We start from the raw sequence: 57,671 nt of genomic DNA on the forward strand, positions 1-57,671 counted from the left end.
TGCGTTTACGGCGATAAAACCCGGCGTCGCCGTTGACATCCAGCTGGCCAGACAAACTGCACGGCGCGGAAAACGGCAACACAGCAAGGCCGTCCATCGCCGTACGCCTGCTGCCTACCGCCCGTGCGGCAGCCTCCCCGGGTCCCTCCGCCGCAGCAGCCCGATCCGGCTTGCCCCATGCGCAGCCGCAGCGCCAGAAACAGCAGAGTCAGGCCCGTTTCCGCACCGGCATCTGATACGACATACCCGCGGTAAACCGGTCGAGCCGTTCACTGGCATCGGTGATTGCCCAAAGTGGTGCCCTGTGCAGTTGCCGATCATAATTCGTTGCAATTGCGGCGAACAACTCGAATGCTGCGCTATCCAGCCGCCACTCGCCGGTCTCCCTGCCGATATCGAAAACCATCGACACAGCACGCTCGGCTGCGCTGAGCTGATCGCCGGTCGCAGAGCCGAAGCCGGATTCAGCCAGAAAGCCGGTTAGCAGCATGACCTGTGTGAGCGTTTGCGCATCGGTCACACCGCCGACGCCGCGCCGCAACGCGTCGAGCGCCAGATGGACGCGCAGCGCGAGCTCATCGGCGGTCTGCCGGGCGATCGGCAACAGCATCGCCTTGGCATGCCGCGCACGCGCAGCGCCGGTGTGACGGGAAAACGGAATAGCTTGTGCCATGAAGGTCCAATGTTTGTGCCTTTGCAGATGCAATAACGGCGCGCGCGGTAAAAGGTTGAGCCCTCCGACGAGCATTGTCCCGCTATGGGCTGAATCTCCTGGCGATCGGGGCCTGCGCATGATCTTCCATTGCGCGATACCGTGAACCGCGATGGCCGCAAGACAAGCTCGGTTGAATGGCGCACCAACGCACACGCGGACCAGCTCGCGAGTAGAAGAGGGGCTTGTGCTGCGCGTGGGGAGTCTCTATAATTCGCGCCTCTAAAGGCTCGTAGCTCAGTTGGTTAGAGCACCACCTTGACATGGTGGGGGTCGTTGGTTCGAATCCAATCGAGCCTACCAACGCATAGGTGAGGTAGACGAAAGCGGCTCAGCTTTCGTCTACGCCTTGTTCTCACATCACATCGCATCGCATCTCATCGGCACACGTCTTCATCGCGCGGCCCTCTTGTCTCTGGTTTCCTCCTTGTCGCCATTTCGTCTGTGCATGCGTTGCTTGCATGAGCACGGTGGTCGCGCGCTCGAACATTGACACGCTGTTCGTTTAAGCGGTCTGCTGACCGATTTCGTGATTGGCGAGTATTTCGAGCGCACGCACCATCGCGGAGTGGTCCCACGCTTTACCGCCGTGTGCGACACATGCATTGAAGAGCGCCTGACAGGTGGCAGTATTGGGCAAGGACACGCCGAGCGTTTGCGCCGTGGAGAGCGCGAGATTCAGATCCTTCTGGTGGAGCTCGATCCGGAAGCCAGGATCGAAGGTGCGTTTCGTCATCCGTTCGCCGTGCACTTCGAGAATACGCGAGGACGCAAAACCGCCCATCAGCGCTTCACGCACGCGCGCGGGATCGACGCCGGCCTTCGAGGCGAGCAGCAGCGCTTCGCCGACTGCCTCGATCGTCGCCGCGACAATGACCTGGTTGGCCACTTTGCATACCTGTCCGGCGCCGACATCGCCAATCAGCGTGACGTTCTTGCCCATCATGTCGAACAGCGGCTTGACGCTGTCGAAGGCCGCCGTCGTGCCGCCGACCATGATGGTCAACGAACCGGCTTTGGCGCCGACCTCGCCGCCTGACACCGGCGCGTCCAGATACTCCGCGCCGCGTTCGCGCACACGGGCGGCGAAGGCGCGGGTGGCCATCGGCGAAATCGAACTCATGTCGACGACGATTTGCCCGGCGCGCAACGCGCCGACGAGTCCCTGTTCGCCGAACAGGACACGTTCGACGTCGGGCGTGTCCGGCACCATCATGAAGATCACGTCGGCCTGCTGCGCAATCGCAGCCGGACTATCGCATGCGATTGCGCCTGCCTGCTTGAGATCGTCAGGTACGCCGCTGCGCGTAAACGCGGCGAGGCTGACGCCGTTCTTGAGAAGGTTGGCGGCCATGGGTTTGCCCATGATGCCGAGCCCGATAAAGCCTGTTTTTTGCATGATGTTCTCCGGAGATGTCAGCGCGGCCGTGGTGGCCGCGCCAGTTCATGTCTGCATGAAGTGTTTCTGAACCGTCTGCGCCGCGCCTTTGAGCAACCCCATGTCAGCGCAGACCGCGACCACGCGGCAACCCATCGAGAGATAGCGCTCCGCGTCCGCCTGAACGGGGGCGAGGATGCCGCTTGCCTTGCCGGCCGCTTGTGCACGGTCGAAGACGCGCACGATCGCCTCTTGCACTTCGGGATGGTTCGGGTTGCCGATGTGTCCGTGAGCGGCGGCGAGATCGGAAGGTCCGACGAAAACGGCATCAACTCCGTCGACGGCGACGATCTCGTCAATCGCCTCGACTGCCTTGCGACTTTCAATCTGGGCAATGACGCAGACGTTGTCGTTGGCGATATCGAAGTAGTTCGGCACGCTCGCGTAGCGATTGCCCCGTTGGCTCACCGAGACGCCGCGAATGCCCTGCGGTGGATAGCGAGTCGCCGAGACCGCGCGGGCCGCGTCCTCGGCGCTGTCGACAAACGGCACGAGGAAGTTCGAGAAACCGGCGTCGAGCAGCCGTTTAATGAAGACGCTGTCATTCGCCGGCGGCCGGACGACCGGTGCGCTTGGACTGTCCTTGAGCGCCATCAACTGCGGGATCAGTGTCAGGACATCGTTCGGCGCATGCTCTGCATCCAGCAGCAGCCAGTCGAAGCCGATGATGCCGAGCAGTTCAGTGGCGATCGGACTCGCTAGTGAAGCCCAGCAGCCGATCAGGGTTTTGCCGCCGCAAACGGCGCGGCGAAACGTGTTGGGAAGGGGCTGATACGGCGTTGCGACTGTCATGGCTGTGTTCCTCAAACTGCGATTGAAGGGGACAAGCTCAAATGTCTGCTGGATTGATGTGTTATAGGTCGTCGTACATCTATGGCAAGATTAGCACCGCGCACGATTGACACGACAGGCGCGTAAACCCGCATCGACCACTTGAAGCCTGCAAGGGCGGCTTGCAGCGTACGTTAATTATGTTGTAGGATGACCGATATCAATCGCAGTCAATCCAAGGAAGCGAAATGTCTATTACCGGCGAAATGCTGATTGGCCGCAAGGCAGTGCGCGGCGAAGAAAAACCTTTGCGTGCGTTCGATCCCACCACCGGCGCCGATATCGCCGAGCCGGTCTTCGGCTCGGGCACGGTTGCGGACGTCGATCTCGCCTGCGCACTCGCGCAGAAAGCGTTCGACCCCTACCGGCAACTGCCGCTCACGGTGCGAGCCGAATTTCTCGAGCGCATCGCCGACGGCATCACGGCACTCGATGACGCATTGATCCAGCGCGCGCACGAAGAGTCCGGCTTGCCGAAGGCGCGCCTCGAAGGCGAACGTGGTCGTACCACAGGGCAGCTCAAGTTGTTTGCGCAAGTCGTGCGGGCGGGTCAATGGCTCGCCGCAACGCTCGATTCGCCGTTGCCGGAGCGCAAGCCCTTGCCGCGCTCGGACCTGCGCATGCAAAAGATTCCGCTGGGGCCGGTCGCCGTGTTCGGGGCCAGCAATTTCCCGCTCGCGTTTTCGGTGGCAGGTGGCGATACGGCCGCGGCGCTCGCTGCCGGCTGCCCGGTGGTGGTGAAGGCGCATCGGGCCCACCTCGGCACGTCGGAGATGGTCGGCCGCGTCATTCAGCGTGTCGCGCAGGAAATGGACTTGCCGGAGGGCGTCTTCTCGATGATCGTCGGCGCAGGCAATTCGGTCGGCGAAGCGCTGGTCGCGCATCCCGCGATCAAGGCGGTGGGCTTCACGGGTTCGCGCGTCGGCGGGACTTCGTTGATGCGCGTCGCAGCCGCGCGTGCCGAGCCGATTCCCGTCTACGCCGAAATGAGCAGCATCAACCCGGTCTTCCTGTTGCCGAACGCGCTTGCTTCGCGCGGCGAGAGCATGGCGCGTGGTTTCGTCGATTCGCTCGTGCTTGGCGCAGGGCAGTTCTGTACCAACCCGGGCCTCGCGATTGCCGTCGACAGCGATGCGCTCAAAGGCTTCGTTGCGGCGGCATCCGGCGCACTGAATTCCAGGCCCGCCCAGACCATGCTCACCTCCGGGATTCATGCTGCTTATGAGGAAGGCGAAGGCAAACTGGCGGCCATGAGAGGCGTGGAGACAGTGGCACGCGGTGTCGATGCCGCTGGTCCGACGCAGGCGCGCGCCGCATTGTTCGTGACCGACGCTCAAACATTCCTTGCGACGCCTGAACTGCAAGATGAGGTTTTCGGTCCCGCGTCGACCATCGTGCGCTGCAAGGACGAGCAGCAAATGCTGGCGGTGGCCGAGCACTTTGCCGGCCAGCTTACCGCCACGGTGCAGATGGACAGCGGCGATCTGTCGGCGGCCAGAAAGCTGGTGCCGATCCTCGAGCGCAAGGCCGGGCGGATTCTGGTCAACGGTTTCCCGACGGGTGTCGAGGTTTCGCACGCGATGGTGCATGGCGGTCCGTTCCCGGCCACATCCGATAGCCGTGCCACGTCGGTCGGTACGACCTCTATCGAACGTTTCCTGCGCCCGGTGTGCTATCAGGATTTCCCGGCCGACCTGTTGTCCGAAGCGTTGGCCGACAGCAATCCGCTGGACTTGTGGCGTCGCCGAGATGGCGAGATGACGCGTAGCTAGGCACGCAGCCAAGCACGCAACCACACGTACGACGACGCGAGTGGAATAAAAAATGGCCGGGGATTCCCGGCCATTCCTTCTTGCGCAGCGGCGGATTTCGAATCAGCTGCTCGTTTCGGCCGCTTCGTTGGCGCGCCTGAGCCGCTCGCGGCTATTGGACAGATGCATGCGCATCGCCGCCCGCGCGCCTTCCGCATCGCGCCGCGTGATCGCCTCGAGGATGCTTTCGTGTTCGAGGTTCACGAGCGACAGGTAAGCGTCCGGCTCCGCATGCGCGATTCCCGCCGAATCGAGCCGCTTGCGCGGAATGAGCGCACTGCCCATCTGCGTGAGGATGTCGACGAAATACCGGTTGCCGGTTGCGCGCGCCACGGAGATATGAAACTGGAGGTCTGCATCGACGCTGTCGCGCCCATTGCGGCGGGTTGCTTCGATCGCGTCGAGCGCGGTGCGCATGCGCGCGAGGTCGTCCGGTTTGGCCCGTTGCGCCGCCAGCCCCGCGCACTCCGTTTCGAGGCTGATGCGCAGCTCGAGTATCGACAACACGTCGCGCAAGGTGGTGGCGGGCACCATGTCGATACCCAGTTTTTCGCGCGGCTGTTCCAGCACGAAGCTGCCGATACCGTGCCGCGTCTCGATGATCTTGCCCGCCTGTAAGCGTGAAATAGCCTCGCGGATGACGGTGCGGCTCACGCTCAGCGTGACCATCAACTGCGATTCGGTGGGCAGTTTATCGCCGGGCTTCAAGGCGTTGGATGCGATCTGCTCGGTGACGTAGTTGACGACAAACTCGGCGAGATTGCGAGCGCGTCGTGGCGGTGTTGCTGAAGCCAGTTGTGAAGCCATCGAAAACGCCCCTCGAATCAAATAGTTGCAGATACTTCCTGCGTTTCATTATAGCGTTGTCTGATGACTGATTATACAAGCAGCGCGCGATCATTTCCGGAGCCGGCGCATCGCAAGGCATGCGCCGGCTCCGTGCTACCGCCGGCGCAGTTCGACCCGTTTGATGTCTTTGACGATCACGAGGTAGCTGAACACGGTGAGCAGCGCGTTCAGACCCACGAACACTAGCGCTCCATTGAACGAGCCGGTCTTCGCGACGAGATAGCCGATCACGATGGGCGTGACGATGCCGGCCACGTTGCCGAACATGTTGAAGATCGCGCCCGACAGGCCGAGGGCCTCTTTAGGCGACGTATCGGCGACGACCGCCCAACCGAGCGCCCCCAGGCCTTTGCCGAAGAATGCCAGCGACATGAGCGCGACGACGAGCCAGTCGGCGGTGACATAGTTGCAGCCGATGATGCACGCCGACAGCAGCATGCCGCCGACAATCGGCGTCTTGCGCGCGATCGTGAGCGAATGGCCGCGCCGGATCAGCGAATCGGACAGGATGCCGCCGAGTACGCCGCCGGAGAATCCGCAAATGGCGGGCAGCGACGCCACCAGGCCCGCCTGCAGAATCGTCATGCCGCGAGCTTGCACGAGGTAGATCGGAAACCAGGTCAGGAAGAAATAGGTCAGCACGTTGATGCAGTACTGGGCGAGATAGACGCCGAGCAGCATGCGATTGGTCAGCAGCTGACGCACGAGAAACCAGCCCCCGGCACGGGAAACATCGGCGGGTCGGACTTTCTGGTGCCCGCTGAGCACGCCGCCGCCTTGTTCGATGTAGTCCAGTTCGGCGCGCGAAACGCTCGGGTGGTCGGCGGGATTCTTCATCACTTTCAGCCAGGTGACGGCAAGTAATAGGCCGGCCACGCCCATCACGACGTACACCGCGTGCCAGCCGAACGCGTGCGTGAGCCAGGCCATCAGCGGCGTGAAGACGACCGCTGCGAAGTATTGGGCCGAATTGAAAATGGCCGATGCCGTTCCGCGTTCGGTCGTCGGGAACCAGCTGGCGACGACCTTGGCATTGGCCGGAAAAGCCGGCGATTCGGCCGCGCCCATGGCGAAGCGCAGCACGAACAGCGCCGTGACGGCGGCTGCGGCGCTGCCCAGCAAACCGATCGAGCTTTGCAGCAGCGTGAACAGCGACCACAAGAAAATGCTCGCGGCGTAGAGGCGCCGCGCGCCGAACCGGTCGAGCAGCAAACCGGCCGGCAGCTGCGACAGAACGTACGCCCAGCTGAACGCGGAGAAGATGTAGCCCATCCTGATCGCGTCGAAGCCGAACTCGGCGCGCATCGCGGAGCCGGTCACGGAGAGCGTCGCGCGGTCCGCGTAATTGACGGTCGTGATGAGAAAGACCAGCAGCAGAATCGTGTAGCGGACTCTTGTGCGTTTCGCGGCGTCGGCGGGACTCGCCGTGCGGCTCATTTCCATGACCATCTCCTGAATTTTATGCAAGGGAGCAGGCTCCCAGGCCTTGTGGTGCAACCAGCGGCGATGATCCTCGCCGGTCAACCGGAGCTTTACCGGCAGTGCCGCGCGGCGCTCCGGGGCTGTAAAAAACGCCCGGCGACGTTGCCGTCCCGGGCGCTATGTGCGGCGGCGCCGCGATGTGCGCGGGCAGGCTCGCACGGCCGCCGGACGCTTACTGCGGTCCGAGTTTTTTGATGAGGACGTCGAGTTGCGCGACTTCTTCGTCGGTCAGATCGGTCAGCGGGGCGCGTACGGGGCCCGCGCTGTGACCCACCAGCTTCGCGCCGGCCTTCACGATGCTGACCGCGTAGCCTGCGCGGCGATTGCGAATGGCGAGATACGGCAGGAAGAACTCGTCGATCAGCTTGCCCACCGTGGCGTGATCGTCCGAGGCGATCGCGCGGTAGAAGGCCATTGCCGTCTTAGGGATGAAGTTGAACACCGCCGACGAATACACCGGTACGCCCAGCGCCTTGTAGGCCGCCGCATAGACTTCGGCGGTCGGCAGACCGCCGAGGTACGAAAAGCGGTCGCCGAGACGGCGGCGGATCGACACCATGTTCTCGATCTCGCCCACGCCGTCCTTGAAGCCGATCAGGTTGGGGCAGCGCTCGGCCAGGCCCTCGAGCATGTCGGCGTTGAGCTTGGAATTCGCGCGGTTGTAGATGATCACGCCCATGTCCGGCACCGACTTGCACACTTCTTCAGCATGCGCGGCAATGCCTTCCTGGCAGGCTTCGGTCAGGTAGTGCGGCATCAGCAGAATGCCGTTCGCACCGTGGCGCTGCGCCTCCTGCGCGTACTCGATCGCCACGCGTGTCGGGCCGCCCGCACCGGCGAGGATTGGCACCTTGCCCTTGCAGACTTCCGTCGCCGTGCGCACGACGTTCGAATAATCGTTGTGCGTCAGCGAAAAGAATTCGCCGGTGCCGCCCGCGACGAACAGCGCCGAAGCGCCGTACGGGGCGAGCCATTCGAGGCGCTCGGCGTAAGTGTCGGCGCGAAAATCGCCTTGTTCGTCGAAGTCGGTCACGGGGAAGGACAGGAGGCCTTCCGAAACGATCTGCTTCAGTTCCTGCGGTGTTGTCATGATTGAGTATCCAGGGCGTTGTTCAGGTACGGATAATTCTTATACGTCATCGTACAACAACGAATCAACGACTTCAACCGCGTTATCGCGGCATAATGGCGGGCATAGGGTAAATACGGAACATCCAGGCAATGCGCGGTGTTGTAGGATGACGTATGAATTGATGATGGAGTAGCGGGCGCACAGGCGCCACAAGGACCGATGCAAATGGAACAACCACCGCTCTACATTCGCGTTCACCCCAACGACAATGTCGCGATTGTCGTCAACGACGGCGGCCTGGGTGAGGGCGCGGTATTTCCCGATGGCCTCGTGCTGCGCGAGCGCGTGCCGCAAGGGCACAAAGTCGCGCTAGCCGATCTTTCGGAAGGCGATGAGGTCATCCGATACAACGTGGTGATCGGCTATGCGCTCAAGTCTTTGCCGAAGGGAAGCTGGATCAACGAACACGTGATCCGGATGCCGAGTCCACCCGGACTGGAGGACCTGCCGATCGCGACCATCAAGGCGCCGGACATGCCGCCGCTCGAAGGTTTCACGTTCGAGGGCTATCGCAACGCCGACGGCTCGGTCGGCACGCGCAACATTCTCGCCATCACGACCACGGTTCAATGCGTGGCGGACGTGGTTCAGCATGCGGTCACGCGAATCAAGGCCGAGTTGCTGCCGCACTATCCCCATGTCGACGACGTCGTCGGGTTGGGGCACACCTATGGTTGCGGCGTCGCGATCGATGCACCTGACGCGATGGTGCCGATCCGCACCGTGCGCAACATCAGTCTGAACCCGAACTTCGGCGGCGAAGTGATGATGGTCAGCCTTGGCTGCGAAAAATTGCAGCCCGAGCGTTTGATGCCGCCGGGCACGATTCCGATTGCAACTGCCGCCGAAGTGGATGAAGTTGCCGACATCGGCGAGCTTGCCGCGGACCTGAACGGCGGCGTCGTCGTGCTTCAGGACGACGCGCACGTCGGCTTCCAGTCGATGATCGACTCGATCATGAAAATGGCCGAAGGCCATCTGAAGCGGCTGAACAATCGTCGTCGCGAGACCTGTCCGGCGTCGGACCTGGTGATCGGCGTGCAATGCGGCGGCAGCGACGCATTCTCCGGGCTGACCGCGAATCCCGCGGTGGGCTTCGCGACCGACTTGCTGGTGCGCGCTGGGGCGACGGTCATGTTCTCCGAAGTCACCGAAGTGCGCGACGGCGTCGATCAGCTGACGGCGCGCGCGGCCAACGCGGACGTCGCCGCCGCAATCATCCGCGAGATGCAGTGGTACGACGATTACCTGAAGCGCGGTGGCGCGGACCGCAGTGCCAACACCACGCCGGGCAACAAGAAAGGCGGCTTGTCGAACATCGTCGAAAAGGCGATGGGGTCGATCATCAAGTCAGGCAACTCGGCGATCTCGGGCGTGTTGTCGCCCGGCGAGAAAGTCCGGCAAAAAGGCCTGATTTACGCTGCGACGCCCGCGAGCGATTTCATTTGCGGCACGCTGCAAGTAGCGGCGGGCATCAATCTTCACGTGTTCACGACGGGTCGGGGCACGCCATACAGCCTCGCGGAAGTCCCCGTGATCAAGGTGGCGACGCGCTCGGATCTCGCGCGCCGCTGGCATGACCTGATGGATATCGACGCCGGCACCATCGCAACCGGCGCTGCGACCATCGAAGACGTAGGTTGGGCGTTGTTCCGCCTGATGCTCGACGTGGCCAGCGGGCGCAAGGAGACCTGCGCGGAGAAGCTCAAGCTTCACAACGCGTTGACGCTGTTCAATCCGGCGCCGGTGACCTGATTGCCGTTCGGCGCGCTGACGTCGCGCGGCTGGAAACGCGGGTGTCACCGTTCCGTCCGGCATCGGCCTCTTGAAGCGGATAGCCGATGCGCAAGCGAACACGCGGGCTCTGCCGGAAGACAGGCAGCCGGCAAAACCACTCACACAATAGACAGAGACATGACCGACTCGAACCTTGAGCGCCCGGCGGCACAGAAACCCTTCCGGCGCCTTCTGCTAACCGGCGCGGCCGGAAATCTGGGGCAGCAGCTGCGCGGCGCGCTCGCCGCGTGGGCCGACATTGTGCGTGTGACCGACATCGCGCCGCTCGGCGATGTGGCGGAGCACGAGGAAGCATCGATCGTCGACCTCGCCGATGAGCAAGCCGTGCATGCGCTGCTGGAAGGCGTGGACGCGGCGGTTCACTTCGGCGGTATTTCCGTCGAGGCGCCCTTCGAAGATCTGCTCGAAGCGAACATACGCGGCCTGTACAACCTCTATGCGGCCGCGCAGAAGCAGGGCGTGAAGCGCATCGTGTATGCGAGCTCGAATCACGCGGTGGGTTTTCATCCAGTGACTTCGGTGGTCGATATCGACGCGCCGCTGCGCCCCGACAGCCTCTATGGCGTGACCAAGTGCTTCGGCGAATCGCTGTCGCGCTATTACTTCGACCGCTTCGGTCTCGAGACGGTGTGCCTGCGGATCGGCTCGTCGTTCGAGCAGCCGAAGAATCCCCGCATGCTCGTGACCTATCTGAGCTTTCGGGACTTGATCGAACTGGTGCGCTGCTCGCTGTTCACCAACCGGGTGGGGCATGCAATCGTGTATGGCGTGTCGGACAACCGAACCAAGTGGGTGGATAACACCAAGGCGGCGTTCCTCGGCTTTCGTCCGCAGGACAGTTCGGTCGAGTTCGAACACCTCTTTCCAGTCAATGCGCCCAGCGCGGACCTGGATGACCCGACGCAGCGTTTTCAAGGCGGCCCGTTCGTGCTGGCCGGCCCGATGGAACCGAAGCGGTGAGCGGCATGGCGAACGTGCGGGTAGAGCGTGTGGAGGCGGCGGAGCGGATGCCGGCCCAGGTCGGCGAGAGCCCGGTGTGGCGTGCAGCGGAAGAGGCGCTCTACTGGGTGGACATCCCGGCGCGGAAAATCATGCGGTTGAGGGTCGGCACGGGTGAGCGGTCCGAATGGATGCTGCCGGAGCAGGTGGCATGTCTTGCGTTCGATCATCGCGGCACGGTGCTGGCCGGCTGCGAGACGGGGCTCTTTGGGGTCACGCTGATCGAAGGTGCGTCCGGCGGCGAGCCGGCGATGGTGACGGGAAAGAAGCTTGCCGCGCCGGTTTTTCCGCTTGCCGGCATGCGTTTTAACGACGGCCGTTGTGATCGGCAAGGACGCTTCTGGTCCGGCACGATGGTGCAGGACATGGCGGCGGCCAACCCCGCCGGGGCGCTGTATCGCTTCGATGCGCGCGGCGTGCTGTCGGCGCCGGTCGTCGATGCGCTGATCGTGCAGAACGGTCTGGCGTGGTCGCCCGACGGTGCGACGATGTATCTGTCCGACTCGCACCCTTCGCGCCGGCTTATCTGGGCATTCGATTACGACACGGAGGCGGGCGAGCCGCGCAACCGGCGTGTTTTCGCCGATCTGCATCACTACGCCGGCCGGCCCGACGGCGCTGCGGTGGATGCCGACGGTTGCTACTGGATTTGCGCGAACGACGCCGGTTTGTTGTTGCGCTTCACGCCGCAAGGCACGCTGGACCGGCAGATCGCCGTGCCGGCCGCGAAGCCGTCGATGTGCGCGTTCGGCGGCCGCGATCTGGATACGTTGTTCGTGACCTCGATCCGCCCCGCGGTGGGTGCGAACGAACATGACGGACATCTGTTTGCGCTTCGCCCTGGCGTGAGCGGCCTGCTCGAGCCCGACTATGCAGGCGAACTATAAAGCGATGACTGCGTAAGCTGGGCGCCGGACGTTGCCGCGTAAAGTGTTCGCGGCAAGCCGGTTCGGATATCGAGAAAACTCAAATTGGCCCGGCGCGATTTTCGAATTTCTTTTAGATCGTTACTCCGGGCGCGTTTAGTGTCGCATTCGCGATAAATGGAATTGCCGGCGAGGCGGCGCGGCCATCCTGTTTGCCCGGGCAATCTCGCGACGCCTTGTTCACCGGCCGTTCACGTCCGTCGTGCCGTCGAATACCTAATAATTCATCGCTTATCGTACAACGTGGTGGAAGCCGATGCTTGCGGTACGGTCTCGCTCGGTCTACGAAAAATGGCGCGCCTGAGGCCCCTTCCGGCTCCGGAGGCTGGCGCAGTGTGCTTATCGCGCCCCTTCGCACTGCACGAAACTCGTCGTACAAAATCCTTACCGTGCGGGTAAATACTGTCTGTACAACGAAAGCATGGTTTTATAGACTTCATACGTCATCGTACAACATATAAGTCCAGCGACCCTTATTCCTGGAATATTTGGACTGCAGAACAGACGAGCGGTACAGGTATGCCGGCGATGTCGAACACGTCAACGAGGCAAAGACTTCGCCGCCCGAGAGGGCGGCGGTCGTATGGCTGATAAAACAAAGTGCGGATTTTTTTTGAGACCGAAACGCGCGTCAAAAACCATCTCGCAGCATACGCAATCGCTCGGATGGGCTATTTTTCAAGGAATGTCACGATGAAAAAGAAGTTTGCCTCTTCCCATGTTTCGATGATTATCGCGGCCTCAGTGCTGGCATTCGGCACCGGCGCGGCACAAGCGCGTGTGTTTCGCGTGGCGGACGTGCACGGCGACACTTATCCGACCAACATGGCCGTGAAATACATGGGCGCAGAGATCAACAAGGCTACCGGCGGCAAGGATTCGGTGAAGGTCTTTGGCAACAGCTCGCTGGGTTCCGAAAACGACACGATCGATCAGGTGCGCATTGGCGCGCTGGACATGGCCCGCTGCAACGGCGCTGCATTCAACGAGATCGTTCCCGAGTCGATGATTCCGTCGCTACCCTTTCTGTTTCGCGACATCGATCATTTCCGCAAGGTGATGTACGGCCCGGAAGGGCAGAAGATTCTCGACGCCTTCAAGGCGAAGGGGATGATTGCGCTGACGTTCTACGAGAGCGGTGCGCGTTCGATCTACACCAAAAAAGCCATCCACTCGCCCGCCGACATGAAGGGCCTCAAGGTGCGCGTTCAGCCTTCCGATCTGATGGTCGATGAGATCAAGGCGATGGGCGGCACCCCGACGCCGATGCCGTTCGCCGAGGTGTATACGGGGTTGAAGACGGGGCTGGTCGATGCCGCGGAAAACAACCTCCCGTCTTACGAAGAGACCAAGCACTTCGAAGTTGCACCCGTGTATTCCGAGACCCAGCATTCGATGACGCCGGAAGTGCTGGTGTTCTCCAAAAAAGTCTGGGATACGTTGACGCCTCAGGAGCAGGACATCATCAGAAAGGCTGCCGCTGACTCGGTGCCTTACTACGTCAAGCTGTGGACTGCGCGCGAAAACGACGCGAGCAAGACCGTCACCAAGGCCGGTGCGACGATCCTCGCGTCGTCGCAGATCGATCGTGCCGCATTCGTCAAGGTCATGCAGCCGGTGTGGGCCAAGTACGAAAAGACGCCGCAGATGAAGCAGCTCGTCGACGAAATCCAGGCGGTCAAATAAGGTGCGGAAGTCAGGAAGCGGTGAATAGGCCGGCAGAATGATCTGCCGGCTGTTCTCTGCGCCGTTTCCTGTTCGGTTTTCTGCTCAGTTTCCAGAATCGTGATGTCGAACAGAATTCCTGGCGACTAACGATAAGTCCGTTGCGTGCAAGGATGGGGGCAATGAGATTCATGAAACGTCCAAACGATTTTCTCTTTCGCGTGTTGGCCATCATCGCATCGATCAGCCTGGCCGCGCTGAGCCTGCTTGTCATCTACAGCGTCGTGATGCGCTATGTCTTCAGCGATGCACCGGATTTCGTCGAACCCATCGCCTTGCTGCTGGTGATCGTGATCGCCGTGTTTGGCGCGGCGCTCAAAGTTCGTGAGAGCGGCCATATCGGGCTCGACTCGCTTGTCAAGAAATTGCCACCGAAAGGCCGGATCATCGCGGAGGCGTTCCAGCATGTTTGCCTGATTGCATTGTCCGTGGCGATTTTCTTCGGCTGTTTGCAGATGGCTGAGACCACGATGGAAGACCGGATTCCGATTCTGGGCTTGCCCGAAGCCCTGCGCTACTTCATTCCGGTCGTGGCCAGCGCCTGCATTGCTCTGTTCTCGTTCGAGCACCTGCTGACACTTGTCGCACGGAAACAAAAATAGAACATCATGGAACTTGCCATTCTCTCCGTTAGCTTTCTCGTGTTCCTCGTTCTCGGGGTTCCTGTTTCTTTCGCGTTGGGACTGTCGTGCGTCCTGACCTATCTGTATGAAGGCCTGCCGGCTGCCACGGCGATGCAGTCGATGATTTCGGGCATGAACGCGTTTTCGTTCCTCGCGGTCCCGTTCTTCATTTTCTCCGGCGAGCTGATGCTGCACGGCGGCATCGCCGACCGTATCCTGCGTTTCGCGCAAGCCACCGTGGGGCATTTTCGCGGTGGCCTCGGCATGGCCAACGTGGTCGCGTGCACGCTGTTCGGCGGCGTGTCCGGTTCGCCTACCGCGGATACGTCGGCGATGGGCGGCGTCGTCATTCCGCTGATGAAGCGGGAAGGCTATAGCGCGGCCTATGCGGTCAATGTCACCACCCACTCGTCGCTGGCCGGCGCGCTGATGCCGACGTCGACGAACATGATCATTTATGCGTTCGCCGCCCAGGGGATCACGGGAACCTTGAACGGACACCCGATGAGCGGCGTCTCGATTGGCGATCTGCTGTTCTCCGGCCTGCTGCCGGTGCTGTGGGTGATGGGTTTCGTGCTGATCGCCGCCTACTGGCAAGCGGTTCGCTTCGGCTATCCGCGACGCCCCGACGGCTCGACCGAACTGCAACGGTTTCCGGGCTGGTTCGCGGTGGGCCGCACGTTCTTCGGCGCATTGCCCGGCCTGATGGTGATCGCGATCATTCTGGTCTGCGTGGCGAGAGGTATTGCGACCGCGACGGAGGCGGCAGCGATTGCCGTGGCTTACTCGCTGGTATTGACCATCGTCGTTTATCGCACGATGACACTGAAAAAGCTGTTCTTCGCGCTCTCCAAGGCGGCTAAAACCACCGGGGTGGTGCTGCTGCTGATCGGCGTGTCGAATATGCTGCGCTACCAGATGGCGTATCTGGAGATTCCCGACGCCATCGAACGTCTGCTCGACGGCGCGACGACCCTCCCCTGGCTGATGCTGTTGTACATCAACATCATTCAAATTTTTCTCGGCACGTTCGTCGACATGGCGGCGCACATCCTGATCACCACGCCGTTGTTCCTGCCGATGGCGATGCATAGCGGCGTAGGCCCCGTGCAGTTCGGCATCATGATTCTGCTGAACTGTGCGTTGGGACTCGTTCATCCGCCGATCGGGTCGGTCCAGTTCATCGGTTGTGCAATTGGCAATGTGTCCATAGGTGAAACTACTAAGGTGGCGTGGCCTTATTACCTAGCTATCTTCAGCGCGATCAACATCGTGACCTATGTTCCGATGTTCTCTACGTGGTTGCCTAGCCTGATCAATGGGCATCCGGTGTTTTGACTAGCGGATCTGAAATCGGCGACGTCGAGACAACCCCGGAAATAAAGAATAAGTTTTTTAACCAGGAGTAAAGATGAAAAAGGTATTGGCAACCTCCGCCCTTGGGTTGGTCGCCCTCGGCGCGCACGCTCAGAGCAGTGTGACGCTGTACGGGATCGTTGACGCGGGGATTGGCTACCAGAGCAGCCAGACGACGCTCGGTTCGACCTCGGGCGGCCGCTCGGTCGTCAAGATGGTCAACGGCATTTGGGCCGGCAGCCGCTTCGGCCTGAAGGGCGGCGAGGATCTGGGCGGCGGCACGAAAGCGATTTTCCAGTTGGAAGAGGGCTTTAACAGTGCAACCGGCGCACAGGCCGTTACCGGCCTGGGGTTCAACCGCCAAGCCTATGTCGGGGTGACCAATCCCGCCTACGGTTCGCTGACGGCAGGCCGCCAGTACACGTCGTACTACACGCTGCTGTCGCCGTATAGCCCGACCACGTGGCTGACCGGCGCCTACGGCGCACACCCGGGCGATATCGATTCGCTCGATACGCTGTACCGCGTGAACAACAACCTGGTGTACACGTCCCCGAGCCTGCACGGCCTGACCGTGAGTGGTTCGTATGCGCTAGGCGGCGTGGCGGGCAGCACGAATGCCGGTTCGACGTGGAGCGCGGCAGTGCAGTACCTGAACGGTCCGTTCGGCATCGCGGCCGGCTTCCAGCGCATCAATAACTCGACGTCGGGCGGCGGCGCGTGGGGCACGGACTCCACCGCGTCGAATGCGGGCGCGCAGCCGGGTGTGTCGGGTATAAACAACGGTTACCAGACCGCGCAGGCACAGCAGCGCGTCGCGGTGACGGGTGGTTATGCATTCTCGTCGCAATGGGACGTCTCGTTCTCGTATTCGAACGTGCAATACATCCCGGGCATCCATTCGGCGTTCCACGACGAGGCGGTCTTCAACACCGCCGGCGCAGTGCTGCACTTCAAGCCGATCACGGTGCTGGACCTGGCCGCGGGCTACAGCTACACGCGCGCAACGCAGGCGAACGGCATCTCGAGCGCGGCCCGTTATCAGCAGTTCAATCTCTCGCAGTACTACAGCCTCTCCAAGCGGACCGGACTGTATGCACTGCAGGCCTATCAACGTGCGAGCGGCAAGACCCTGGTCCCGAACAAGGCCGGTACAGCCACGAGCATCATCAACGCAACGGCTGATATCGGCGATGGCCAGAACGGCGCGCCGTCGTCGTCACGCAGCCAGTTTGCTGCGGGTGTAGGCATCATTCACAAGTTCTAATCGGGTAGTGTGGTGGCGGCGTCTACGATGCCGCCACCCTGGCGATACGTTTCACATGGGCGTCGCTGCCCAGCACTCACCTGATTAGACCGGCACTGCCACGTTCAGGCGACCCGCTACCTGCGGTTGCACTAGGGGCGGAACAGATCGAAACCGGCCAGTACGACGACCCCGCTTACGACGATCATCGACACCGAGTGCTGTCCGAAGTAAAGGATGGCCGCGGCCGACCAGCTCGCGATAGAGAATGCTGCGATGTGTTTCATGACGTGAACCCCAAGGCTATCGCCAGCAACCCGCTCACAATCCCGCAAGCCACCACCGCCAAAGCCACCACCGTCAACACGCGCTTGGGAAACGAACGCCCGAGCATGGCTATGGACGGCACGCTGATCAAAGGCAGCGTCATGAGCAACGCGCCAGCCGGACCGGCCGCCATGCCGAAGGCAAACATCGCCTGAATGATCGGCACTTCACCCGCGGTCGGAATCACAAACAATGTCCCGGCGATGGCGAGCCCGACGATCCAGATCAGGCTGTTGTCGATGTTGGGTCCGACGTGCGGAAACAGCCACGTGCGCGCGGCGCCCAGAATCAGCACCAGTACGATGTATTCGGGAATCAGCCGGATCGTCATCCTTCCGAGGATTTTTACCCAGCGCGTGAAAGCGGTGCCCGGATCGTCGGCGGCGACGAGTTGCGCCATGGCTTCGCGCGATGCTTCGGCTTCCTTCGGCGTGACCATCCTGTTCACGAGGTAGCCGAGGCCGAACACCATCACGAGGCCCAGCGCCAGCCGCAAGCCCATCCATTGCCAGCCGAGCACGAAGCCCATGAAGATCAGCGTGGCCGGATTGAGCGCCGTATTGCCCAGCCAGAACGCGATCGCCGCGCCCGGCGCGGCCTGACGGGCGCGCAAGCCCGCTACGACCGGCGCCGCGCAACAGGTGCACATCATGCCGGGTAAGGACATCAGCCCGCCGTTGACCACGCTGCTGAAATCGGTCCGACCGAGCGCGCGCGCAACCCACTGCGGCGGAATCAGCGCCTGCACGGCGGAGCCGAGCAGAAGCCCCAGCACCATCGCTTGCCAGATCGCCTTGCCGTAGGCCAGCGCGTAGTCGATGGCGGCCTGCCACGACGCCGCCGGCGCGCTCGACGACGTTCCCATCAGAATCGACTTGCCGATCGAGTGCTGGCTCGCGGCGACGAAAGCGCGGTTGTAGTAAGGGAACCACTTCACATAAAAGAGGCCGAGCACGGCGATCAGGAGGAACACGATCCAGCCGAGCGCGACACGGGGTTGCCGAAGCGTTGTTTGCATAGTGGTCTTCGCTATAGATTCGTATCAGGTTGAGGCGAGCGCGTTGCTGTCCAGCCGCGCAAGAAGTGCCTTCGCCTGTTCGACGGCGTCGGCGTCATTGGGCCGGAAATGCATCCGCGTTGCGTGTGGCAGCTGCACGAAATGTTGATGGCTGCTGCGCGCATACGCCGGATCGTAGTGCCGTTCGATCAGCTCGCGAGCGAGTTCGGCGCGCCTGTTTTCGTCGACGAGCTGTTGCCAGCTGGTCACTCGCTCACGGCTGTGCAGACCGACCAGTTTTTGCAGCTGCGCTTTCAGCGCTTCGGGATTGTCGAACAGGTGCGCATAGTCGTGCAGCAGAAACGCCGCGCGATCTTCGCTGTTCGACAACACCTCGACGCATGCGCCCCGATGAAACGTTTCGAGGAGCGCGACCGGCAACGTAATCGAACCAATCCGCCGGCTCTCCGCTTCGACGAACACCGGCCGCGCGGGATCGAAGGCGCGCAGCGCAGTCACAAGGAGCGTGTCGAAACGTTTTTGCGAAGGCTGCGCGACGCCAGCCCAGGCGCCGAGTAACGAGCCGCGATGCGACGCCAGCGCTTCGAGGTCCAGGGTCTGCGCGCCGGCCTGGCGCAATGCGTCGAGCAGGCGTGTCTTGCCGCTGCCGGTCGGTCCCACCAGCGCGATATAGCGGAAGGTTTTCGGCAGTGAAGCGAGCGTCTCGAGCGTCGCCTGCCGGTAAGCTTTATAACCGCCGTCCAGCTGCCGCGCCTGCCAGCCGATCATATTGAAGACTGTCGTGACCGAACCGGAACGTTTGCCGCCGCGCCAGCAATAGATCAGCGGCCGCCAGTGACGCGGCCGGTCCGCGAAGGTCGTCTCCAGATGCTGCGCGATGTTGCGCGCCACCAGCGCCGCGCCCACCCGCGAGGCTTCGAAAGGCGACACCTGCTTGTACATGGTGCCGACCAGCACGCGCTCTTCGTTGCTCAGAACGGGGGCGTTGAGCGCGCCCGGAATGTGGTCTTCCGCAAATTCGAGCGGCGTGCGTACATCGATGATTTCATCGAAATCATCTGATTTATCGAGGCTGACGAGAAGGTTTTTCAAGGGAAATGCGCTCGAAACTAACTGGCTGGCGGTCTGAAATTATCGCATGGGGTGTCATTGCCGGCCGGCGAGCCGCGAAGCAGCGTCGCCGGACCGGCATCGCGCAGCACCCATGACGGGCGCCCGCTCAGATCACTTCGACGCGGCCTGCTCCGTCGACCATCTCGCCGATGACACACGCCTCGTCGAATCCATCGGCGCGGAAAATGGCGAGAACGTCGCCGACCGCTTCCGGCGCGCACGAGACCAGCAGGCCGCCGGAGGTTTGCGGGTCGGTGAGCAGGGTGCGGGCCGTGGGCGGCAAGGAGGAGCTCAAGGCGATGTCCTTGCCGTACGCATCCCAGTTGCGTCCTGAAGCGCCGGTGAAAATACCGGCCTCCGCAAACCCGGCCACGTCAGGCAGCCAGGGCAAATCGGCGTAGCGCACCCGCGCGGTCAGATTCGAGCCGCGGGCCAGCTCCAGCGTATGGCCCAGCAGGCCGAAACCGGTGATATCGGTCAGCGCATGGACGCCGTCCAGCGTTGCCAGTTCGGCGCCCGGCCGGTTGAGTTTGGTCGTGGCCGCGATCATGGCGGCGTAGCCGCTCGAATCGAGCCGGTTTTTCTTCAATGCCGCCGATAGAACGCCCACGCCCAGCGGCTTGCCGAGAATCAGCACGTCGCCGGCCCGAGCCGCCGCGTTGCGCTTGACGCGCTCGGGATGAACTACGCCAAGCGCGACCAGGCCATAGATCGGTTCCACAGAGTCGATCGAATGGCCGCCCGCGAGCGGAATGCCGGCTTCGGCGCACACGGATTCGCCGCCTTTCAGCACGGCCGCGATCACGTCATGCGGCAGGACGTTGATCGGCATGCCTACGATCGCCAGCGCCATGATCGGTTTGCCGCCCATGGCGTAAACGTCCGAGAGGGCGTTGGTGGCGGCGATACGGCCGAAGTCGAAGGGATCGTCGACGATCGGCATGAAAAAATCGGTCGTTGCGACGATCGCCTGCTCGCCGTTGAGCTTGTAGACGGCGGCGTCGTCGGCGGTATCGTTGCCGACCAGCAGGTCTGGAAAGAAAGGCAGCGGTGCGCTGCGCTTGAGCAGATCGGCGAGCAGGCCGGGGGCGATCTTGCAGCCGCAGCCACCGCCATGGGAGAGGCTGGTCAGGCGTGGCGAGTCGATCCTGTTTGCGGTGGTGTCGGGCATAGGTGCGGATTTCGGGCGTGGTATGACTGCATTATGACCGTAACGGTGGGCGACGCCATCCGATCGGGCTCGAGTATCTGCCGGCGAAGTTGTCACCCCGTATCCACGAAGGGCGTTGTCGACTTGGCCTATTCAGACGAACTTCCGGATAACTGGCAATCGCTCAGAAGCCAGTCGACGGATTGGCTCCATTACATGCCTTGATGACCTTGCTGGCAATGAAACGGTCCCAGTTCGCCGGTTCCGACTTCAACCGACCACCATTCCAAGAGTGCCGACGTGAGTGCGCTCGAGCTGTCGGTCGAAGCCGTGAACGTCGCGATGCCCAGCGTCGCGGTGGAGTTTCTGATTGCTTACATGGATGCGTTGCGGCACCTCGGGCGGCATGCTGATGCGCTGGGTGTGTTCGACCGAACGATTTCGGTCGCGCGCCGATATCGCAATCGGGCTGACAACCCGGTTTGCTTACGTCACGTGCGCACCGCGTTCCAGCGGAAGCCGGAGTGAAAAAAGCGTACCCGCCGGCCCGGAGTGCCAGGCAACGGTGCCGTCGAGCATACGGGCTCGGCGCTGCTGGTTATGCAGCCCTCGTCCTGCCGCTGTGGCGAGGACTGTTTCAACGTCGAAGCCCTGACCATTGTCCTCGATCGTCACGACTACGCCCGCTGGCTCCACGGCGGTACCCACCCGGATCTCGCTCGCCTGGGTGTGGTGCAGGATGTTGGCAATGCTTTCCTGAACGATGCGCAGAATGTGCAGTGCGCTGCTGGGATCGAGCCAGGCGAGGTTGGGCAGCTCAGCCACCTCCCAAAGCAGCCTGATTCCCGTTCCTTCCAGTCGCGGTTCCAGACGGAAGCGCAGTGTGGCCAGCAAGAGCAGCAGATCGGCTTCGACCGGTTCCATCGAGTCGATCGTCAGCTTCAGGTCGTCGAGGCAGGCCTTGAGGATCTGAGACACGTTGACGTCGCCCATGTCGCCGCGCTCCACAGATCGGATTGCACTGATCAGCGACGAACCGAGCCCGTCGTGCATGTCCTGCATCAGTCGCTGGCGCTCGTCGCTGATCGTTTGCCGAAGCTCGGCCTCGCGCAGGCGCTGATGACTCAGCTCGAGTTCAGCTTCGCGCTCGCTTAGGCGCCGCGCAAGGTTCACGTTGATCTGTTCGAACTCGCTGATGGCACTGACGTAGCGCCGGTACATCAGGATACCGAACGCGCCGAACGTCACGGCATTCGTATAGGCGCCCAGAAACCAGCCCTCGATATTGACGACGTTGTTGTACAGCATCCAGTCGGGTACGCCCAGCAGCACGCAGATGCTGACGCCGGCGGCCACCAGTCTCGCTTCGCGGGACCGGCGCCACGCGCTGAGCACGCCAACGAGGCCGACCGTTGCCGCCAGCACCAGGGCAACCGCATAGATGAGTGGAATGATGATGGGCGTGCTCGGCAGTACCGGCACTACCGCGACGACGGGCAGCGTCAGCACAGTGAGCAGCAGGATGACGCCGGAGATGAACCACGTGAGCACTTTCAGCGGTCGGCCATGCATCTGGCAAAGGTAAAAATGTACGACCAGGATCAGCCAGAAGAGCGCGTTGAGCGTGAGCCACGCAAACCAGTCGCTGGTGATCGGCAGGCTGAGGTAATAGTGCAGGTGCCCGACAAAGGATGTAGCGGCGAGATTGAAAAAGAGCAGATAGCCGGTTTCGTGGCGACGGTTGAACCACACGAAGAGGGCAAATATGCCTACCACCAGGAACGACGCGCTCACCGTCGCTGGGAGTTCACGCTGCAGCCATTGACGCATGTAGTAACGGCCCCGCAACGCGTCGGCAGGTCCGACCCACAGCGAAGACGACGCCACCGGGTTCTGCGCGGGATGCTCGATACGGATAAGAATCTCGTTCAACGGTGCGTCGCCGGTGTCGTGATCCAGCGTGATCCACTGCGGCGTGAACAGGCTGTTCCATAGCGGGCCCTGCTGTTGCGCACGATGCACGAGCTTGCCGTCGACATACACCGCAATCGTGCCGTCAGTCTTGATACGGCTGAGATAGAGCGCCAACGGCCCGGGTGGAACGCGCAATCCGGACGTCGACAGCCTGATCCACGTGGTGCGAACGCCAGAGGCGGCAAGGGCGGCCGCGCTTGTGCTGGCCGAACCCGATCTGTTCGCGGGCAACTGGGCGGGAAGCGTCACGGGATGCCATGCGCCCGGCAACGTGCTGCTATCAAGCGCCGTGGGCGGGGGGGTGTAGTCCGGCGCATCGGTACTTTGCCATTGCGCTTGTGTGAGATGGACGGCGGCCTTTGCCGATTGGGACCCGCCCGTGCCCGTGTACCAGACACTGACGGCGATCAGCAACGCTATCGAAAACGCGAGTATCGCATTGGCAAGGAAACGCGCAGGAAGATGGATCACGCCATTCCCTTCACGGCTGGTTTCCATCGTCTTTTGTGAACGGCGCAGGCCATACCCAAAGCTCCCTAGTCGGACAGGAGTCCCAGCGTCCTGGCTTCATAGATCGCCTCTGCCTTGGACGTGACCTTGAGTTTGCTGTAGATGCGCCGCACGAAGGTCCGCACGGTGAAATGGGACAACTGCATCAGCTTCGCGATCTCCTGTGTCGTGAAGCCTTTGGTAATCAGATCCAGGACCTCTCTTTCGCGGGCCGACAGCAGCGGTGAAGAAGCCGGGGCAGGCTCCTTGCCTGGGGGGCTGACGGGGCCGCTGCCTTGACGGAAGCGCGCCAGGATCTGCCGGGCGATGATTGGGCTGATCGGACTGCCGCCGCTTGCGAGGCTGCGGATTTCCTCGATGATCCTGGCGGCTGAACTGTCCTTCAGGAGATAGCCGGCCGCACCGGCTTCGATCGAACGCATCACGTGCGTTTCGTCGCCGAAATTGGTGCTGACCATGATGCTGGAGGCGGTCCATTGCCGGGCCGCCGCGTGAATCACGTCGATACCCGAGCCGTCGGGCAACCCCAGGTCGACCAGCAGCACATCCGCCGGGGGACCCTCCAGCATCGCCAGTCCTTCGGCACGGGAACCCGCGACACCGGTCAGCCGCATGTCCGGCGCGCCCTCCACCGCCTTGCACAACGCTTCGACGAAGCCGGCGTCGTCCTCGACGATGGCGACGTGGATCGGGAGCGGTTCCGGGTTGGTAGGGGGCGCGTACATGAGGAGAGGATTCTAGCAGCGGTTGGGAGGGCGATCGATGTAGCGCATTTGTGCGACAGATGGGAGCGGCCCCCGTCAATATACTCGGCCCAATTCTGAAAAAAACGGTAAACGGGGAAAAGAAATGGACCACACGCGCTGCACAGCGAAACGGCTGTCAATCTGCCCAGGCATGGCCTCCGACCGACGTTCATAAAAAATTCTGAAAATTTTCGGGTAACGGACCATGCGCCAATCCAGACAGCAACCGCAGCCGACGGCAAAGCGGCTGACGGCGATCAGCCTTGCCGTGACGGCCGCGCTCACCACGACGGCGTTCGCCTCCACGAAAACCCGGACGGCCATGCCGGAAGCGCAGCGCGCTGCGGACCCGATGCTCGGCTGCGATCCCGCAGTCACCAGCGGGGCTTCGTTCTAATCCCCGTTCTCTTTCGTGGTGCTCGCGGGACTCGACGCGAGTGAAAGATTGTCCACACATACGAGTTTTCTCGGAGGGGTTCATGTCGAATAGTTTGCAGGGTTGGGTCGGGCGCAATCGGCCGCCGCGTGTCCAGATCACCTATGACGTCGAGCTTGGTGACGCCATTGAAAAGCGCGAATTGCCGATGGTGGTGGGCCTGATGGCCGATCTGTCGGGGCAATCGGCCGACCCGTTGCCCAAGCTCAAGGAGCGCCGTTTCGTCGAAATCGATCGGGACAACTTCGACGAAATCATGGGCAAGATCGCACCACGCCTCGACCTGAGCGTGCCGGACACGATGAAGGGCGAAGGCAATCTGAAGGTCGAGCTGAATTTCAGCCAGTTCTCGGACTTCCATCCGGACAACCTCGTGCTCCAGGTACCGCGCCTCGCGAAACTCGTGGAAGCACGTCAGCAGTTGAGGGACCTGCTCGCGAAGCTCGACGGCAACGACGAACTCGATTCGATACTCGAGCGCATCGTCCTCGATGCCGAAGAACTGAAGAAGGTTCATACCCAGGCGAACGCGAGCGACGCGCCGGCTACGCCGGCGGCCGAAGACACGCCGTCGGCCTGACGGAAACAATCTCAGCGTCGCTGACGCAACGAACTCCTAAGGGTGATTTAGATGGAAACGAATTCCGCCGTCGACGGCGCAGCAGCCGGGACGACCACGCAAGTAGGCGAGCTGAGCCTGCTTGACCGTATCGTTCAGGAAGGCAACATGGCCGTCGAGCCTTCGCAAGGCATCTACGCAAAGAAACTGATTGGTCAGCTCGCGTCGCAGATTCTCGACGAAGGCATGCGCACGAGCCCGGACAAGAGCGTCGTGGCGATGATCCACGAGCGTGTCGCCGAAATCGACCGCCTGTTGACCGACCAGATGAATGCGATCATGCACGACCCCGCATTCCAGGCGCTCGAAGGGTCGTGGAGCGGTATGCACGACATGGTGTACGGCACCGAAACGGGCACCAATCTCAAGCTGCGTTTGCTCAACGTCTCGAAGAAGGATCTGCTCAAGGATCTCGAGTCGGCTGTCGACCATGATATGAGCGTGCTGTTCAAGAAGGTCTACGAAGAAGAGTACGGCACGTTCGGCGGCCATCCCTATTCGCTGCTGATCGGCGACTACTCGTTCGGTCGCCATCCACAGGATGTCGCGCTGCTGGAGCGCATCTCCCGCGTGGCCGCGGCAGCCCACGCGCCGTTCATTGCGGCAGCCGCGCCAAGCCTCTTCGACATCAAGTCGTATACCGAACTGGGCGTCACGCGAGATCTGTCGAAAATCTTCGAGAGCGCTGAACTGGCAACCTGGCGCAGCTTCCGGGAGTCCGAAGATTCGCGCTATGTCTCGCTGGTTCTGCCGAGCTACGCCGCGCGTCTGCCGTATGGCGCCAAAACGAAACCCGTCGAGTCGTTCAATTTCGAGGAGGATGTCGACGGCACCGACCACAGCAAATATCTGTGGGCGAATTCGGCGTACCAGCTCGGTTTGCGCATCACTGATGCCTTCGCGAAATACAGCTGGGCGACCGCGATCCGCGGCGTGGAAGGCGGCGGCAAGGTAGACGGTATCGCCGCGCACGCCTACAAGACCAGCGAAGGCGATGTCGCCCTCAAGTGTCCGACGGAGGTGACCATCACGGATCGCCGCGAGAAGGAATTGAGCGATCTGGGCTTTATCTCGCTCGTGAATTCCAAGGGCTCGAACTACGCCGCGTTCTTCGGCGGCCAGACGGTGAACAAGCCGATGGTCTACAACAAGGATGCCGCCAACGCCAACGCGCAACTGTCGGCGCGCCTGCCGTTCGTGCTGGCGGCGTCACGCTTCGCCCATTACATCAAGGTCATCATGCGCGACAAGGTGGGGAGTTTTCAGACCCGCACCGATATCGAGAACTACCTGAACAACTGGATCGCCGATTACGTGCTGATCAATCCCTCGGCATCGCAGGCGCAAAAGGCCCGCTTTCCGCTGGGCGAAGCCCGGGTGGACGTCACCGAGGTACCGGGCAAGCCGGGCGCCTATCGTGCGACGTGTTTCCTGAAGCCGCACTTCCAGATGGAAGAGCTGACAGCCTCGATCCGTCTGGTGGCGGATCTCCCGGAAGCCGCAGCCTGAAGCGTGATGTGCGGCCGCGCGCTGCGCATCGTTCCGTACCCTATACATTTTTATCTCAAGATCAGTCATGGATACCATCATTCTGCAAATCAAGGATATCAAGGGCAACTCGTTGATCGACGGGTTTGCCAACGGAATCCAGCTCTTGTCGTTTTCTCACGGCGTGTCGATGCCGATGGGTTTCGACACGTCGAACACTGAGCGCACGCTCGGGCGTCCTTCGTTTTCCGAAGTGCAGGTCAGCAAGATCTCGGACCAGTCGACGCCGGCGTTCTACAGCGCGTGCGCGGCGGGCACCAAGCTCGGCGATGCGACGATTTCCATCGGCCGTAACGAAGGCGGCAAGTTCATGCTGCAGATGAAGTACGTGCTCAGTAACGCGATGATCGCGAATGTGAGCACGAGCGGCGGCGGTTCGGAGCTGATGGATTCGCTGTCAATCAACTTCTCGCAGATCACATCGGTCTACACGCAGCAGAAGACGGATTCGACGAAGAAGGGCACCGCTTCGTTCGGTTGGGATCTGTCCACCAACAAGGCCGCGACTGCAAAGGCGTAACGCGGCGTCGCCCGTGCCGCCGGCAGGCGGCACGCGAGCCGCCCGTTGACCTGCTTTTACGATTTACGACATGCTGACCATGACCCATCGCTATCCTGTTCCGCTGTTCGAGCGTCTGGTGGAGGACGCCGACGCCTGGTTGCCGGGAGAGGACTCGCTTCGTCAATCGATCGCACGCGAGCTGATGCGTCTGCTCAACACGCGCTCGCACCTGACGATGGAGGCGTTCGCGCACAGCGATGGGACGGTGACCGATTACGGCGTGCCGGACTTTTCAGAACGCTCGCTGCGTTCGGGCGAGGATCGCGATGCGATTGCCGCCGCCGTCAGCCGCGCGATAAGGCTATTCGAGCCGCGTCTTGTCAGCGTGAACGTGTCGTTTTCCTTCCCGCCAGGGCGTGAGCAGTATCCCGTGCTGAGCATCGCCGGACGCCTGAATGTCGGCCAATCGGTCGAGCATGTGTCGTTCGAGCTCGAGACCGTCAGCCGCGATGTAGTCGATGCGCGCTGGACGGAGCTTGCCTGACATGGCGCCCGACGACATCCTTCAATACTACAAGCGCGAGCTCGCCTATCTGCGAACCCAGGGGGCTTCGTTCGCGCAACGTTATCCGAAGATCGCGACCCGGCTCGCGTTGCACGGCACCGAGTCGCTCGATCCGCACACCGAGCGTTTGATCGAGGCAACGGCTTTTCTCGCCGCGCGTGTGCATCGCGATCTCGATCAGACTTTCCCGCAGATCGCGGGGGCATTGCTCGACAATGTCTGTCCTTCGCTGGTGCAGGCTATTCCGTCGATGACGGTCGCACAGTTCGAACTCGATTCGTCACAGGGCAAGGTGACGGCTGGGTTTCGCGTGCCGCGCCACACGGGTCTCTCCGCCCGCACGGAAGGCGGTGATGCATGTCGTTTCCGCACGGCATGGGACACGGTGCTTTGGCCGTTGAAGATCACGCACGCGGGGTTTGGCGAAGATGCGACGCTGCACCTGAAGCTCGAATGCGAACCGGGCGTCGACTTCTCCGAACTGGAACTGACGCAGTTGCGCTTCCATTTGTGCGGCGACTGGATGGTGACGATGCCGCTCTACGAACTGCTCGTATCGTCGGTCACGGGTGTTTCCGTGCAGGCCGCCCAGAGGCCTGTCGTGAGGCTGGGACCGTCCGCGTTACGCGAGGTCGGCTACTCGGAGCAGGACAGCGTGTTGCCGCAGCCGCCGCATGCGCATCCCGCTTACGGCTTGATGCAGGAATACTTTGCCTTTCCGCGCAAGTTTCATTTCTTCGATCTGACCTTGCCGGCGGGATCATGCGGCATGGGGCGCACCTGCGAGATTGTGCTGCAGCTCGAGCGCATGCCGCGCGGGCTCGGTATGTTCGGCGCGCAACATTTCCGGCTCGGATGTGTGCCCATCGTCAATCTGTTCGCGCAGACCAGCGAGCCGATCGTGGTCGACCGGCGCAACTACGAATATCTGCTGGTCGCCGATCAGAAGCGCCAGGCCATCACCGAGATTCATTCGATCGTCTCGGTGGTCGCATCCGATCCCGCGACGGATCGGGCGACGAGCGTACCGTGCTTCACGGCAGCCGATCGTTTCGACCCGGCGGGTGACGGAAATGCGGCCATGTTCTGGTCGGCGCGCCGTGAGCACAGCTTGCGCGGCAACGTGCCGGGTGTGGACACGTGGATGAGTTTTATCGACGGGGACACGGCTAACCGGTCCGATACGCCCGTGGTGTACGTGAACGCGCTCTGTACCAACCGGCGGCTCGCCGAGCATGTTCCCGTGGGGGCGCGCATGCTGGTCGAGCGGGTATCGCAGAACGTACGTGTGCGTTGCCTTTACGAACCGACGGCACAGCGCAATCCGCCGCTCGGGAGTGAGACGTTGTGGCGCCTCGTGTCGCTGCTGACGCGCAACTATCACTCGCTCGTAAGCGGGGCGACGGGCAAGCGCGAACTGCAGGAGATGTTGCGTCTGTTCGCCCTGGACGGTACACGGGAACAGGAGCAGATTCGCGGCATCGTCAGCGTGGGTGCGCGTAACGTCACGGCACACGTGGGCAGGGACGCGTGGCGCGGATACTGCGGCGGTACCGAGGTCAGCGTCGAGTTCGACGCCGATGCGTTCGTCGGCGGATCACCGTTGCTGATGGGGGCGGTACTGGCGCGCTTCTTCGCCATGTACACATCGGTCAATTCATTTGTGCGGCTGGTGGTGCGCCGGGGAGACGAGACATGGAAGCGATGGGAGCCGATGACCGGTTGCCAGCAGTTGCTTTGATCGCCCGGCTTCTTGCGCGGCCCCAAGGGTTCGACCTGTTCCAGGCCATCCATCTGCTGGAATGCGCGCAGCCCTGGGCGACGGGGCTCGGTCGCGCGGACGGTTCGAATGAGGCCGTGCGTCTGCGGGGCTTCGTGTCGATGGCGTTCCAGGCGAGCGACATTCACGCGGTGCGCCGCCATGCGTTGCGCGACGCAGTCATGGCGCGCTCAGCAGAGGAGACGTTCGCGCACGATCCCGACAACGACGCTTCCTGGAAGAGTTCAGGCGCTGCCGCTACGACGGATGACGCAACGCCCTCGCGTGAGACGTACACGGTGAGCACGCCCGTGATGACGCTGGCGGGTCACGGCGGGCCGTTGCCGCTCGCTTTCACCGAAATGTTGCTGGAGCGGCGCGCGGCCCGTGAGCCGGCGATGGCCGATCTGCTCGACATCTTCAATCATCGCTTCCTGTCGTTCTTCTATCGTAGCCGCCAGAAGCACGCGTTGGGGCTGAGCGCACGCGCACCCGACGACGCACCGCTTGCGGCGAGCCTCGATGCACTCGGTAACCTCGGCCTGCGCGAGGGCAAGCGCGGACCGGACGGTGCACGTCTGTGGCTGCGGCATGCGGGACTCTACGGCAACGGCTCGCGCTCGATGACAGGACTGCTCGCGCTGCTGTCCGATCGCCTCGGCATGCGCGTGCGAGGCGCGCAGTTCGTCGGCGGTTGGCGTGACATCGACGGGCGGGACAGCCTGCGTCTTGGACGGGCGAAGACGGGCCAGAGTGCATTGCGGCCCGGTGGCTTTGCCGTTCTTGGACGACGTAGCTGGGACCAGGCCGCAGGCCTGCGCATCGAATTTCTGGACGTCTCCGTGGAGCAGTTCGGCGCGCTGCTCCCGGGGGGCGAAGGGCACAGGCTGGCAGCGTGGCTCGTGCGCTGCTACCTGCAGCAGGATTTCGACGTGCAGTTCGTCCTGCAGCCCGCCGCGCGGCGTGAAGGCTGTGCTGTGGGCGCGCCCGGCTTGCGGCTGGGCTGGACTTCGTGGTTGGCGGCGTCGCGAGATGGGGGCGGTGCGCCCTCGTCGAAGCCCGCGCCCGTGAAGTTCGCAATGCGCTCGGGCGAAGCACACGTTACACAAACCGCGTTGCGACCATCATAAAGATCAATACGACATGGACATCGATATCCGCACGCTGTTGAGCCGCCTTAATCCGGCATGCAAGCACGCAATGGAACTGGCCGCGCAACTATGCGTACGGCAGACGCACTACAACGTGGACGTCGAGCACCTGCTGTTGCAACTGCTCGAATCGGACGCACCCGATCTGCGGGCGATTCTCGAACGCTTCAACATCTCGGCCACCGACGTGACCGAGTCGCTGCAAAACACGGTCGATCAGTTCAAGCGCGGCAATGGCCGTACGCCTGCCTTGTCGCCGAATTTCCCGCCGCTGTTCCAGGAGGCATGGCTGCTCAGTTCGATGCTGCTCGGCGAACAGCAGATACGCTCGGGCACGATCGTGCTTGCGCTGCTCGAACTGGATAGCATGCGCGGGCTGCTGCTCGACTCCGTGCCTGCCATGCTGAAGATTCCGCGCGCCGCGCTGCGGGATGCGCTGCCGGCACTGGTGGCGAACTCGTCCGAAGACGGCGGCCGGGCAGCGCCGCAAACGGCGGTCGCGAGTGCCGCAAGCGTGCCGACGGGCGGTGTGTCTCAGGCGATGCCCACCGTGAGCGCGAACAGCGGTGGCCGTCCTTCCGCGCTCGCACAGTACACAGTCGACATGACCGCACTCGCGCGTGAAGGCGCGAGCGATCCGATCTGCGGACGCGATGCGGAGATCCGTCAGTTGATCGACGTGCTGCTGCGACGTCGTCAGAACAACCCGATCCTGACGGGTGAGGCCGGCGTCGGCAAGACTGCAGTCGTCGAAGGTTTCGCGCAGCGCGTGGTGTCGGGCGAGGTGCCGCCCGCGCTTGCCAATGTCTGCGTGCGTTCGCTCGATCTTGCGTTGCTTCAGGCGGGCGCCGGGGTCAAGGGCGAATTCGAGAACCGGCTGAAATCGGTGATTTCAGAAGTCAAGGCCTCGCCCGTCCCCGTGATTCTTTTCATCGACGAGGCCCATCAGCTGATCGGCGCGGGCGGCAGCGAAGGCCAGGGCGACGCGGCGAACCTGCTCAAGCCCGCGCTTGCGCGCGGCGAATTGCGCACGATCGCCGCGACGACCTGGGCTGAATACAAGAAGTATGTCGAGCGCGATCCTGCTCTCGCGCGACGCTTCCAGGTGGTGAAGGTCGAAGAGCCGAGCGAGGCTGTCGCCATTGAAATGCTGCGCGGCATGGTTCAAAAGCTCGAAGCGCATCACGGCGTGGAGATTCTCGACGAGGCAGTGCGCGACGCCGTAAAGCTGTCGCATCGCTACATCTCGGGCAGGCAGTTGCCGGACAAGGCCGTCAGCGTGCTCGATACGGCATGCGCACGTGTGGCGCTCGGCCAGAACGGCGTACCGGAAGAGATCGAAGCGCTGGGTCGCGCGATCGACTCCGCAGAAAACCAGTTGCGCATACTGCGTCACGAAGCGGCCACGGGTGCCGATCGCTCGGATGCCATCGCGGTACTCGTGCGTCAGATCGACGAACAGCGTGCGCAGCGTGCTGGTCTGAACGAGAAGCTGATTACCGAGAAGCGCGTCGTCGACGAAATTCTGGCGTGGCGGCGCAAGATCGCCCACACGCTGGCAGAACCTCAGGCAGCCGGCGAAGAAGACAGCGAGTCGCTGGCGGCCAATCTCCGGCGCCTCGAAAAAGGCCTGGAAGCGGTGCGCAACGATGAGCCGATGGTGCCCGTGTGCGTCGATTCCACTGTGGTCGCCAAGGTGATTTCAGGCTGGACGGGGATCCCCGTCGGCGACATGCTGGCCGACGAACTCCACACGGTTCTCTACCTGCACGAAAAGCTGGCGGCACGCGTGGTGGGCCAGGATGAGGCGCTCGATGCGATCGCGCGGCGGGTGCGTACGTTTCGCGCGGATCTCGACGATCCAGGCAAGCCCGTCGGTGTCTTCCTGCTGGTTGGCCCGAGCGGCGTGGGTAAGACCGAGACGGCCGCCGCACTCGCCGACATGCTGTACGGCGGCGAGCGCAACATGATTACCGTGAACATGTCCGAATTCCAGGAGGCGCATAGCGTCTCCGGCCTGAAGGGAGCGCCCCCGGGCTACGTCGGCTACGGCCGGGGTGGCGTGCTGACGGAAGCCGTACGACGCCGTCCGTACAGCGTCGTGCTGCTGGATGAAATGGAGAAGGCCCATCCCGATGTGCTCGAACTGTTCTTCCAGGTGTTCGACAAGGGCGTGATGGAGGACGGCGAGGGCATCGCGATCGACTTCAGGAACACACTGATCCTCCTGACTTCGAATGCCGCGCAGGACGTCATCACGGAAGCGAGTCAAGGCGGCCGCCGTCCGCCTCCCGCGGAACTGATCGAGCGTCTGCGGCCCGCGCTGCTCAAACAGTTCAGTCCGGCGTTTCTTGGCCGCATGGTGCTGGTGCCTTACTACCACCTGGGCGATGCGCAGATCACGGCGATCGTGAACCTGAAATTGAGGCGGCTTGCCGAGCGCTTTGCGCGCAACCATCACGCGCAACTGACGTGGGGCGACCGGTTTGCGCAGATCATCGCCGAGCGCTGCAAGGAAGTGGACAGCGGCGCGCGCAATGTCGATTACATCCTGACCCAATACGTACTGCCCGAACTGGCGCGCGAAGTGCTCGAACGCATTTCGATGGCGAAGCCGTTCGGCGAGGTGCGCCTCGATTTCGCGCCGGACGGCAGCGTCAGCTTCCGTTTCGCGGCTCGCGAGGAGACCTGACGTGCAAGCCGCCAACGCGACGCAAGCGGGCTGCCTGCTTTCGATTAGCACGCCGTTCGGCAAGGACGTCTTGCTGCTCGACGGCCTGAGTGGACACGAAGCGATGTCGACGCCGTTCCATTTCGATCTGCGCATGCGTTCGTCGAATCTTGCGCTCGATGCGCAGGCGATCGTCGGCAAGAGTGCGAGCGTGACGCTGCAGGTGCCGTCGGGTTCGAAACGCTATATCCACGGCATCGTCACGCGTTTTGCCCAAGTCGGCGCGGATGCACGGCATGGCTTCTATACCGCCGAGCTTGCACCGCGCCTGTGGCTGCTCGGGCTCGGGAGCGATCGGGCGATCTATCAGAATCTGAGTGCGCTCGACATCGTGGAACAGGTGCTGCATAAGTTCGGCATCGCGATCGAGCTACGCCTGAAAGGCACGTACGCCGTGCGCGAATACTGCGTGCAATACGATGAAAGCGCGTTGCAGTTCATCTCGCGGCTGATGGAGGAGGAGGGCATCTTCTACTTCTTCACGTTCGCCGACGGCGTTCATACGATGGTGCTCGGCGACAGCACCGCCGCGCACAAGCCGGGCAAGACCGACTCGCATCTCTGGTACTCCAGCGACTCGGTCGCGCATGATCAGGTCAACCGGATCGGTGCCTTCGAGATGACGACGGGGCTGGTGGAAGCCGAGCAGATCGTCGCCGACTACGACTACACGACGGCCGCGCTCATGACGGCCAATTCAGCGGCCGGCAGCGGGCCGGCGAGCGGGACGCGCTATACGTTCCCCGGCCGCTATGCAAAGGCCGCGGACGGCACGCGCACGGCGAAGCTGCGACTCGCGGCGCATCAACTGGGACAGCGAACGGGGCGTGCCGGCAGCGGCATCTGCACGCTCACTGCGGGCGCGAGCTTCACGCTGGGCGGCCACGCGAACCCTGCATTCAACGTGTCGTACGTGATCTGCGCGGTGTCGCACAGTGCGTCGAACGATCGATATGCCAACGACTTCGACGTTATCCCGGCTTCGGTCGCATTCCGTCCGCCGCTCGTGACGCCAAAGCCGATGGTCGCTGGTACGCACACGGCACTCGTCACAGGGTCGTCCGGCGAAGAAATCTGGACCGATGCGTATGGCCGCATCAAGCTGAAGTTCCACTGGGACCGTTCGGCCACTGCCAACGAAAGCAGCTCATGCTGGGTGCGCGTTGCGCAGACCGCGGCGGGTAACGGATGGGGTCATCTGTTTCTGCCGCGAGTGGGCCAGGAGGTTGTCGTGAGCTACGTCGACGGCGATCCCGACCGGCCGCTCGTGACCGGCAGCGTCTACAACCGCCAGGGCACATTGCCCGTGGGCCTGCCTGCGTCGCAGACGCAAAGCGTGATGCGCTCGCGTTCGTCGAAAGGGGGCACGGCCGGCAACGAAATCCGGATGGACGACAAGCTCAATAGCGAGGAACTGTATTTTCACGCGCAGAAAGATCTGAATATCGCCGTCGAGAACGCGCTGTCTACGACCGTGATTGCAGGGGCGGAAACGCACGTCGTGCAAAAAGGCGATCGCACCGTCGACGTGCAGAAGGGTAACGAGACGCACAAGGTGAAAGGCACGCGCTCGGTCGATGTGTCAGGCGACGAAATCCATACGAATCACGCGGCGTTTACGCGCAAAGTCAGCGGCAACTACACGCTGAAGGTGAGCGGCAATCTCGTCATCGATGTGACCGGTTCGATCAGCATCAAGTCAGGCACGTCGATCCAGAACCAGGCGGGCACGAGCTTCGCCAACAAGGCCGGTACGACGCTTAGCAACGAGGCGTTGCAGGTGGAAAGCAAGGCGTCGGCGATGCAGACGATCGATGGCGGCACGATGCTCGCGCTCAAGGGCGCGCTGGTCAAGCTCAACTGAGGCACGAGATGAGCACATCGCCGTCCACCGCAGAACCTTCCGCCTCCGTCGCTGCATCTGGCCATGGCGGGGCCGATGCGTCCGCGCACGCGACGCTCATCGAGACGCGCGACGCGACGGGGCAAGTAGTGAGCCGCATGCCGATGCTCGATGGCGTACCGCACGGGCAGGTGGTCATGTACGGAGCGGGCGGCGTACCCGTACTGGAGGCGCACTACGAGCACGGCGCGTTGTCGGGCAGGGTGCGTACCTTCGACGCGACAGGCGCGCTGCTTCAGGAGGCCGATTACGTGACGGGGCAACTTCACGGCACGACGACGACATGGCAGGACGGTCGCGTCGCGTCACGCCAGCACTACGTGCATGGCGTGCTGCACGGGGCCACCGTGTCGTACGCGCCGTCGGGACTGGCGACCTCGTGGCTCACCTACGAGGCCGGCAAGCTCACGCGCGAAGCACAGCACCTGCACGAGGGGGTCATCGTTCGACGCGCTTCGTACAGCAAAGGCGTCCTCGAAGGCGAGACGCGCGACTATGCGAGCGACGGCAAGCTGGTTCAGTCGTCACCCTACAAGGACGGCCTCCTGCACGGCACGGTGCGGCGCTACGGTGCCGATGGCCGCTTAAACGAGGAGCGTGTCTATGCGCACGGCAAGCCGCTTGGCGAGGCCCGCAAGGTGGCCGGGCTTGCGCCGCAGGACGGCGCGGCGACGGGCGGGCAGCGCCTCGCAAAGCACCTTGAAAAATGGGTGAAGGGCCGGCCATGAGCTTTCTGATCACAACCGGGGCGACGCTGCAGTGCAGTTTCGGCGCCGCGCCCGCCGTGTTGAACGTGCTGCCCACAAGCCGCGTCCTCGCGGGTGCGCCTGCCGCAACGGTCATGGATCACTTGCCGATGGTCAACGTGCCGCCGTTCGGTGTCTGTTCGTGCGCCGCGAATCCGATGGTAGCGGCGGCGACGGCGGCGGCGCTGGGTGTACTGACGCCGATGCCCTGCGTACCGATGACGATGGCGCCGTGGCTGCCGGGCTCGCCGACTGTCCTGATCGGTGCGCTGCCGGCCTTGCAGAATGCGTCGAAGCTGATGTGCTCGTGGGGCGGGGTTGTCTCGATCCTCGCGCCGACCCAGTTCACGACTTTGGTTCCCTGAGGAAAACACGCCATGCAATACGTTTTTTCGATGACCGCGCGCATGGTGACCATCGTACTTGTCTGTGCGATGGCGCTATGCGTGCTTCTGTTCCTGCTGGGGATCGAGATCGGTGTGCGTTACATGGCGCCTGCGAAGGCGCCTTCAACGTCGCCTGTGTCGCCCGCAGCGATGGTCCAGCAAGGCTCCGTTGCTACGGATGTCGGCAGCGAAAGCGTAGCGCGTTCGGCGAGCGACCCGGCTGGCGCATCGCCAACGCCGGCTTCTTCCAACAATTGAAACTGCCAACTGACATGCACTTCGCATTCTCAACCCTTGTCTCCGCGCTCGAGCGGTACTGCCGCGCCAGACACCCGGTGCACACGTTACGTGGCGCATCGCGCAGGCTCGCCGTGATGCTCGGCGGCGCGCTCATCCTGCTTTCAGCCGTACCGGCGCTCGCGGCGGACCTGGCCGCAACGAGCGCGCCCATCGCAAGCGCACCAGCAGCCACGTCGACGGGCCTCATGCTCATGCCCGATGGCCGGTTCCTCGCGCCCGAGTTCGCCCGTATCGTGAGCCGGGGCGAATTGGTCGTCGCGGTGCTGGGTGTCGACCAGCCACCGTTCTTTGAAGAGCACAACGGTCAGTTGAGCGGCGTCGACATTGATATCGCAAAGGAAATGGCGGCCAAGCTCGGCGTCAAGGTCAGTTTCAACCGCGGTGCGAAGACTTACGACGGCGTCGTGAATCTGCTCGCGAGCGGTGAGGCCGATCTGGCAATCAGCAAGCTGTCGCGAACGCTGTCGCGGGCTCAGGTGATCAGCTTCAGCGCGCCTTATATCCGGCTGCATCGCGCGCTGCTGCTGAACCGGGTGAAGTTCGCGATGCTCGCACGTGGCCGCGCCGTGCCCGACGTCGTCCGTGCCTTCGACAGCACGATGGGCGTGGTCAGGAACTCGTCATATGCCACCTACGTCGAGGGCAACTTCACGCAGGCGAAGGTCGTGCCCTATCCGAGTTGGGAGGCCGTGCTCAAGGCGCTGGATGCGGGCGAGGTGACGGCCGCCTACCGCGACGAATTCGAAGTCAAGCACGTGCTCAAGCGCGATCCGACCGCTTCGCTACGGTTGCGCGTTGTGACCCTGGAAGACCTCGACGACCCGATCGCGATCGGCGTGAACGTCAACGCGCCGACGTTACTTGCATTCGTCAACCAGTTTCTCGCCGAACGCAGCAAAAAGATCGATGTAACGACCTTGCTGCAGGCTTCAAACAACTAATCGGACCAGTCGGGGAAGCAATAATGAATTCCAGCAGGATCTATGCGTGGGCCGTGAACCCGTGGGTGGTGATCGGCAGTCTCGCGCTCGGGGGCGCGTTCGGTCTGGTGCTGCCGGAGATGGCACAGCGATTTGCCGTGGTCGGCGACGTCTACGTCAATCTGCTGAAGATGACGACGCTGCCGTTCATGGTCTCGGCCGTGATCTTCAGCCTGCAGCGCCTGTTCCGCGAAGGCGGCACGGCGCGGCTGATGCTGCGCGTCGTAATGGTATTCCTCGGTGCGTCGGCGACGGTCGCGTTCGTCGGCGCGTTGGTTCTGCTCGTCTTGCGCCCAGGCATCAACCTGCCGAGTTCGACCATGCAGACGTTCGGGCTGATGGTCGGCAACGATTCGACTTCGAACGAAGTGGTGATGCATCTCTACGGCACGGACACGGTCGAGAAAGGCGTGAGCCTCGTCGAAGTGCTGACCAGTCTCGTGCCCACGAACATATTCGCCGCGCTCGCCAACGGCGAGGCGTTGAAGACACTCGTATTCGCACTGCTGTTCGGACTCGCAGTCGGTCGGGTGCCGGAGCGGATTTCTGTCGGGCTGAGCCAGGCACTCGAAACGATCTATCACGCGTGCCAGAAACTGATGCACTGGCTCAGCTATCCATTGCCGCTGATCCTGTTCTGCATGAGCGCTGCGCAACTGGGCAAATCGGGCGTCGGGCCGTTGCACGCGATGCTGCAGTTCGTCATTGCTTTCTTCGTGGCCTCCGTCGTGCTGCTGTCGTTGTCGGCCGCCGTTATCTGGAAGCGTTCGGGCCGCTCGCTGGGCACGACACTCACCGCGCTGCGCGCGCCTTTCGCGCTTGCGCTCGCGACGCGCAACAGCGCCGCTTGCATGCCGAGCATGATCGAAAGCATGGTTGAGCGGCTGGGCTTCCCGCGCGCCAGGGTCGAGCTGATGGTGCCGTTGACCGTGTCGTTGCTGCGCATCGGCCCGATGGTCTACTACGTTTGCGCCACGTTCTTCATTGCCCAGTTGTACGGTCACTCGCTCGGTGTCGTCGAGGTGTGCACGGTGTTGTTCGCGTCGGTGCTCGCCGGATTCGCGTCGGCAGGCATGACAGGTCTCGTCACGGTTTCGCTGATCGGGATGACCTGCGTCTATCTGAGTCTGCCCTTCGAGGCTGCGTTCATCCTGTTCCTCGCGGTTGATCCCCTGTGCGATATGTTGCGCACGCTGATTCTCGTCATCGGCAACACGGCGGCGGTGTCGGTGATCTGTCCGCGTCCGCTCAAGATCTAGGAGAACGGCATGGCGATGATTGGCATTCTGGGCGGGATGGGACCGCTTGCGACCGTCGATTTCATGGAGCGGATCATCCAGCTGACGAGCACCGCAGGGGCACTGTGCGACCAGCAACATCTGCCGCTGCTCGTGGCCAATTTACCGCATATCCCCGATCGTTCGGAGGCGATGCTCGGGGTGGGTGAAGATCCGTTGCCGGCGCTGCTCGACGGTATCGATATGCTCAACCGCAACGGCGTCGAACTGATCGCCGTACCGTGCAATTCGGCGCACTACTGGTACGACGCGATGCGTGCGCGCAGCGGAGCGCCCATGCTGCATATCGCTGAAACCTGTGTCGCCGCCATGCCGCCGGGCACGCGTTGTGCAGCCGTACTCGCGACGGGCGGCACGCTTCATTCGGGGCTCTACCAGCGCGTCCTCGCGGCGCGCGACATCGTACCCGTGGTGCCGGACGAAGGCACCCAGCAGAATCTCGACGCCTGCATCCATGCCGTCAAGGCGGGCGATCTCGCCCGCTCCGCGGAATATCTCCGGGCGGCACTGCTCGATCTTGAAGCGCGCGGCGCCGAGGCGGCAGTCATGGGCTGCACCGAGATTCCGCTTGCTGCGCGGCATCTGAAGGCGCCTGCCATGACACTCGTGGACAGCACGCTCGAACTGGCGCGCGCGACGGTGTCATATGGTCTTTCCCGCGGCTGGAACGTACGCCGATGAAGGTGCTGAAGCGTCTTTCGAACAGTACCCTCGGGTTGCTCCTGTTCCTCGGGCTGGGCATCGTGGCCGGCACGCTGGTGCGGCCGGCGGGCGTGTTCGCGGCCGTCGTGGGACAGATCTACCTGGCGCTTGTCAATATGGCTGCCGTGCCGCTGCTGGTCGTGGCGATGTTCTGCGGCCTGCGGCAACTGCTGGCGCTGGCGCACCCCGAGCTGCGCATCGGCTCGATGCTGTCACTGGCGCTCGCGCTGGTCGCGCTGTGCGCGGTGTGCGGCACGTTGGTGGGTATCGCCGCGGCGCCGGGCGCCCATCTTTCGGACGGTGCGCGCGTCCAACTGGGACAGGCCGTGCTGCAGAGCGCGAGCGATGCGGGAGACCTGCGCATGTCGTTGCTCGAGGCGCATGAACCGGGCCACGCGCTGTCCGCGATCTCGCTGCGCGACGTGGTGCCCGACAACTTTTATCGCGTGCTCGCCGACGGTCGCGCGCTCGGCATTCTGACGTGCACGATCCTGTTCGGCATAGCATTCGCCGCGCTGTCCGGCGCGCAGACCCGTGTGCTGAACAGTGTGTTCGAAAGCATCTACAGGACGTTCGAGGCGATCATCGAACATGCGAATCTGCTGTTGCCCTTGCTCGTGTTCGGCAGTGCCGCGCATGTGGCGGGGCACACGAGCGGGGCCATGCTCAGTGCGATGAGCGGATTTCTGCTGTGGTTCGTGCTCTGCGCATTGTTTCTGTCCTGTGTCGCGATCGCGGCAATCGCGGCCCGCGCGGGCGTGCCACTCGCACGCGTGATGGCCATGCTGAAGGCACCCATGCTCGTCGGCCTGACCTCGGGCAGCGCGACGGCGCCGATTCCGCACACGATCGAGGCCATGAGCACACGGCTCGGATTCAGCCGTGGCGTGGCGGAACTGGTGGTGCCGTTCGGGGCCGTGTTCGTACGCGCCGGCTCCGCGCTCTATTTCGCGCTGGCGACGGTGTTCGTCGCGAATCTCTATGGACGTCCGTTGGATGCGGGCGATATCGCGATGGTCGCGGCGGCATCGATGTTCGCGGCATTCGTATCCGCAGGGCAGAGCGGTGTGGCGGGTGTCGGCTACGCGGGCATCGTGCTGTCGAGTCTGCAACTGCCCGTCGAGGCGGCCGGCGTGCTGTTCGTGGCCATCGATCTGATCTGCGAAGGACCGCGCAATCTACTCAGTTTGCTCTCCGTCTGCATGGTGGTGGCACTCGTTTCAGCGGGACTGCCCTCCGAGCGCGTGTCGACGACGGATTTGCAGATGGCTTCGCAGCCGGATGCGGTGTTCCGTTTTGCGTTCAACCGCATGCAGCTTGCACTGGCGACGGGATGCGTCGTGACGGTCGGGTTGCTGATCGTACTGATGGGCATTGGAGTAGGTGCCAAATGAAGAATGGGACGAACTGGACGAGCTGCCAATCCGCATCGACACGGGCGGCCGGTGCGCCGAGCAGGGTCCACGCGGCCATGACGGACTTCGCGCGCAAGCTCGCGACGTGGTGCCTGACCGCATGCATCGCAGCGTCGCTTGGGGGATGTGCGATGCCTTCCGTCCTGAGCTTCAAGGGCGACAAGGTGAAGTGGGACGCGATGGCTTTCAGTGCCAGCGACGACGTGAACAACAACAGCCCCGTCGCCGTCGACGTCGTGTTCGTCACCGACGAAGCGATGCTTGCGCGAATCGCGGAGCTGCCGGCGTCGAAATGGTTTGCTGGACGTGCCGATCTGGTCAGCACATTTCCGAAGAGCATCGGATACCGGAGCTGGGAATTCGTGCCCGGCCAGCATCTCGATGTCCCCGGCGACACATTCGATCGTCCGCGCGTGGCAGCGGCCTTCGTCTTCGCCAACTATGCCGGTCCCGGCGCGCACCGCGTGCGGATCGAACAGTTCAGCGGCCGGCTTGCCGTGCAGCTCGACGACAACACGCTTTCCGTTTCGGCCGTGAAATGAACCTATGTCAGCGTTTTATCCATCCCATCGATTCCATGGCGGCGCGCAAGCGCGCTGCATGGTTGCGTGCATCCTTTTCTCCGCGGAGCGACAGCCATGAGTGAAGGCGCTCAACCGGTTGTCGACCGGGTCGAATGGTTCGAGGGCATGCTGCTTGCCCCGCAGCACTTCCAGTTGATGAATGCGCGCGTCGATTCGCTCGTTGCGTGGCAGACGCTGGCCGCCACGCCGTTCAGCTGGGGCGTGCGCCGCCTCGTCTTCGACCAGGGGCTGCTGCCCGCCGGCGTGCTGCGTGTGCTGGCGCTCGACGCAATCATGCCCGACGGCACGGCTGTATCGTATTCGGCGGAGTCGAGCCAGCACGGACGGCTCGAGTTGTCGCTCGAGCCGTTTGCCGAACAACTCGCGAACGGGCCGATCGATTTCTATCTGACGCTTCCCGTCGGCGCTTCGATGCGTCACGACAGCGAGATACGCCGCTTCCGTTCGACGGCGGGCGCGCCCGTCGCCGACGAAGTGTCGCAGGCACCGCCTGCCGACATCCCGCGCCTTATCCCCGATCTTGCGCTCGCGGCAGGTGAACTGCCGTCGGCGATGTATGTCTCGTTGCGGCTCGGTTCGGTGTATCGCGATAACGAGGTGGTACGGCTGGGCGAACGCTTGCCGCCTCTGCTCGAGATCGCCCGTGACAATCCGCTCTGGACGACCGTTTCTGCGCTGCTCGGGCAATTGCGCGGCAAGGCGGCATTCGTCGCAAGACAGACAGTGATTCCGTCGTCGAAGGCCGAAGACCGGCTCACGCAGCTCGAACTGAAGGACCGGCTGCGCAGCCTGGTCACCGCGTTGCCGCATGCCGAAGCCGTACTGCGCACGCCGCACCTGCATCCTCTCGCGCTGTACCTGGCGCTCGCCTCGCTAAGCGGCTCGCTCAGCATGCTCATGCACGGCGGGCTTGCGCCCGTGCCGCCCGACTACGACCACGCCGATCCTCTCGCCGTATTCACGCCGCTGTTGTGGGCGCTGCGCGATGCGATCTCCGAGGTGAGCGAAGGCTACCGCGAGCGCAAATTCGAATTCCGCCACAGCGCTTTCGAGATCGCCTTGCAGCCGGAATGGGTGGGCGAGCGGCTGGTGGTCGGGTTGCGCGGTCAGTCAGACCGCGACCTGCGGGCGTGGATGGATGGCGCGACCGTGGGTTCGCAATCGGTCTATCCGTCGCTGCGCAGCCGTCGTGTGCTCGGGGCGCGGCGACGCGTTGTCGACCACGCGGAGGAACTGGGACTGCGTTCCGGGTCCGGTTATCTGCTGTTCGAGATCGAGGCCGATGCGGTACTCGTGCGCGCAAGCGAGACGCTCGTGATCGGCAATCTGAATGAGAGTGCGAGCGTGCAGCGGCCGCAGGAAATGCTGCTGTTCGTGAAGGGCTGATCAGAAGGGCTGTTCATTAAGGAAAACAGATCGGACATGGCACGCAACCCCTTTGAACTTGAAGAGAACGACATCGTTATGGTGCAGTTTCGCCTCTTTGTCGATGAACTGGTGAGAGCGCAACGGCGCTTTTCCGAGGAGCCCGACGCGACGCCGGAACTCGCGGCCCAGCGGGTCAGCCGCCACCTGCTGAATCTGCTGGAGATCCAGACCTTGCAGTCCCGCCGCGACAGCACGCGATTCGATATCGAGAACCTCGCTGACGCACGCTATCTGAAGGCCGTGCTCGCCGACGAACTGCTGCTAAACACGCCGTGGATCGGCCGCGAATGCTGGACGACCTGTCTGCTCGAATCGACGCTGTATCGAACGAATGTCGCCGGCGACCTCGTATTCCGCAAGATCGAGCAACTCCTGTCGGATCGCGAGCCGTCGCGCCGCGACATTGCGCGGCTTTTTCTCTTTGCGCTTGCGATGGGTTTTCAGGGACGTTTTCGCGGCACGGACGCCACCGCGCAGTTGCGCAGCTACCGCGAGGAACTCTACGAATTCATCTATCAGCGGCGGGCGGGTCTGGGCGGGCGCGACCGTCTACTGGCAGAAGCCGCGTACGCCAACACGATCTCGCACATCGCGCCGCGCAAGCTGCCTGCCGTGAGCCGTTGGACCATGATGGTCCTGCTCGCGGTCGTTGCGCTACTCGCTGTTTCGGAACTGCTGTGGCTTTGGCAGTCGTGGTCGGTGCGCCAGGCGCTTCACAGCGACAGCGTGGAAAGGGTGAGTTCATGAGCCTGACGCACAAACTGAAACCCGTTGGAGTTCGCGCATGCTGACGAGCGACCTGTTCCTGCTCTCGCTGGCCGTTCTCATCGTTGTCGTGTGTGCGGTACTGGGCGTCGTCGTGTATTTTGCCGCGCACGGTGCGCAGAACAAGACGACGGGCGATCGCAAGATCGTCCGGATGCGCACCGATTCGTTGCGCAACGCGTTTCGCCAGGCCGTCGAACTGGTCGAGGGCAATATCGCGTCGCGAGCCGAGCGCTACAACGTGCCGTGGATTCTCGTGCTGAACGAAGGCGACGACCCGAGTCCGCTGCCGATCGCGCAGTCCGGCGTCGCGAGCGTGCTGAGTTCGGAAGCCGCCACGCTGGCCGCGACTCAGGGCATTGCGTGGCAGTTCTTCGATCGCGGCATCGTGATCGACATCAAGGCGGCCTACCTCGGCTCGCCCGATGAAGACACCGACGAAAAGCCCTGGGACGAATTCCTGAGCCTGTGCCGCAACTATCGGCCGCAGCGGCCGTTCGATTCAGTCGTGGTGACGGTCCCTGCCGCGATGCTGCTCGCTGAAGATACCGACGCGAGACTCGAACTCGTGCGTCACGCGAAGCTCGCGCATCGGCGCTTGTGGCTCGCGCAGAACCGCTTCGCGATGCGCTTCGCCCTGTATGTCGTCGTGACAGGGTGTGAATCGCTGGCTGGCTTCACGTCTTTTGCACGGGCATTGCCTGAACCGCTGCGCGCCGGCATGCTCGGCTGGTCTTCGCCGTACGACCTGTCGGTGACCTACCAGGCGAGCTGGGTCGAAACCGCCATGACCGGCATCGAACGCGCGGTGTCGGACGCGAGCGCCGAGCTTTTCACGCTCGACACCGGACATCTCGACGCACGTGAAATTCTGTTGCTGCCCGCTCGCATCGCTGCGATCCGTTCACAGTTGCAGCTCTACGTGGACGAACTGCTGCGGCCAAGTGCATACCATGAACCGTTTTTCTTCCGGGGTATTTACCTGACGGGCGACACCAGCGAACTCAGCGGAGCGGGCGTCGACGAGAACGCGCCGGCTGGCATTGACGCAATGGAGGCTGGCTTCGATCCCTATGGCCGCGGTGCGGAGCCCTATCTGACCAGCGGCGATGATGCCGGCGCGGGAGAGGCGGGCACAGACCACGCGGATCAGGCCGATGCGCACCCGGCATCGGGTGAAGTGGTTCGCCCGCGCGAGGCGGGATCGCTGGTCAACGATCTGATGCTGCAGCCTGCCTTCCTGCGAGACCTGTTCGAAAAGAAGATCTTCCTCGAATATGGTCTGACCCGGCCGTCGCGCACCCAGCATCTTGCGCGGCCGCTGGTCAATCGCACGCTGCACTGGGGCACGCTCACGCTGCTTGGCGGCTGGGGCATCGGGCTCGCCGTCGCAACGGTGCAGTTGAACCATCGCCATGCCGCGCTCGCGGCTGCCCTCGATGACCTGCGCAAGAATGCGCAGGAACGCGCGTCTGCCGAGCATGGCGGCCAGCAGTTGCCCGCTGACTGGTATCGAAGCAAGGCGCTTGCGCTGATCGGCGTGAACGACCGGCTGCATGCCGGCACGGACTGGTCGATCGTCATGCCCGGCTCGTGGAACGTCGTCGACGATCTCAACGAACGCGTGCGGCAACGCTTCGAACGCGAATTCGGCGAGATCGTCGTGACGGCGCTCGAGCGCGAGATGCTCGAACGCGTCGGGACGTTGACGGGTATCGCGAGCGATCCGGGCACGGGGCAACTGATCGTCGGCGATGATTGCGCAGCGCCCGCGGCGGCGAGTGCCGATGCGCGTGGCGCGGACAGTCTTGCCGTCGAGGATGCGCCAACGATGCGTGCCTTGCAGCGCTACGTCGGCGCGGTCGATCAGCTCGACGCGGCGCTGCAGGCCATGCAGCAGTTGCAGAGGCCATCGGCGGCCAATGCCGACGCGCTTCGCCTCGCCGTGCGCTACGCATTCGGTGCGGAGTTGCAGGGCAACGTCGCCGGGAGTCTGCCGTACTTCTATCGCGACCCGGACCGCAGCGACGCCTACGCCGCCGACGGCGCGGGCGGCATCAATCTGCCCATCGTGCAGCGGGCGTTACGCTGCACGTTCGACAAAGGCGCACAGCAGCTCGATGAGGCGATCTTCGCGGGCAACCCGCTGTTGAATGCCGAGCGCGCGGTTGTGAGCCATCTCGGCAATCTGTCGGTGAACGACAACAAACAGGCGGACTTTACCCAGCTCACAGGCGACTACCGCGCAATCGCATCGGCCATCGGTACGCAGCAGGATCTGCTGGCCTCGGGCAAGGGCGGGTGGATGAAGCAGACACAGTTCGTTCCCGGTTCGATCTACGACCGCACGTTTGCGCGCGCCGCGCAGAGCCGTCTGCTTGGCCCCGACCTCGTTGCGCGCGTGCGGTCGCGTTCCGGCAATGCGTACCAGGCGTTCAGGAGCGAGCTGGCGTTGCGCTTCGGCGATGGCGATGCCGGCATCGTGTGGGTCGACAAGGAGGCGCGCTACGCGGTCTCACCCGCGCGACTCGCACTGCGCGACGGTCTGCTGAAACTGCTGAACCAGCCATTCATGGTCGTGCCGCGCGACCTCTCGTTGCCGTCGATACCGGAAGGTTCGACCGTGACGTGGGACCGCGCGCAACTCGATCAGGCTCTGGCGTTGGGTGAGGTGCGCAAGCACTTTCTGGTGGAAGGTCTGAACGCGATTCCCGATACGCTGCGGCCCGTCGTGGAACAGGCGCTCGACGTGCAGTTCGCGCGACTCATCGTCGATCAGGTGGCGGCGGCTGCCACCGTGTCACCGGCGCAGGGCGAACCGGACGGCGCCGCGTTCGATGCCGCGCGCAGCCGTCTCGTGAAGATACGCGCGGCGCTCACCGACATGGAAGCGGTGGCGCAAACCGCCGATCTCGACGCGGTGATGTCGCGCGATGCGATGGAGCACCTGCGCCTCGTCGACGATGCGCTGATGCACGCCGAGCTGTATGCGACCCGATCGGCAGGCGCAGTATCGAGTGGCGGCACACATGCGCCTGTATTGGCTGCATTCGGAATTGCCGACCCGGCGCAACTGGGCGTCTATCTCGACCAGCAGGCGGCACGGGCCGCGACGCTCGGCAAGCAGGCGGCGGCCTATCTGTCCGCACTCAGCACAGCCGATGCGGCAGCGCCTTTGGCGCAGCGCTGGCAGGCGATCGAACTCGATCTGGGCCGCTACCAGCTCAAGAATCCGAACAGCAGTCTGCTGATGCTGGAGCAGTTCGTCCAGACGGTGGCGGGCGATGCTCGTGGGGGCGACTGTATTGGGCGATTCCCGCCACGGCCGTCTGCCGGCGGCGCGGGGGACTATTTCACCTCGCTGCACATGCGCCTGTACGACAGCCTGCTCGCGCGCTGCGGCCAGAGCTATAACGCTGAACTGCGCCAGCAATGGGACGCTTTTGCGTCGACCTTCAACCAGTACGTCGCGGGGCACCAGCCGTTCGGCGTTCCTGCGCGACTTGTCGGCCACAGCAGTGCGGGTAGTGCAGCAGGTGCGGGCAGTGCGCAAGGGGCGCCCGCAGACTTCGCCGAACTCGGGCAGACGCTGCGGCAATACGAACGCGCCTCGAAGATTTTGCAACAGACGCGCAACGGCGCCGTCGAGAGGGCCGTCGGGGGTAGCGCAGCTGTGCGCGAGTTCGCTGACCGGTTCGACCCGATGGCGGCGCTTCTCGCGCCGCTGTATCCGGCAAACGACGGGGCGCCGACGGGCTATGACTTGCGGGTCGATTTCCGCGCGAACCGGACGGGCGAGATCGCGGCAAACCAGGTGATCGACTGGACGCTCAGGGTAGGGACACAAAGCGTTTCGATGAAGGACACACCGGGGACGCTGCACTGGGAGTACGGCATGCCCGTCACGCTCGTGCTGCGCTTTGCGAAGGACTCGCCGCTCACTGCGATCAACGATCCGGGGCAGCGTGCGTTCTCGACGGATGGCCGCGCCTTGACGTGGCAGTTCGCCGACCCGTGGGCGCTTTTTTCGTTCATCTCGCAGCAGCGCATTGCCGACCCCTTCGCGCGTGAACGCGCGTCGGGACCGTTGCTCAGATTCGAATTCCCGATAGGCACAGTGAGCGCCGCGGACCTTGCGCTCCTGCCGAAACAGGCGCGCGGCCAGGTGTTCATCCGGCTCACGCTGAGTTCTCCCGGCAGCAAGACGTCGCTGCCCTGGCCTGGCAGCTTCCCCACATCCGCGCCCGAATGGAACGCACTATGAGCACACCGTATTCGCTGCACACCAAGCCTGATTTCACTATCGACGTGGAGAGCTATCTCGGCGCATTGCCCGATGGCGGCGGCGCGGGTACGTCGCTGCGCGGCGCTGCGATTTACGCGCAGATTCGTGCGGCGCGACACGAAGACGATGCCTCGCTGCCGATGGGCGAGTGGGAGCGCCCGCTTGCAAAAGCGGACTGGAAAGCAGTCGCGGCGCTGAGCGGCGACGCGTTGCGCACGCGTAGCAAGGATTTTCAGCTTGCGGGGTGGCTGTGCGAAGCGTGGACGCATGTGAATCATATCGATGGTTTCGTGGCCGGTGTCGAGGTGATGACGGGACTCGTCGAGCGCTATTGGGAAACAGCCTGGCCGCAACTCGAGGACGGCGACGCCGAAGTGCGGGCTGCGCCTTTCGCGTGGTTCGCCAGAACCATCGCACGGGTGCTGTCGTTGCATGTGCCGCTGATGCAGATCGATGTGTCCGACGACCTGCCCGTACTCAATCTCGAAGCGTTCCAGCGGCTTGCCTCGGCGCCCGCTGTCGAAGGCGGCAACACACTGACCCGCGAGCTGGTCGATTCGCACGTGATGCGCGGCAATAACCTCTTCGCGCTGGCGCGATTGCGGGAGCGCGCCAGCGCGGCGGGGGAGGCCTGGGAGCGGATGTCGCGACTCGTCGACCTTAGGCTCGGTGACGATGCGCCCAGTTTCAAAGGCGTCGCGGAGGTGCTCGTGCGGTTTTGCCGGGCAGCAGCGAGCCTGATCGGCGATCGAGCGGTGCATGAGCCGTCAGCCGCTGCGGAAGCCGTCGAAGCGCTGGACGAGGCGCTTGAAGACGCGCACCGCGAAGACGCGCAGGCAACGCGTGTCGCGGTGCAGACTCAAATGGTCACCGACACGATTGCCGCATCGCTTCCGTACAGCATCGTCGAACTGATCAACGATCGCGCGCATGCCTACCGGCTGCTCGCCGATATCGCGCGTTATCTGCGGCGTCAGGAGCCGCACAGTCCGACGTCGTATCTGCTCGAGCGGGCCGTTTCATGGGAAAGCATGGCGCTGGGGGACTTGATGCGTGACATCGTGCAGGCGGACGGCAGTCTCGAGCGCTATTTCCTGCTGCTGGGGCTCGAGTGACGGCGGTGTGCGCGGCGGTACGTGGACGCACCTTACGAGCGACCCGCACAATCCTTCACCCATTCACACATCCCCTGTCACCAGATTGGCGTCAAAACAATCAGCGAAATATCATCGGCAGCATGGGGGCAGTAGAGGCGTGCCTTCCGTTGTGGAATATCTGCAATCTTGAGGGCGAGCGGGCAGTTCGTTTGGTAGCAAGGTGCGTCATCGACGCGACCTGAACCAGTCCACACGCCCGCTGCACTCATTGGCGCATACGCGTCAGTATTCAGGCCCGTGCTGCGGCCATGAGGCGGCCACCCCAGGTACCCGCCTCCACATGACTTTGATGTTCCTTGCCTGTATCGAGTTCTTTGCCTGTATCGAGGTCTCCCGCCGTAACTGCGCCGCCGGGCAGTTTCAACCTTACAAACTTGATGTCCGCACCCGTGGCGTGTTGGAGGTATCCCGCCATGACTGCGTCGCCGGGCCGTTCCAAACTTAGGAACTTGAATCCGCTTTTTTTCATATAGTCGATCGAGTATCGCTTGAGCCGTGTGAAGTAGGCATTGCCGATGTCGAATTCCTTGCGGCCGCCGTGCAACGCGGCGGACTGGCGACCGTCGGCGTCGAACAGCTTCACCAGCGTCATCAGACTGCCGCCGAGCCCCGAATTGAGGACCAGCATCGGAATCAGCGGACTCGCCTGACAGCCCTCACGGAAGAACGCGGTGAACGCGTTGGCGTCCGTGATAATCGAGCCTTTCGCAGTGTTAGGTTCGTAGACTAAGTGGGACTCGCCATTCTGGCGCTTGACAAGTTCCGCGCGCGCGCGGCGTTTCTCGGTGTCGTAGAGACTGCGCGCGCGCAGCAGAAATGCGTCGATTGCGAACTGTTCGCCCAATCGGCTGACGAACTTGATCAACCACTCGATCGCCGACATGACTGCCGACACCAGACTGCCGAGACCCGGCAGGAACACGCTGACCGCCACCTTTGCTGAACCCTTCAAGACATCGACCAGTCCGGCGCAGATGCCCAGTGACATTTGGTGTTCGATTGCATTGGCGATTTCGAGCGGATGGCCCGACTGGATTCGGATATGTCGGCGGTCTGCCCACGAAGCGATACGGCTGCACGCCTCGCCAATCGTGCGGGCGAGGCCCGTGCCGACCTCGATGGCACCGCCGAGGAAGGGCACGGCGTTCTTCATGACGTAATCCATGGCGATGACGATGCCCTTCTTGAGAGCCGCGCTCAGCTTCTGTACGGTCGCCACGTCGTAGCGCGCGCGCCAGAGGCGCATCAGCATATCGCCAAGCGCCTTGAACGCCTTCTTCAACTTCTCCCAGAGCGCTTGCCCTGCATCCGCCAATACCGTCACCGCGGCCATCGGTACGGCACCAACGATCGCACCGGTATAGGCAATGCCGCCCAGGTACTTATTCTTGTTCCACACTTCCGACAGCCCGGCCGAAGCGCCGTCGAGGGCAGCCGCGCTGATCGGCAGATAGCGGGCGAACGCGGAGCCCGAGACGGGGGGCGACGGCGCCATCGCCTCGCTTGCGATCGACGCCGTAGCCTTCAACGTCAGCTCGCCACCCTTCGCCAGCCGACTGGCCGAGACACTCACGTCATGCACCCTCCCGACATCCACCTTCGCGACAGCGCTCACCGCATGCTTGCTGCCGAGGTGGTTGAAGTTGGTAGTCATGCCGACGCCGACCGCCGCGCCGACAGCACCGAGACCTTCGATGCCCATCGACACGGCGTCCATTTCGAGCCTCACGCCGGACAGCAGATACAGCACGCCGAAGCGGGCGTGCGGTATCTCTATGTCACGGATACGCGCCGCTGCACGTCTGTCCATTTCCAGCGCTGCCACCGGACTCATGGCTCCGGGCCGCAGTGTTTCGTGCAGATACTCGAGCAACCCGCCGCTGGCGACGTTGCGTTCGCACTTGTTCCATGTGCCGCCATGCTTCGCCAGATACTCGCTTAAGCGGGCGAAAAGCTTACGTCCGGCACCCTCCGAGCGGTCGAAGTAATAGTTGTCGTAGGCTTCGTCCAGTGCCAATGTCGTGCCGCTACGGCTGCTGAAGGTGAGCGCGGTGCGCTTTCTAAACTCATCCGGCGTGACGATCGCCAACGGTCCCGCTTTGCCCATCGTAGGTCCTCTTGAGGATAATCTGTTTAATATCCGGTTGCGGTAATCAATAAACAGAATCGGCCCGGTTCGCTTGCCCGCATGGTGTTCTTCCTGGATCGCGGCAAATGAGTATATTTGCGCGGCGTATATTTCTCTGTAGTACAAATGCGCTACAACGCGCTGTCACGGTAGAGCGTTCGCGACACATTAACGGAGAAGGCACACGTTTTATCGGAAAGCGGACGGATCCTGGGTTGCCTCAGTGAAACGACGCCAGGGGGCAAGTTGTTTGCGATGGAGTGAGGCGCGTAGCAGGTGTCGCTTGAGCGCGAAGTGCTGCCGAATCGGACCGAAGCTCGATAGGAATGTCTGCGTGCGCCCAGGATCGCGGAGTCCACGCACGCCCCGCAGGAAGTCTCCTTGAGGGATGTGTCGCTCGCGTTCGCGCGTCGGCCGACGACTGTTTTCAGCCCGGTTATTGACCCGCATGGTGGCTTTGACGAAGGCGTGCCCGACGTGAGCCAGGGCGGGGATCTCGGCTTTCGCCGCCGGATAACTGCGCAGCTGATCGGTTGCGATCTTGCTCGGCCATCTCAGCACTGTGACAGTGCCCTGCCTCCGCCGACCAGACAATGCCCTCAAAAATGTTCCAGAACTGAGACGCTCAAGCAATCCATTAAAAAAGGCGCACCTATACTAGGTCCCGTCGGAGCGTCGGGGGATTGCTCCGACATTCACATTTCACCAATACATTCGTTACCTCGCGGCGGTCCTTACTACTAAGGATGATGCGTTATCGGACAAACCCGGTTTGTCCCCGCCAATTGGACAATGCCCGTCCGTATGCAGACCACGAACACCAATTCGGAACCGTTTGCCATCCACGTCGCAATCGTCGAAAGCGATCCGACCTTTCTCGATGCATTGAGCAAGGTCGTGCAGGCCGCGCCGGACATGCGATTGACAGGTGTCGCGGGCTCCCGTGCCGCAGGACTGGCGCTGCTGGATGGTGCACCGGCGGACGTGCTGCTGATCGACCTGGGATTGCCCGACGGCTCGGGTATTGACGTGATCCGCGCGGGTGCCCGGAAATGGGCCGATTGCAACATCATGGTCAGGACCAGTGTCGTCGACGAAACGCACGTGATGCGTTCGATCAAAGCCGGCGCAACCGGCTATCTGCTGAAGGACGGCCCGGTTGCGGGGATGGTCGAGGAAATCCGCAGCCTTGCAAGCGGCGGCAGTCCAATCAGCCCGATCATCGCCAGGCAAATACTGATGCACTTCCGGCAAGGCGGCACCCGCCGCGCCGCAGGCAAGGAGCTAGCCGCGGCTTCTTCGTCCCTGCTATCGGCCCGCGAGAAGGAGGTGCTGGGCTTCATTACCAAGGGCTTCACGACGAAGGAAATTGCGAAGCTGTTGCAGTTGTCTCAATTCACGGTGCGAACCTTCGTACGGCGCATCTACAGCAAGCTCAAGGTCACGTCCAAGGCGGAAGCCATCTTTGAAGCGAGGACGCTGGGACTGGTGGCTGACTAGGGGCGTTGTCTTCGAGCCGCCCGGCTCGATTGCCTGACACATGCTCCGTTCGTGCGGTGCAACTGCCGTCGCACGCTATTTACACGGATGAGCAGGCGCTGCGCATCACATCGCGAGGAAAGAGCGGACCCGCATGGGCACGGTGGAGAGTGCGATGACTCCCTACATAATTTTCAGTAAATCCTTACATCGGATCGTCTTAAGCCACTTTGTTTTGCGACCGTTAACACCAAGTGGGCTTTGTCACTTTGTGGTGGGTGTAGCCCAAGCCACGCACCGGAGGAGCGCGGACCAGTGTCTTTATCCGCAGCAATGGGAGACGACCCCACCGCTTCACTTGGTGCATGTGTATAAAAATTGGTGGGTAATCTTGCACAGTTAAAAGTGTTGGCTGGATGCGCGGAGGCGGCGGGGTGACTCCCTCATCATCCACTCAGCGATCATCTGCGAGATCGTTGTCGGCGGTCTCTCCTTACCGGACTGCATGCCCATCGTTCTATCTTGCTACCGGATCACAATTCATGCTCGAGAATGGCATCGCTTACAGCCGATTCGATGTTTCCGGGCTGCCGCCAGAGCGGCAACTGCTGGCCTATTGTGAGCAGCTTGGCCATGTTATCGAGGTAGCGCCGTCGCGTGAGCAGGTCCGACTGCCCTTTATCTGCATCAACGATCGTTACGATATCGGCGAATTCCGTATGAGCGACACCTATACGGATGATGTCGTGATCGAACGCACCATCGCCCGTATTTCGCGCGATAACGCACGCGGCATCGGTTTTACTATTTTCATGGATGGTGACGCTCATTCAGCCATGACGCTTGCCAGGAAGCGTGAGTCCGCCTTGTGTGGGGGCAGCGTACTTGCCACAGATCTCGATCAACCCGTACGCGTACTGCGGCAGGCGTGCCGGTACATTACGCTTGTTGTACCCCGCAACCTGCTGCAACAAGTGTTCTCTGACCCGGGAGCAATACACGCTCGCGTGCTCGACCCGGGCAAGCCTGGCACGCGGCTTATCGTCAAGCGTGCCAAAACGCTTGTCGAGAACTTCCGGTACATACCGTTCGAGGACGCGCATCGCAGGCTTGCCGACCTCGTTGAACTGATCGTAGCCGCATTCGGGGAAGAGGCGGGCTTGAGTGGCAGCAAGCGAGCCGTCAGCCGCGCGCTCATGTTCGAATGTGTGCGACGCTATGTTCGCGCTAACCTGCAAGACTGCGAGCTATCGCCCCAGAGCGTGATTGAATCGTTAGGGATCCCGCGCAGCTCGATTTATCGGCTGTTCGAACATGAAGGCGGGCTGGGTGCTTACATCCAACATCTTCGCTTGCGCGCCGCCGCAGACGACCTCGTTCGAATTCCGAGGGGTCTGATCAAAGACATTGGCTATTCAGTCGGCTTCAAAACCGCATCCCACTTTACGCACGCCTTTCAGAATGCCTATGGGATTACACCCCAGGAAATGCGTCTGAACGACTTTGTCAATTTGACGGCAGCAGATCGAGAGCTGGCGAGAACCTGGGCATCCTGATCAAAGAACCGGGGTGCCCCGTCCATCGACGCCACGCGGATGGAAATGTAAAGCTCGAGGAGCTAATCGAGCGCATGATGTCGCGCAGGCTCGGTCGACACATCGTTGGCGTGACTTCGTCCGTTCTCGGCAGGTTGACAATGACCGCGCGCCATTTCGGGAACCGCTGACCTACAATATAGCCACGGTCGCAACCTGATAAGGAGGCTGCCATGACCCAGTCTATGATCTACTTCGTTGTTGGCTTGGTGGTCTTGTTGGTCGCCGGGTTCATGGTGGCGCAACGTTACAGGCGAGATCACCCCGCAGAGGGAATGGCCCAGTGGCTCGATTCGCACCATATGGGCTGGCTGCACCGGCACAAACATTAATGCGGCATCGCAAAATAAAATGCCCCGCAATCCAGCGGGGCTTCGTACGATGTATTGCAGCTCACAATCAGCGGCAGTGGTTTTCACAGCGGTGAAATCCTTTCTCCTCGTCGCACTCGCGCGACCCACGCGCGATAATCGTCATCGTTCACAGCCATCTTTGCTGGGGCGGTACTGATGTGACGATATGAGCCGCACTCCGATTTCGGTCGTGATTCGAGCAGGGCACGCGCCCGTCGCCGGCATCGTCATGAACTGAGTACGGAGCGTGACGATGAGCGACTTCAACGTGCCCGACACCTGCCTCAAACGCTTTGAAAGAGCGGCCTGGGCACAGACCTCGCGTTCCTTGTGGACATGCTCGCTCGTCTTGTCGATCTTCACACCGGGGCTGTCATCCACCGTTGCCGCCGAGGAGCGCATTATGACCCTGACCCTAACGTCACAAGCCTTCCGACAGAACGGCGAGATTCCCGCCCAGCATACCTGCCAGGGCGCCGACATATCGCCGCCGCTCGCGTGGTCCGGCGTGCCCGCGAACACAAAAAGCCTGGCGCTGATAGTCGACGACCCTGACGCGCCGGACCCGGCCGCGCCAAAAATGACCTGGGTACATTGGGTGCTCTACAACATCCCGCCGACTGCAACCCGCCTGCCCGAGGGCGCTGCTGCGCAGACTTTGCCGGGCGGTACGCTCGAAGGCACCAATGACTTCAAGCGTGCCGCTTACAGCGGGCCGTGTCCGCCCATCGGACGCCACCGCTATTTCCACAAGCTATATGCGCTCGATACCGTACTGCCTGATTTGAAGGGTCCGAGCAAGGCGGCGCTTGAAAAGGCCATGCAGGGGCACGTGCTAACGCACGCGGAACTGATCGGCACCTATCAGAATCGATGAGCGATGCGTCGTTGTATGGACTGGGATTGAAGACCAATAAATCCAGTGCTCAACACCCACACTTCCATTGCGGTTGCGGCAACGTCATCCCGTGCAGCCCCTTGTACGCGGCGACCGGGGGCGAGGTCCATCCCTCCAGCATCTGCGGCGCTAGCCGGTAGATCTCGATGCCGAGCGGACGGCATACCTCCAGCGGATCGCGTGCGTCCGGCCCCCACATCGGCACCGACAGATCGCCGCCCGGGCAGGTCGACAGCGCGCACAGCAGGTCGATTTCCGCGAAGAACTCGAGGTAATCCCCCTTCTTCGCGGGGCATGCCTTCATGAAGTACTTGTCTTCGAGGTTCAACCCGGTGCACTGGAACACGTTCAGCACGTCGTGCACGTCGTATTCGGTCAAGCCATACGGAGCGATTGCGCGCGTCAGGTTCGAGTGGCAGTGGAAATGGAAATCCTCGCCAGTCAGCATACGGTTCACATACGGATCGCAACGCGTGCCGAGCAGGTCGTGAACGCGGCCGCCATGCTCGTCGACGCCGTAGTCGGCCAGGCTGTCGTCCGTGATGGTCACCATCGGTCGCAGGAACGGCAGGGTCGACCACAGACGGTCGTAGGTGCTGACGTGCGCCTGTTGCAACTGGCGGGTGCGCGAGGCCCACATGCGCTCGCGCGGGTTGTGCTGGTTCCACATGTTCAGGTCGGCGACTTGCGGGCCTTCGATCGTCACGATCCGGAACACATGACCGGCCGGCACGGTCCACGCCTGACCCGAACGGATCGGCACGACGATGGATTCGACCAGGGTGCGGGTATCGTGCTCAGAGGCAATGCGCTGATAAAACGCTTTGTCGGGGTCGAGGGCGGAACCCTTGGTGGACTGATAGGCGGCGGGGTAGTTCAACATGAGGGAGACTCCTTCATAAGACGTGCGGACAGGATACGCCTGCCACGCGCTGTAGCCTGTTTGGGCAGTGGCCGTGATCGGTGAATGAAACTGGAATGAGGGTGTAACGAATCAGAGGTAATCGAGCAGCGCGTGTTCCGATTGCTTCAGATAATCGGCGAGTGCGGCGCTGGCTTCCGTGGTGCGGCCGCTCGCGATCAACTCGAGAATCTGCTGATCCTTCGCTATCCAGGGACGCTGGAAGCGCCGCTCGTCAGGGGCGGAGGCGAACACGAGACGCAGTTGCGCCAGAATCGTGGTGAAGAACGTGTCGAACAGCGGGCTGCCGAGCAGCTGCACGATGCGCCGGTGAAACAGCAGGCTGTAGGTGCCGACGCTGCGCCAGTCGCCTTCGTCCGCCGCCGCTTGCGCGTGCATGACTGCGTCGCGCATGGCAGCGATTTCATCTTCCTCGATCGGATCCTCGCGAAAGAGGGCTTGCAGTTCGAGCGTGCGCCGTACCCGGTAGATGTCACGCACATCGTGGCGCGTCAGGGTACGCACGATCACGCCGCGATGCCGGTAATGCACCGCGAGCCCTTCACGGCACAAGAGACGCAGCGCTTCGCGCAGCGTGTTGCGCGAGACGTCATGCGCCTGAGTGAGATCGTTCTCGACGAGTGCGGTGCCCGGCGGCAATTTGCCTTCGATGATTTCGTCGCGGATCGCCGACAGGATCCGGTCCGTGGCCGATTGCTCGGGCTCCTGGCCAGTGAGGGTGGTAACAGTTGAGTGCGAGGTGGGCATACGGTGTTTTATGCAAGATGGACGTCTTTGAGGAAGCTGGCGATCCGCGAAGTCTTATCGAGCGCCGCCAGTTCGTGCGGTGGCGCATCGCTCACGATCGTGCCCGCTTCCATGAACACGATACGGTCTGAAATACGGAACGCAAAGTTGATTTCGTGTGTGACGATGATCATGGTCATGCCTTCCCGGGCGAGTTCCTCGATGACCTTCAGTACTTCGTTGACCAGTTCCGGATCGAGCGCCGAGGTCGGTTCGTCGAACAGGACAATCGACGGCTGCATCGCCAGTGCCCGCGCAATCGCGACGCGCTGCTGCTGACCGCCGGACAACTGATGCGGATACTTGTGCGCATGCGCGGCCATGCCTACCTTGCCCAACAGGCGCATGCCGGATTCGTCGAGCGGAGCCCCGTTCAGACGCCCGTGATAGCGGGGCGCGAGCGTCACATTCTGCAGCACCGTCTTGTGCGGAAACAGGTTGAAGCTCTGAAACACCATGCCGATATCGAGGATGCCGCGCATGTG

Annotated in this window: 50 protein-coding genes, 1 tRNA gene and 1 pseudogene (1 of these 52 running past the window's edge); 35 read left to right on the plus strand and 17 right to left on the minus strand. The window is 62.6% G+C overall.

Annotated features, from left to right (window positions below; genetic code table 11):
• Positions 1-208: 208 nt before the first annotated feature.
• Positions 209-673, minus strand: coding sequence for a hypothetical protein (locus DLM46_RS20460; RefSeq protein ID WP_115103182.1), 465 nt, complete (start codon positions 671-673; stop codon positions 209-211).
• 265 nt (positions 674-938) lie between these two features.
• Here DLM46_RS20460 and DLM46_RS20465 point away from each other — a divergent pair.
• Positions 939-1,015, plus strand: a tRNA-Val gene (locus DLM46_RS20465).
• Between the two features lie 202 nt (positions 1,016-1,217).
• On the opposite strand, the gene DLM46_RS20470 is transcribed toward DLM46_RS20465, so the two are convergent.
• A complete protein-coding gene (locus tag DLM46_RS20470) occupies positions 1,218-2,111 on the minus strand; it encodes a 2-hydroxy-3-oxopropionate reductase (protein ID WP_115103183.1) in 894 nt (297 codons plus the stop codon).
• Between the two features lie 45 nt (positions 2,112-2,156).
• Positions 2,157-2,942 carry a 2-dehydro-3-deoxyglucarate aldolase gene (garL, locus tag DLM46_RS20475; RefSeq protein WP_115103184.1) on the minus strand — a complete coding sequence of 262 codons (786 nt, stop codon included), beginning with the start codon at positions 2,940-2,942 and terminating at the stop codon, positions 2,157-2,159.
• Positions 2,943-3,169: 227 nt separating this feature from the next.
• Here garL and DLM46_RS20480 point away from each other — a divergent pair, with 227 nt between their 5' ends.
• Positions 3,170-4,753: an aldehyde dehydrogenase (NADP(+)) gene (locus tag DLM46_RS20480; RefSeq protein WP_115103185.1), complete on the plus strand. Its 1,584-nt coding sequence runs from the start codon at positions 3,170-3,172 to the stop codon at positions 4,751-4,753.
• A gap of 102 nt (positions 4,754-4,855) precedes the next feature.
• Here the strand turns inward: DLM46_RS20480 and DLM46_RS20485 are convergent, their stop codons facing one another.
• From DLM46_RS20485 to kdgD, 3 genes are all read right to left on the minus strand, one after another.
• A complete protein-coding gene (locus DLM46_RS20485) occupies positions 4,856-5,599 on the minus strand; it encodes a FadR/GntR family transcriptional regulator (protein ID WP_115103186.1) in 744 nt (247 codons plus the stop codon).
• 135 nt (positions 5,600-5,734) lie between these two features.
• Positions 5,735-7,099, minus strand: a complete 1,365-nt coding sequence (locus tag DLM46_RS20490; RefSeq protein WP_279635212.1) for an MFS transporter — start codon at positions 7,097-7,099, stop codon at positions 5,735-5,737.
• A 196-nt stretch (positions 7,100-7,295) separates the two neighbouring features.
• Positions 7,296-8,213 (minus strand): 5-dehydro-4-deoxyglucarate dehydratase, encoded by a 918-nt coding sequence (kdgD, locus tag DLM46_RS20495; RefSeq protein ID WP_115103188.1) that lies wholly within the window; start codon positions 8,211-8,213, stop codon positions 7,296-7,298.
• A 207-nt stretch (positions 8,214-8,420) separates the two neighbouring features.
• On the opposite strand from kdgD, the gene garD reads away from it, so the two are divergent.
• The 7 genes from garD (at position 8,421) to DLM46_RS20530 (ending at position 16,948) form a co-directional block, all read left to right on the plus strand.
• Complete coding sequence (gene garD / locus DLM46_RS20500; RefSeq protein ID WP_115103189.1) at positions 8,421-10,010, plus strand: galactarate dehydratase; 1,590 nt, start codon at positions 8,421-8,423, stop codon at positions 10,008-10,010.
• 159 nt (positions 10,011-10,169) lie between these two features.
• Positions 10,170-11,012, plus strand: coding sequence for an NAD-dependent epimerase/dehydratase family protein (locus DLM46_RS20505; protein WP_115103190.1), 843 nt, complete (start codon positions 10,170-10,172; stop codon positions 11,010-11,012).
• A gap of 5 nt (positions 11,013-11,017) precedes the next feature.
• Positions 11,018-11,938, plus strand: coding sequence for an SMP-30/gluconolactonase/LRE family protein (locus DLM46_RS20510; RefSeq protein WP_115103605.1), 921 nt, complete (start codon positions 11,018-11,020; stop codon positions 11,936-11,938).
• 732 nt (positions 11,939-12,670) lie between these two features.
• Positions 12,671-13,663 (plus strand): TRAP transporter substrate-binding protein, encoded by a 993-nt coding sequence (locus DLM46_RS20515; RefSeq protein ID WP_115103607.1) that lies wholly within the window; start codon positions 12,671-12,673, stop codon positions 13,661-13,663.
• 161 nt (positions 13,664-13,824) lie between these two features.
• Positions 13,825-14,304: a TRAP transporter small permease gene (locus DLM46_RS20520; protein ID WP_115103191.1), complete on the plus strand. Its 480-nt coding sequence runs from the start codon at positions 13,825-13,827 to the stop codon at positions 14,302-14,304.
• Between the two features lie 6 nt (positions 14,305-14,310).
• On the plus strand, positions 14,311-15,663 hold the full coding sequence (locus tag DLM46_RS20525) for a TRAP transporter large permease (protein ID WP_115103192.1): 1,353 nt from the start codon (positions 14,311-14,313) through the stop codon (positions 15,661-15,663).
• Positions 15,664-15,736: 73 nt separating this feature from the next.
• On the plus strand, positions 15,737-16,948 hold the full coding sequence (locus tag DLM46_RS20530) for a porin (RefSeq protein WP_115103193.1): 1,212 nt from the start codon (positions 15,737-15,739) through the stop codon (positions 16,946-16,948).
• Between the two features lie 131 nt (positions 16,949-17,079).
• Here the strand turns inward: DLM46_RS20530 and DLM46_RS40960 are convergent, their stop codons facing one another.
• The 4 genes from DLM46_RS40960 to selD all read right to left on the minus strand — a co-directional run bounded on the left by DLM46_RS40960 (position 17,080) and on the right by selD (position 20,556).
• Positions 17,080-17,214, minus strand: coding sequence for a hypothetical protein (locus DLM46_RS40960; protein ID WP_279635209.1), 135 nt, complete (start codon positions 17,212-17,214; stop codon positions 17,080-17,082).
• A complete protein-coding gene (locus DLM46_RS20535; protein ID WP_115103194.1) occupies positions 17,211-18,272 on the minus strand; it encodes a permease in 1,062 nt (353 codons plus the stop codon). The genes DLM46_RS40960 and DLM46_RS20535 overlap by 4 nt, the downstream gene beginning before the upstream one ends.
• Positions 18,273-18,296: 24 nt before the next feature.
• Positions 18,297-19,364: a tRNA 2-selenouridine(34) synthase MnmH gene (mnmH, locus tag DLM46_RS20540; RefSeq protein ID WP_115103195.1), complete on the minus strand. Its 1,068-nt coding sequence runs from the start codon at positions 19,362-19,364 to the stop codon at positions 18,297-18,299.
• Between the two features lie 127 nt (positions 19,365-19,491).
• Positions 19,492-20,556 carry a selenide, water dikinase SelD gene (selD, locus tag DLM46_RS20545; RefSeq protein WP_115103196.1) on the minus strand — a complete coding sequence of 355 codons (1,065 nt, stop codon included), beginning with the start codon at positions 20,554-20,556 and terminating at the stop codon, positions 19,492-19,494.
• 279 nt (positions 20,557-20,835) lie between these two features.
• Between selD and DLM46_RS20550 the strand changes: the two genes are divergently transcribed.
• Entirely contained in the window at positions 20,836-21,063 is a 228-nt protein-coding gene (locus DLM46_RS20550) for a hypothetical protein (RefSeq protein ID WP_115103197.1), read from the plus strand.
• On the opposite strand, the gene DLM46_RS20555 is transcribed toward DLM46_RS20550, so the two are convergent.
• A complete protein-coding gene (locus DLM46_RS20555; RefSeq protein WP_115103198.1) occupies positions 21,022-23,007 on the minus strand; it encodes a sensor histidine kinase in 1,986 nt (661 codons plus the stop codon). The two genes, DLM46_RS20550 and DLM46_RS20555, sit on opposite strands and share 42 nt — an antisense overlap.
• Before the next feature lie 38 nt (positions 23,008-23,045).
• Positions 23,046-23,744 carry a response regulator transcription factor gene (locus tag DLM46_RS20560; protein ID WP_115103201.1) on the minus strand — a complete coding sequence of 233 codons (699 nt, stop codon included), beginning with the start codon at positions 23,742-23,744 and terminating at the stop codon, positions 23,046-23,048.
• Between the two features lie 226 nt (positions 23,745-23,970).
• On the opposite strand from DLM46_RS20560, the gene DLM46_RS20565 reads away from it, so the two are divergent.
• From DLM46_RS20565 to tssA, 21 genes are all read left to right on the plus strand, one after another.
• On the plus strand, positions 23,971-24,162 hold the full coding sequence (locus DLM46_RS20565; RefSeq protein WP_115103203.1) for a hypothetical protein: 192 nt from the start codon (positions 23,971-23,973) through the stop codon (positions 24,160-24,162).
• 82 nt (positions 24,163-24,244) lie between these two features.
• Complete coding sequence (gene tssB / locus DLM46_RS20570) at positions 24,245-24,781, plus strand: type VI secretion system contractile sheath small subunit (RefSeq protein WP_115103205.1); 537 nt, start codon at positions 24,245-24,247, stop codon at positions 24,779-24,781.
• A 51-nt stretch (positions 24,782-24,832) separates the two neighbouring features.
• The gene (gene tssC, locus DLM46_RS20575) at positions 24,833-26,329 is read left to right on the plus strand and encodes a type VI secretion system contractile sheath large subunit (protein ID WP_115103207.1); all 1,497 of its coding nucleotides are present in this window, start codon (positions 24,833-24,835) and stop codon (positions 26,327-26,329) included.
• 67 nt (positions 26,330-26,396) lie between these two features.
• Complete coding sequence (locus DLM46_RS20580; RefSeq protein WP_115103209.1) at positions 26,397-26,888, plus strand: Hcp family type VI secretion system effector; 492 nt, start codon at positions 26,397-26,399, stop codon at positions 26,886-26,888.
• Positions 26,889-26,958: 70 nt separating this feature from the next.
• Entirely contained in the window at positions 26,959-27,414 is a 456-nt protein-coding gene (gene tssE / locus DLM46_RS20585) for a type VI secretion system baseplate subunit TssE (protein ID WP_115103211.1), read from the plus strand.
• A 1-nt stretch (position 27,415) separates the two neighbouring features.
• The gene (gene tssF, locus DLM46_RS20590; protein ID WP_115103213.1) at positions 27,416-29,176 is read left to right on the plus strand and encodes a type VI secretion system baseplate subunit TssF; all 1,761 of its coding nucleotides are present in this window, start codon (positions 27,416-27,418) and stop codon (positions 29,174-29,176) included.
• Complete coding sequence (tssG, locus tag DLM46_RS20595; protein WP_115103215.1) at positions 29,131-30,324, plus strand: type VI secretion system baseplate subunit TssG; 1,194 nt, start codon at positions 29,131-29,133, stop codon at positions 30,322-30,324. Before tssF ends, tssG begins: the two co-directional genes overlap by 46 nt.
• A gap of 13 nt (positions 30,325-30,337) precedes the next feature.
• The gene (gene tssH / locus DLM46_RS20600; RefSeq protein ID WP_115103218.1) at positions 30,338-33,037 is read left to right on the plus strand and encodes a type VI secretion system ATPase TssH; all 2,700 of its coding nucleotides are present in this window, start codon (positions 30,338-30,340) and stop codon (positions 33,035-33,037) included.
• 1 nt (position 33,038) lies between these two features.
• Complete coding sequence (locus tag DLM46_RS20605; protein WP_115103221.1) at positions 33,039-34,940, plus strand: type VI secretion system Vgr family protein; 1,902 nt, start codon at positions 33,039-33,041, stop codon at positions 34,938-34,940.
• An 8-nt stretch (positions 34,941-34,948) separates the two neighbouring features.
• Positions 34,949-35,707 carry a toxin-antitoxin system YwqK family antitoxin gene (locus DLM46_RS20610; protein ID WP_115103223.1) on the plus strand — a complete coding sequence of 253 codons (759 nt, stop codon included), beginning with the start codon at positions 34,949-34,951 and terminating at the stop codon, positions 35,705-35,707.
• Complete coding sequence (locus tag DLM46_RS20615; RefSeq protein WP_115103225.1) at positions 35,704-36,090, plus strand: DUF4280 domain-containing protein; 387 nt, start codon at positions 35,704-35,706, stop codon at positions 36,088-36,090. The genes DLM46_RS20610 and DLM46_RS20615 overlap by 4 nt, the downstream gene beginning before the upstream one ends.
• 12 nt (positions 36,091-36,102) lie before the next feature.
• A complete protein-coding gene (locus DLM46_RS20620; protein ID WP_115103227.1) occupies positions 36,103-36,369 on the plus strand; it encodes a hypothetical protein in 267 nt (88 codons plus the stop codon).
• Between the two features lie 116 nt (positions 36,370-36,485).
• Positions 36,486-37,352 (plus strand): substrate-binding periplasmic protein, encoded by an 867-nt coding sequence (locus DLM46_RS20625; protein ID WP_244306320.1) that lies wholly within the window; start codon positions 36,486-36,488, stop codon positions 37,350-37,352.
• A 23-nt stretch (positions 37,353-37,375) separates the two neighbouring features.
• Positions 37,376-38,650, plus strand: a complete 1,275-nt coding sequence (locus DLM46_RS20630; protein ID WP_115103232.1) for a dicarboxylate/amino acid:cation symporter — start codon at positions 37,376-37,378, stop codon at positions 38,648-38,650.
• 9 nt (positions 38,651-38,659) lie between these two features.
• Positions 38,660-39,370 (plus strand): cysteate racemase, encoded by a 711-nt coding sequence (gene cuyB, locus DLM46_RS20635; RefSeq protein WP_115103234.1) that lies wholly within the window; start codon positions 38,660-38,662, stop codon positions 39,368-39,370.
• Positions 39,367-40,785, plus strand: a complete 1,419-nt coding sequence (locus DLM46_RS20640; RefSeq protein ID WP_115103235.1) for a dicarboxylate/amino acid:cation symporter — start codon at positions 39,367-39,369, stop codon at positions 40,783-40,785. Before cuyB ends, DLM46_RS20640 begins: the two co-directional genes overlap by 4 nt.
• Positions 40,782-41,348 carry a hypothetical protein gene (locus DLM46_RS20645; RefSeq protein ID WP_341868594.1) on the plus strand — a complete coding sequence of 189 codons (567 nt, stop codon included), beginning with the start codon at positions 40,782-40,784 and terminating at the stop codon, positions 41,346-41,348. The genes DLM46_RS20640 and DLM46_RS20645 overlap by 4 nt, the downstream gene beginning before the upstream one ends.
• Positions 41,349-41,444: 96 nt before the next feature.
• Positions 41,445-42,776, plus strand: coding sequence for a type VI secretion system baseplate subunit TssK (gene tssK / locus DLM46_RS20650; RefSeq protein WP_115103238.1), 1,332 nt, complete (start codon positions 41,445-41,447; stop codon positions 42,774-42,776).
• Between the two features lie 36 nt (positions 42,777-42,812).
• On the plus strand, positions 42,813-43,565 hold the full coding sequence (locus tag DLM46_RS20655) for a DotU family type IV/VI secretion system protein (protein WP_115103240.1): 753 nt from the start codon (positions 42,813-42,815) through the stop codon (positions 43,563-43,565).
• Positions 43,566-43,602: 37 nt separating this feature from the next.
• On the plus strand, positions 43,603-47,847 hold the full coding sequence (locus DLM46_RS20660) for a type VI secretion system protein (protein ID WP_115103242.1): 4,245 nt from the start codon (positions 43,603-43,605) through the stop codon (positions 47,845-47,847).
• Entirely contained in the window at positions 47,844-48,983 is a 1,140-nt protein-coding gene (gene tssA / locus DLM46_RS20665) for a type VI secretion system protein TssA (RefSeq protein ID WP_165848024.1), read from the plus strand. Before DLM46_RS20660 ends, tssA begins: the two co-directional genes overlap by 4 nt.
• 271 nt (positions 48,984-49,254) lie before the next feature.
• On the opposite strand, the gene DLM46_RS20670 is transcribed toward tssA, so the two are convergent.
• A complete protein-coding gene (locus tag DLM46_RS20670; RefSeq protein ID WP_115103247.1) occupies positions 49,255-51,132 on the minus strand; it encodes a hypothetical protein in 1,878 nt (625 codons plus the stop codon).
• A 210-nt stretch (positions 51,133-51,342) separates the two neighbouring features.
• Positions 51,343-51,702, minus strand: a pseudogene (locus DLM46_RS20675) (IS6 family transposase); the annotation flags it as partial.
• 255 nt (positions 51,703-51,957) lie between these two features.
• Here DLM46_RS20675 and DLM46_RS20680 point away from each other — a divergent pair.
• From DLM46_RS20680 to DLM46_RS20695, 4 genes are all read left to right on the plus strand, one after another.
• Positions 51,958-52,653, plus strand: coding sequence for a response regulator transcription factor (locus DLM46_RS20680; protein ID WP_115103249.1), 696 nt, complete (start codon positions 51,958-51,960; stop codon positions 52,651-52,653).
• A gap of 521 nt (positions 52,654-53,174) precedes the next feature.
• Positions 53,175-54,188: a helix-turn-helix domain-containing protein gene (locus DLM46_RS20685; RefSeq protein WP_244306312.1), complete on the plus strand. Its 1,014-nt coding sequence runs from the start codon at positions 53,175-53,177 to the stop codon at positions 54,186-54,188.
• 212 nt (positions 54,189-54,400) lie between these two features.
• Positions 54,401-54,559: a hypothetical protein gene (locus DLM46_RS39515; protein WP_165848025.1), complete on the plus strand. Its 159-nt coding sequence runs from the start codon at positions 54,401-54,403 to the stop codon at positions 54,557-54,559.
• Positions 54,560-54,983: 424 nt separating this feature from the next.
• Positions 54,984-55,457, plus strand: coding sequence for a YbhB/YbcL family Raf kinase inhibitor-like protein (locus DLM46_RS20695; protein WP_115103255.1), 474 nt, complete (start codon positions 54,984-54,986; stop codon positions 55,455-55,457).
• 49 nt (positions 55,458-55,506) lie between these two features.
• Here the strand turns inward: DLM46_RS20695 and DLM46_RS20700 are convergent, their stop codons facing one another.
• From DLM46_RS20700 to DLM46_RS20710, 3 genes are all read right to left on the minus strand, one after another.
• A complete protein-coding gene (locus DLM46_RS20700; RefSeq protein WP_115103257.1) occupies positions 55,507-56,361 on the minus strand; it encodes an urea carboxylase-associated family protein in 855 nt (284 codons plus the stop codon).
• 111 nt (positions 56,362-56,472) lie between these two features.
• Complete coding sequence (locus tag DLM46_RS20705) at positions 56,473-57,147, minus strand: GntR family transcriptional regulator (RefSeq protein WP_115103259.1); 675 nt, start codon at positions 57,145-57,147, stop codon at positions 56,473-56,475.
• 8 nt (positions 57,148-57,155) lie between these two features.
• Positions 57,156-57,671, minus strand: partial view of an amino acid ABC transporter permease/ATP-binding protein gene (locus DLM46_RS20710; protein ID WP_115103262.1) — the 3' portion only. The gene runs 1,011 nt beyond the window's last position; only the last 516 of its 1,527 coding nucleotides appear in the window; its start codon lies beyond the right edge, outside the window; the stop codon is at positions 57,156-57,158.

The sequence above is a fragment of the Paraburkholderia lacunae genome, from assembly GCF_003353175.1.
Classification (GTDB): Bacteria; Pseudomonadota; Gammaproteobacteria; order Burkholderiales; family Burkholderiaceae; genus Paraburkholderia; species Paraburkholderia lacunae.

What these genes read in the sequence shown, in the direction of transcription:
- DLM46_RS20460 (WP_115103182.1), bottom strand. Translation starts at nt 673, where the DNA reads ATGGCACAAGCTATTCCGTTTTCCCGTCACACCGGCGCTGCGCGTGCG.
- DLM46_RS20470 (WP_115103183.1), bottom strand. Translation starts at nt 2,111, where the DNA reads ATGCAAAAAACAGGCTTTATCGGGCTCGGCATCATGGGCAAACCCATG.
- garL (WP_115103184.1), bottom strand. Translation starts at nt 2,942, where the DNA reads ATGACAGTCGCAACGCCGTATCAGCCCCTTCCCAACACGTTTCGCCGC.
- DLM46_RS20480 (WP_115103185.1), top strand. Translation starts at nt 3,170, where the DNA reads ATGTCTATTACCGGCGAAATGCTGATTGGCCGCAAGGCAGTGCGCGGC.
- DLM46_RS20485 (WP_115103186.1), bottom strand. Translation starts at nt 5,599, where the DNA reads ATGGCTTCACAACTGGCTTCAGCAACACCGCCACGACGCGCTCGCAAT.
- kdgD (WP_115103188.1), bottom strand. Translation starts at nt 8,213, where the DNA reads ATGACAACACCGCAGGAACTGAAGCAGATCGTTTCGGAAGGCCTCCTG.
- garD (WP_115103189.1), top strand. Translation starts at nt 8,421, where the DNA reads ATGGAACAACCACCGCTCTACATTCGCGTTCACCCCAACGACAATGTC.
- DLM46_RS20505 (WP_115103190.1), top strand. Translation starts at nt 10,170, where the DNA reads ATGACCGACTCGAACCTTGAGCGCCCGGCGGCACAGAAACCCTTCCGG.
- DLM46_RS20510 (WP_115103605.1), top strand. Translation starts at nt 11,018, where the DNA reads ATGGCGAACGTGCGGGTAGAGCGTGTGGAGGCGGCGGAGCGGATGCCG.
- DLM46_RS20515 (WP_115103607.1), top strand. Translation starts at nt 12,671, where the DNA reads ATGAAAAAGAAGTTTGCCTCTTCCCATGTTTCGATGATTATCGCGGCC.
- DLM46_RS20520 (WP_115103191.1), top strand. Translation starts at nt 13,825, where the DNA reads ATGAGATTCATGAAACGTCCAAACGATTTTCTCTTTCGCGTGTTGGCC.
- DLM46_RS20525 (WP_115103192.1), top strand. Translation starts at nt 14,311, where the DNA reads ATGGAACTTGCCATTCTCTCCGTTAGCTTTCTCGTGTTCCTCGTTCTC.
- DLM46_RS20530 (WP_115103193.1), top strand. Translation starts at nt 15,737, where the DNA reads ATGAAAAAGGTATTGGCAACCTCCGCCCTTGGGTTGGTCGCCCTCGGC.
- DLM46_RS40960 (WP_279635209.1), bottom strand. Translation starts at nt 17,214, where the DNA reads ATGAAACACATCGCAGCATTCTCTATCGCGAGCTGGTCGGCCGCGGCC.
- DLM46_RS20535 (WP_115103194.1), bottom strand. Translation starts at nt 18,272, where the DNA reads ATGCAAACAACGCTTCGGCAACCCCGTGTCGCGCTCGGCTGGATCGTG.
- selD (WP_115103196.1), bottom strand. Translation starts at nt 20,556, where the DNA reads ATGCCCGACACCACCGCAAACAGGATCGACTCGCCACGCCTGACCAGC.
- DLM46_RS20555 (WP_115103198.1), bottom strand. Translation starts at nt 23,007, where the DNA reads ATGGAAACCAGCCGTGAAGGGAATGGCGTGATCCATCTTCCTGCGCGT.
- DLM46_RS20560 (WP_115103201.1), bottom strand. Translation starts at nt 23,744, where the DNA reads ATGTACGCGCCCCCTACCAACCCGGAACCGCTCCCGATCCACGTCGCC.
- DLM46_RS20565 (WP_115103203.1), top strand. Translation starts at nt 23,971, where the DNA reads ATGCGCCAATCCAGACAGCAACCGCAGCCGACGGCAAAGCGGCTGACG.
- tssB (WP_115103205.1), top strand. Translation starts at nt 24,245, where the DNA reads ATGTCGAATAGTTTGCAGGGTTGGGTCGGGCGCAATCGGCCGCCGCGT.
- tssC (WP_115103207.1), top strand. Translation starts at nt 24,833, where the DNA reads ATGGAAACGAATTCCGCCGTCGACGGCGCAGCAGCCGGGACGACCACG.
- DLM46_RS20580 (WP_115103209.1), top strand. Translation starts at nt 26,397, where the DNA reads ATGGATACCATCATTCTGCAAATCAAGGATATCAAGGGCAACTCGTTG.
- tssE (WP_115103211.1), top strand. Translation starts at nt 26,959, where the DNA reads ATGCTGACCATGACCCATCGCTATCCTGTTCCGCTGTTCGAGCGTCTG.
- tssF (WP_115103213.1), top strand. Translation starts at nt 27,416, where the DNA reads ATGGCGCCCGACGACATCCTTCAATACTACAAGCGCGAGCTCGCCTAT.
- tssG (WP_115103215.1), top strand. Translation starts at nt 29,131, where the DNA reads ATGGAAGCGATGGGAGCCGATGACCGGTTGCCAGCAGTTGCTTTGATC.
- tssH (WP_115103218.1), top strand. Translation starts at nt 30,338, where the DNA reads ATGGACATCGATATCCGCACGCTGTTGAGCCGCCTTAATCCGGCATGC.
- DLM46_RS20610 (WP_115103223.1), top strand. Translation starts at nt 34,949, where the DNA reads ATGAGCACATCGCCGTCCACCGCAGAACCTTCCGCCTCCGTCGCTGCA.
- DLM46_RS20615 (WP_115103225.1), top strand. Translation starts at nt 35,704, where the DNA reads ATGAGCTTTCTGATCACAACCGGGGCGACGCTGCAGTGCAGTTTCGGC.
- DLM46_RS20620 (WP_115103227.1), top strand. Translation starts at nt 36,103, where the DNA reads ATGCAATACGTTTTTTCGATGACCGCGCGCATGGTGACCATCGTACTT.
- DLM46_RS20625 (WP_244306320.1), top strand. Translation starts at nt 36,486, where the DNA reads ATGCTCGGCGGCGCGCTCATCCTGCTTTCAGCCGTACCGGCGCTCGCG.
- DLM46_RS20630 (WP_115103232.1), top strand. Translation starts at nt 37,376, where the DNA reads ATGAATTCCAGCAGGATCTATGCGTGGGCCGTGAACCCGTGGGTGGTG.
- cuyB (WP_115103234.1), top strand. Translation starts at nt 38,660, where the DNA reads ATGGCGATGATTGGCATTCTGGGCGGGATGGGACCGCTTGCGACCGTC.
- DLM46_RS20640 (WP_115103235.1), top strand. Translation starts at nt 39,367, where the DNA reads ATGAAGGTGCTGAAGCGTCTTTCGAACAGTACCCTCGGGTTGCTCCTG.
- DLM46_RS20645 (WP_341868594.1), top strand. Translation starts at nt 40,782, where the DNA reads ATGAAGAATGGGACGAACTGGACGAGCTGCCAATCCGCATCGACACGG.
- tssK (WP_115103238.1), top strand. Translation starts at nt 41,445, where the DNA reads ATGAGTGAAGGCGCTCAACCGGTTGTCGACCGGGTCGAATGGTTCGAG.
- DLM46_RS20655 (WP_115103240.1), top strand. Translation starts at nt 42,813, where the DNA reads ATGGCACGCAACCCCTTTGAACTTGAAGAGAACGACATCGTTATGGTG.
- DLM46_RS20660 (WP_115103242.1), top strand. Translation starts at nt 43,603, where the DNA reads ATGCTGACGAGCGACCTGTTCCTGCTCTCGCTGGCCGTTCTCATCGTT.
- tssA (WP_165848024.1), top strand. Translation starts at nt 47,844, where the DNA reads ATGAGCACACCGTATTCGCTGCACACCAAGCCTGATTTCACTATCGAC.
- DLM46_RS20670 (WP_115103247.1), bottom strand. Translation starts at nt 51,132, where the DNA reads ATGGGCAAAGCGGGACCGTTGGCGATCGTCACGCCGGATGAGTTTAGA.
- DLM46_RS20680 (WP_115103249.1), top strand. Translation starts at nt 51,958, where the DNA reads ATGCAGACCACGAACACCAATTCGGAACCGTTTGCCATCCACGTCGCA.
- DLM46_RS20685 (WP_244306312.1), top strand. Translation starts at nt 53,175, where the DNA reads ATGCTCGAGAATGGCATCGCTTACAGCCGATTCGATGTTTCCGGGCTG.
- DLM46_RS39515 (WP_165848025.1), top strand. Translation starts at nt 54,401, where the DNA reads ATGACCCAGTCTATGATCTACTTCGTTGTTGGCTTGGTGGTCTTGTTG.
- DLM46_RS20695 (WP_115103255.1), top strand. Translation starts at nt 54,984, where the DNA reads ATGACCCTGACCCTAACGTCACAAGCCTTCCGACAGAACGGCGAGATT.
- DLM46_RS20700 (WP_115103257.1), bottom strand. Translation starts at nt 56,361, where the DNA reads ATGTTGAACTACCCCGCCGCCTATCAGTCCACCAAGGGTTCCGCCCTC.
- DLM46_RS20705 (WP_115103259.1), bottom strand. Translation starts at nt 57,147, where the DNA reads ATGCCCACCTCGCACTCAACTGTTACCACCCTCACTGGCCAGGAGCCC.